Below are 56,011 nucleotides of genomic sequence, written 5' to 3' on the forward strand. Positions count from 1 at the left end.
GGCGGCCGTTTCCTTGATCGCCACGATCGTCGGCTCGGTGGCCAGCTCGGCGATGAGGTCCAGGGAGAAGGAGAAGTTGGTGGTCGCCGGGTTGGAATACAGGCAGATGGGCAGATCCGAGGCGGCGGCAACCAGCCGGCACTGGGTGGCGACCTCGTCGTCGTTCAGGGGCACATAGGACACGGTGGAAAGCAGCAGCCCGTCGACTCCTGCCGCCACGGCCGCCTCGACGTGGCGCATCAGTTCGGCGGTGGATACGGCGCTGACCCCTGCATGGACCGGCAGTGCTGGATTGACCTCGCGGACGGTCTCGACGGCGGTGGTGATCACCGCGGCGCGTTCGGCGGCGTCGAGGTAGGCGAAACTACCGGAGGAGCCCAGCACGACGATGGAATCGACCCCCGAAACCGCCAGCGTGGATAGATGACGGCGCAGGGCCGGATGATCGATCGCCCCGGAGTCGTCGAAGGGGGTGACGGGATAGGCAACGAGACCGTGGAATGCACTCATGGCCACACGCTAGCAGGGGCCGGTCGCGGTTTCGTCCAATTCGCGGCGCCGACGCGAGGAGGTACGCTCCGAACACGGTTGATGTTCAGCGGCCGGGCCAACGATCGGGAGGACCCGAATGAAGCGCACCATGCAGGTCAGCGACAGCGTCGACATCAAGGTCGACGCCGAGACGATCTGGACCCAGCTCGCCGACCCCGCCCAGATGCCCCGCTGGAGCCCGGAAAACACCGGGGCCACGACCCCCGCGGTGGGCCGTCCGCTGCAGGTGGGAGAGATCTTCGAGGGGACCAATCGTCGGGGGCGGGCCCGGTGGATCACCCGGTGCGTCGTCACGGCGTCGGACCCGGGGCGACGTTTCGCCTTCGACGTGGGCAGGATCGGTGTCCGTCGGCCGATGCTCCGCGGCAGGATCGCCAGTTGGGCCTACGACCTCGACGACGTTGACGGGGGCACCCGGGTCACCGAGACCTGGACCGATGGGAGGTCTAAATGGCCGGACTGGCTTGCCGGGGCCTTTGACCGCGCCGTCACCGGCGGCCAGCTTTTCGCGGAGTTCCAGCGCAAGAACATCCGTCGCACGCTGAACACGATGCGGGGCGAGTTCGAGCACGACGGCTGAGCCCGCAGGACCTGCCCGGCATCGGGGCGGCTGGCACGGTGAGGCTCCAGCCTTGCTGCTTTAGCCGCAGAGCCCCACGAAAGCCCCGAGTTCGGCCAACCCCTCGGGGCGGGTGGGCAGGAAATTGGTCAGTTCGGGGGAACGGACGATGACGGTACGCCATTGTGCCCGCGACACGGCGACGTTGATCCGGTTGCGGTTGAGCAGGAAATCCATGCCGCGTGGGGTTTCCTCGGCGGCGGAGACCGCCATGGACACCAGCACCACCGGGGCCTCCTGGCCCTGGAACCTGTCCACGGTGCCGACCCGGACGTCCTCGTACCCGGCGGCATCGAGGGCCTCGCGGATCACGTTGACCTGGGCGTTGTAGGCGGCGACGACCAGGATGTCCCTGGGCCCCAACCCGCGGACCGGACTGCGTCCGCCGTCGTCCCAGCGCAGCCCCAGATGCCGGCCGACCTGGGCGGTGATCTCCTCGGCCTCCTCGAGGCTGGAGGTCGCGTTGCCGTGGTGCTCCACCAGCACGGTGCCGACTCCCGGGGCGACCCCCTCGAGGTGGCGCCGCGCGGCGGCCGGGGCCGAGGCCAGGCGCCCGGCATAGCTCAGGACCGAGACCTTCGCACACAGGGCCGGGTGCATGCGCCAGGAATCAGGGAGGAAGTAGCCCAACCGTCCCGGGAGGGTGGCGGCCCCTTCGGAAAGCCAGCCCAGTGCCGAATCGTCGACGGGTTCGGGGTGGGTCCCCTGGGTGACCTGGGGCAGCTGCCGCGGATCACCGAGCAGCAGCAAACGGTCCGCGGCCCGGGCGACGGCGAGCGTATTGGCCAGTGAATACTGACCGGCTTCGTCGATCACCAGCAGGTCCAGGCAGCCGGCGGGAACCTGTTTTCCGGTCATCGTCCAGGCCGTCCCGCCGATCAGCGCCCCGCCCTCGGACTCGAGGAGGGCGGCGAACTTCTTGTCATCGGTCACCGACCAGGGGGAGGGGACGAGGGGGTCCTTGGGCTTCTTGGCCACCCGCTCCGGATCGACCCCCGCCTTGCTGATGGCCGCTCCGAGCATGTTCTCCACGACCGCATGGGATTGGCCGACCACCCCGATCTTCCAGCCGCGGTCCAGCAAGGCGGCGATGACATGGGAGCCGACATGGGTCTTGCCGGTCCCGGGAGGGCCCTGGACGGCCAGATAGGAGCGATCCAGGTCGGCGACGGCCTCGGTGATCGCCCCGATATGGTCCCCCCGGCCTTCGTCATCGACGGTGACCGCGGGAAGGCCGTCCAGACTGGCCAGCCGCGGGGTGGACCGGCGCAGGATATCCAGCCCCGGGTGGTGGGGCAGTTTCGGCGGGGTGGTGATCACCGGCAGGGCCTCACCCGGGTCCGAGGTGGGGGAGGGCACCACCAGGGTGGAGCCGACCTGGCGGGCCAGCTCCGCCAACGATTCGCGGATGCTGACGGTCATGATGGGCCGCCCCGGGGTCAGTGCCATGGGTGTCTGCGGGTACGGGGGGATCCTCCCGCTGGATTTCTCGGCGACCGTGAGGACCGTGGCGTGGCCGCTGACCTCCACCGACAATAATGCGGTGTCGAAGATCCCGCCCCGCGCCGCGGGGACCGGATGGCCCTCGGCATCGACCGGGACGTCGGCGCCGGAGGGGACGGGGGGACCATACATGCGGAACCAGTTGGTGCCGGGGCGCAGATCGGTTCCGTCGGAGGCGGTTCCGGTCAGTTCCAGGACGCGGCGTTCGGTGCGGGCGCGCGGTGGCCGGGTCCAGTCCTCGAGGACTTCGGCGGAGTCCACGAGGAAGACTCCCCGGGTTTCGGCCCAGTCCTCGGTGGGGGATTCGAGCCGGTCGAAGTGGCCCCACCAGAACTGCTTGTCCTCGCGCCGGTGGTAGCCGGTGGCGGCGGCGACCATGGCCACTGCGGCGTGGTCGGCCCGTGCCGCCGGGCGGTCCGTGTCCGGAAGGGATGAGAAATCGGCGTCGAGCTCCAGATAGGACTGCAGCCTCAGTTCCTCGGCGCTGGGCTCATACGCGTCCGGTGCCGGGGCCCCGGTGCCGGGCAGGACGCCGGTGGCCGTGCCGGGCGACGGGTCGGGGGTCGGCTCGTCGGCGGCCAGTGAGAGCAGCCAATCACGCAGGCGCAGCGTGGAGAGGCAGTCGTATTCGTTATAGGCGGAGATCGAGGCCAGGGTCGATGCGGCGGCCTCGGTGTTCCCGGCCTCGCGGTCGGCGGCGTAGATCGCATAGGCCACGACCGAGGCCCCCGCGTTGGTGACTCCGTCCCGCGGGCCATCGGCGCCCATGTAGAGCGGTTCGAGCTTCTTGATCGAATAGGAGCTTTCCGAGATGCGCACCGAATGGCGGACGGTGTCATACAGGTCCACCAGCAGGGACTCGCGCAGCCAGGCATCCACGGTGTCTTCCCCGGCGGTGTGCCGGACCGAGAGGTTGCGCAGCGCAGACTTCTCGTAGGGGGCGTAGTGGTAGACGTGCAGGTCGGGCCACCGCTGACGGCGTTGTTGGATATAGTCCAGGAAGTCCAGGAACGCCCGTTTCTCCCCGGCGCGGGAATGCGCCCAGAACGGGCGGAAGACGGGGGTGCCGGTGTCGTGTTCGATGACGCCGAAGAGATACTCGATACCCCAGGTGCCGGTTTCGGGGTCCTGCCAGAGCGGGTCGCCCTCGAAGTCGAAGAAGATGTCGCCGTCGCTGGGGGCCGGTAGCTCGCCGATGGCATGGGTGGGCTGCACACGGTAGGAGACCGTGTGCTCCCCGACGCTGGCGGACCCGTCGAATTCCATCAGCCCGGTCTGGGCCCTGGCTTGTTCGCGGAGACGGCCCAGACCCGAATCCGGGTCCTCTCCGGCGGGGGCCGGCTGCTCGGCGAGTTGATGCATGGTGGTGATGCCCTCGGCCATCAGGGTCCGCCGTCGTGCCGCAGTCATGCCGCCGATGAGCAGCAGGTCATCGTGGGCGGCGACCTGTTCGGCACAGTAATCACAGGTCCCGCACCGCCGCAGTCCGGGACGGTTCCAGTCAACGGTGGTCCCCGCGGCGCGGTGTTCGGCGGTCAGCCGGCGAAAACGCGTCCGGAGCTCGCGGTAGGCGGGCAGCAGATCGGGCATCGGATGGTCGCTGTGTTCGAGGTCGCCCAGCACCAGGGTCGCCACCGGGGAGGGGTCGAATCCCAGACGTTCGAGCTGGTCCCCGTAGGTGGCCAGTTGCAGCAGTGCGGTGACCCGGGCATGGCGGGCCAGTTTCGAGTCCCAGACGGCGTAGCGGCCGTCGGCCCCGCGGACGATGAAGTCGGCGAACCCGAGGAATTCGCCGTCGAAGAAGGTGGCCTGGAAAACGACGTCGGCCCCGAGGGTGAGGGCCTCGGTGGTGTCGGCAGCCAGCCGTTCAAGCGTGGCCCGGTCCATGGTGGGGGCCTTGTTGATCCGGCGGACCCCCGTGCCGCTGGCCTGGTCCCAGGGACCGTGGGTGTGTTCCAGCTGCTCCAGGACCCGTTGTTCGTGGACATCACCGAGGTCCGCGGCGCGGGATGCCATGGCGTCCTCGGGGAAGTCTGGTTTCTCGCGGCGGCCCAGTTTGACGTCGAGTTTATACAGACTCTGGTATTCGCATTCGCTGGCCGTGACCAGATCGGAAGCCGAGAAAACCAAGGGTGGCGGCTCGGTGGCCTCCACGGCATCCAGCAGGAACATCCACACTCCTTCTCATCTCAGCCGCGGACCTACCAACGGACAGGGCTCGAATCTAACAGTGCCGACCGACGCTTCGGGAACCAGGCACGTGCCTCTTGTGCTCCGCGTTGCGGGGAACCTACGGTGGCCGGACAGGACAACCGCCGGGTCACCGGGCAGCAAGCCCGCCCAGGGCCCGGGAAGGGACCAATGGAATCCTGGGGAGGAGCGGGCCATGCTGAAGATCATCACCCCCTTGGCCTGGGTGTTCATGGTCGCGACCATCGCCCTCGGCGCCGTCTCGCTGGCCACGGATGCGGACCTCGTTGCCTATATGCTGCCGTGCCTGGCCCTGGCCGTGGCCCTGTCCGTCCTGCGGCTGACACTGATCCGTCGCAGGCACGCGGAGTCCACGGCCGGCTAGGTTCTTGTCCCCGCCTGCCGGTCCGCCAGGGCTGCCGCAGGCACCGCGGCGGCAGGGGACGGCGAAGGCCCGCCCGGCACCAGGTGCCGGACGGGCCAACGGAATCGTGCAAGACCCGGTCAGGGCCCGACGGGCTGCGCCGCCTCCGGGTTCACGATGGTGACATCCGTGTGGGCGGTACGCCAGATCTCCTGGCTGGCGGAGGCGTCCATGAGCGCGGAGAGCCCGCCATGGGTCGGGGCCCCGATGACCAGGGACCTGGCTTGGATGCGGTTGGCATATTCGGCCACCGCTCGTCCGGCACCGGCATGGTCCTCGGGGCGGCCCGGCCCGGTGCCCAACACGTATCCGGCGGCGCCGACGCCTGCGGCGGCGAGGCGATCCAACTGGGCGCGCACGGCTGCCGACGCCGTGTCCAGGTCCTCGCCGTCGATTGCTGCATCACTGGCGATGGCCGATTCCAGGACGTGGATCACGTCGACCCGAAGTTTCGCGGCGGCGGCGACCCGCAGGGCCTTGTCCACGATCCGGTCGGCGGAGTCGGAGGAGCCGATGGCCGCCACGACGGCTCCCTGGAGCCCTTCGGGGACGACGGCGGTGGCTGCATGTTCGACGGGGATGATCCGGCGGTCGGCAATGGCCAGGGCGTCTTCGGGTGCTTCGAGACCCGGTTCCCCGGTGGAGCCTGCCGCCGCTGTATCGGCGGCTTGTGCTTCTTCGGCCTTGCGGAGGAGCTTATGTCCCGACATCAGGATGACCAGGCCGATGACCAGGGCCACGGCGCCGAGGATGAAGGGCACATGCATGTTGTAGTGCTCCACCAGTTTGCCGGCGGCCAGCGGGGCCAGGCCGCCGCCGATGAAGCGGACGAAGCCGTAGGCGGCCGAGGCGACGGAGCGTTCGACCGGTGAGACGGTCATGACGGCCTGCGTGGTAACCGTGTTGTTGATGCCGATGAAGATGCCGGTGGCGATGACCGCCGGAATGAGCACCGAGGTGTTGTGCACCCAGATGCCGATGATCAGGATCGTCACGGCGAAGAGCGAGAGGTTCATGTACAAGGTGCCGGCGATGCCGAGCTTGCGCTGCAGCCAGGGGGCCCCGAAGACGGAGAACCCGGCGACCAGGACACCCCAGCCGAAGAACACGAAGCCCAGGTGGATCGCGTCCAGGCCCATCGGGAAGGGGGCGTAGCCCAGCACGGTGAAGAACGCCCAGTTGTAGAACAGGGCCATCAGCGACATGGTCAGCAGACCGCGGTGGCGCAGGGCCTTCAGCGGATCCAGGATGGAGGTCTTCTTCACGGGTTTGGGCGTGGGCTCCACCAGCACGATGGTGGCGATCAGGGCGATGAGCATCAGGCCGGCGACCCCGAAGAAGGGGCCGCGCCAGGAGATGGAGCCCAGCAGGCCGCCAACCAGCGGCCCGGCGGCCATGCCCAGGCCCAGGGCCGCCTCGTAGAGCACGATGGCCCCGACGAAGCCGCCGCTGGCCGAGGCCACGATGACCGCCAACGAGGTGGCGATGAACATCGCGTTGCCGACACCCCACCCGGCGCGGAAGCCCACGATGCCGTCGATGGACCCGGAGAAGCCGGCCAGGGCGGCGAAGATGACGATGATCGTCAGGCCGTAGACCAGGGTGCGTTTGGCCCCGATGTGGCTGGAGATCCACCCGGTGAAGAGCATCGCGACGGCGGTAACCAGCAGGTAGCTGGTGAACAGCAGCGTCACCTGGCTGGGCGAGGCCTCCAGCTGTTCGGAAATGGCGGGGAGGATGGGGTCCACCAGGCCGATCCCCATGAAGGAGACGACGCAGGCGAAGGCCAGCACCCAGACGGCTTTGGGTTGTTTGAAGGGACTGGCCGGCCGGGAAGGGCTGGTCGTTGGTGCTCCGGTCATCGGTGCTCCAATCGAGGGATATGGGATGGGTTGGTGCTGTGCTTATTTGCCGTCGGGGCGTTGGTCGGGGACTGCGTCGATGAGCCGGCGCAGGGCCCCGGTCGCGGCGATGATCGAATGCTGATCGGTGGCATCCAGTGCGGCCAGCAGCTCGGCGACGCCTTCGCTGCGGCGTTGGCTCCGGGCGGCCAGGGCTGCCAGGCCGGTGTCCGTGATCGAAATCAGGACGGCTCGACCATCGCTGGGATCGGGGACCTGCTGGACCAGGCCTTCGCGTTTGAGCCGGCCGACGGCCTGGGTCATCGAGGGCTGGCTGACGCCCTCATGGGCGGCCAGTGCCGTCAGGCGGGCGTCTCCATGGCGTTTGAGCGAGGCCAACGCCGAGTAGACGGTCAACGAGTAGTTCCCGGGTGGGGTCAGCCGCCGGGAGAGCCGGAAGAGTTCCTCCAGCAGCCCGGCCACGTCGGAGATTTCCTCCGGCTCGGGGGCCCGCGTCATGTTTTGCATAAGTTATTTATATCAAAGACCTATGCAATTTAAGAAATAATGTGTCCTGGGGAACGACGCCAGCGGGTCGGGTCGGCCCTTCAGCGGTTCGTTTCGTCGTGGAAGGTCTGGTCGCGTTCGCGCACGGCTGCCTCGCGGAAGCTCTGCTCCACGCGGGTGTAGGCGTCGCGGGCCACCGCCTTCCAGAAGGAGAGGGCCAACGACGGATCATCGGCCTCGAGGTGGGCGATGGCTTCGGCGGGCAGTACCTTGAGCTGGACCCGCCCCTCGGCCGTGACGCGCAGGGACTGGCCGCGGTCCCCGCCCAGAGCGATCTCGCCGAAGGTCATGCCGGCACCCAGTGTCGCATGGCGGAACCGGTGTCCCTGTTGGGTGCTGGTGGTGGCCACCTTGCCCGAGAGAATGAAATAGACGCCGCCGAACTTCTGTCCCACCCGCCGTATGACCTGCCCGTCGTCGTAGGTGCGTTCCTCCATATGCGTTTCAAGGGCAGTGATCTGTTCCGGCTCCAGGGGCCCCACGGCGGGGAAATCGGGCAGCCGTACGACGTCGGGGACCAGCCCGGGGCCGCCGTGCAGGGCAATGATCCACTCCTCGGCCCACTCCACCGCGTCGTTGCGGGTGCCGAAGACGGGGACGTCGTTGCGCCCGGCGGTCATGGCATCGGCGATGACCCCCTCGGTTTCGATCAGGATCAGCCGGCGTTTCTCCTCGACCAGCCCGTCGCGCACCTCGGAGAGCATGGTCAGGGCCACATCCCCGACCTCGTCGATCCGGCGCACGTCCAGGATCACCAGCTCCACCTCTTCGGGCAGCGCACTGATGGCCCGGACCATCGACTCGGCGCCGGCGAAGAGCAGGTCCCCGTTCAGTTCGAGGATCTGCGCCCGGTGCCCGTGCTCTTCGAGCACCGCCGCGGCGTCGTCGTTGTGGCGGACCCCGGAGGGAGCCTCGGTCAGGTCGTAGCGTTCGCTGATGACCGAGCGGCCCATGCGGGCCGCCCGGACGAAATGCAGTTCCATGTCCGCGGCCATGCGTTCGGAGGCGGCCACCCCGCGCACGGGGGAGCCGTGCTCGTTCAACGGCGGGGAATAGACCGCCAAGCCCAACTGGCCGGGAAGGACCGCCAGCAGGCCGCCGCCGACCCCGGATTTGGCGGGCATGCCCACGGCGCTGGTCCACGATCCGGCGTCGTCATACATGCCGCAGGTCATCATCACCGAAAGCACCCGCTGGACCGAATCGATCCCCATGACCTCCTTGCCGGTGAGTGGCTGCGTGCCGCCGTTGGCCAGGGTGGCGGCCATGAGGGCCAGATCCCGGGCGTTGACCATCACCGAGCATTGGCGGAAGTAGTTGCGCAGCGCCTTTTCCGGGTCGTGTTCGATGACGTTGAAGCTGCGCAGCAGGTTGGCCATGGCCCGGTTGCGGTGGCCGGTGCGGATCTCCGAGCGGTAGATCGATTCGCGGACCTTCAACGGCCGGCCGGCGAAATCCGAATAGGTGGCCAGGATCCTCTCGAAGCCCTGGCGTCCGCCCGAGCCCTTGATCAGCGAGGTCGCGGCGATGGCCCCGGCGTTGATCATCGCGTTGGCCGGCCGGCCGGTGCCCTCGGAGAGCGAGATCTCGTTGAAGGCATCACCGGAGGGTTCGACGTCGATCTTCTCGTCCACCGCGTCCGGGCCCAGGTCCTCCAGGGCCAGGCCGTAGGTGAACGGCTTGGACACCGATTGGATCGAGAACTCGGTATCGGCATCGCCGACCTCGTAGACGTAGCCGTCGACCGTGGCCAGGCAGATCGCGAAGTCGTCGGGGTTGCCATGGGAGGTCGCGGGGATGTCCTGGTAGGGGGTCCCGTCGCGCAGGCTCGACAATTCGGTGTGCAGCCGTCGCAGGTAGCTCTCGATGGGGGATTGCATACCCACACAGTAGCGGCAGCGCCGGGGCCCCGGCGGGCGAAACCCCGGCCCCGGGACTAGACGATCCGGGCGAGCGCCGCCAGCAGGTCCTTCACGCGCCGGTCCTGGTCCTCGGAGAGCATCTCGTTGATCAGGAAGGAGAAGCCGATGTTCTTGCCCGGCCAGGCCCCGTGGAGTCCGCCGCCGGCACCGGAATGTCCGAAGGCCGGGGCCACGGGGCCGTAGGTGCCGATCGGGTCGGCGAGCTCGTAGCCGAGGCCGAAGCGCAGCGGACGGTCGTTGACCGCGTCGACGCCTTCGGACCAGGTCCCGGTGGCGTCGGCCAGGGCCGTGGGATCCACCAGGGTCTGTCCCGGGGCGGCCAGCTGGGAGTAGAGGCTGGCCATGGATTCGGCGGTGGCGATCCCTCCGCCGGCAGCCAATTGCCCGCGGCGCATCTCCACCGAATTGAAGCAGTCCTTCTCCCCGGTGAGCGAGCCCGCATACATCCGGTCCACGATCCGGCGTCGTTCGGCATCCTTGAGGAAGGTGCTGATCGCGTAGTCATCGGCCCGGAAGATGGTCGCGACCCTTCCGTCGAGTTCCGGGGGCAGTCCCAGGTGCAGGTCCAGGCCCAACGGCTCGGCAAGCAGTTCGCGGATGAGGGTGCCGATGTCCTGGCCGGTGGCCCGGAGCAGCAGCTCGGCCATCAGGTACCCATAGGTGATCGCATGGTAGGCGACCTTCGTCCCCGGTTCCCACAGCGGGGCCTGGGCGGCCAGGATGGAGGCGTTGAGCCGGTTGTCGTACCTGGTGTTTTCCCCGTCGGGTTCGGGGTCCACATAGACCAGCCCGACCGTGTGGTTCAGCAGCATCGACACCGGCACGTCGGCCTTGCCGGCTGCGGCGAACTCCGGCCAGTAGTCGGCGACCGGACGGCGGACGTCGAGTTGGCCGCGGCCGACGACGATCGCGGCTACGGTCGCCACGAGGCCCTTGGTTCCCGAGAACAGCACGGCACGGGTGTTTTCGTCCCAGACGGCCGGGCCGGCCAGTCCCGGTGCCGGGTCCATTCCGGCCTTCACCGTCGTGCCCCCATGGAAACGGGCCACGGGGGCGCCTTCGCGGTAGACACAGAAGGACATCCCGCCGGCGCTGGCCTGGAGGTGTTTGGCGAACGTCTCCTGCAGCATGGCGAAGTCCGCCGCGGGCAGAGCCGCATCGTTATGGGATTGCAGGGTGAGGGATGCCGAACCGCCCGCTGGTGAAGGCGCTGGCGAGGTGTCGGTGGGCATGGTGGGAGCTTCCTTAGAACGTGGGGACATGGTCGAGCAGCTGACGGGTGTAGGCGTGCTGCGGGTTGTTCAGCACCTCTTCCGTGGGGCCCAGATCCACGATCAGTCCGCGCTGCAACACGGCCAGCCGTTGGGAGATATGCCGGGCCAAGGCGATGTTGTGGGTGACGAAGAGCATCGACATCCCGGTGTCCAACTGCAGGGTGCGCAGCAGGTCCAGGATGGAGGCCTGGACGGAGACGTCCAGGGCGGAGGTGATCTCGTCGCAGACCAGGACCGAGGGCGCGTTGACCAGGGCGCGGGCGATGGCAGCACGCTGGCGCTCGCCACCGCTGAGTTCGCCCGGCCGGCGGTCCAGGTAGCTGGAGCCCAGCTTGACCTGGTCCAGCGCCTCGTGCACCAGGGTGCGGCGTTTGCGCCGACTGGATATCCCGGCCATCTCCAAGGGCACCTCCACCGATTCGCAGATGCTGCGCCGCGGATTCAGTGAGGAGAAGGGGCTTTGGAACACGTACTGGATCGCTTGGCGCTCTTCGGCGGTGCGCCCACGGGTCCCCTCGGCCAGTGCGGTGCCACGGAGCGAAACGGTGCCGTGGTAGTCGTCGTTCAGTCCGGCGATGCACCGCGAGAGCGTGGTCTTGCCCGACCCTGATTCGCCCAGCAGCATCATCGACTCGCCCGCCTCGAGTGTGAGGTCGATTCCGTCGAGGATCCGGGCCGGACCGTAGGACAGCTCCAGCCCCGAGACCGAGAGGACCTCGGTGGACGACGACGTTGCGTCCGCGGAAGACTCTGCTGCCGAGGCTTCGGGGATGGTGTTGATACGCGGCTCCCCGGGGGCGTGGGGCCCGGGGATCAGCAGGGGTTGTTCCCCGGTGATCGCCTCCACATCGCCCACCCGGCGTTTGCCGGCCAGGTCGGGAACCGCGGCGAGCAGTTTGCGGGTATAGCGGTGCCGGGGCGAGAACAACACGTCCTGGATGGAGCCCCGTTCGACGACGTCGCCGGACAGCATGACCAGGACCTCGTCGGCGACCGTGGCGACGACGGCCAGATCATGGGTGATGTACAGGCCCGCGACCTGATGCCGTTCGGCCATTTCGTGGATGGTTTCCAGGACCAGTGCCTGCGTGGTGACGTCCAGGCCGGTGGTCGGTTCATCCAGGATCATCACCGAGGGACGGCAGGCGAAGGCCATGGCGATCCCCACGCGCTGCTGCTGTCCACCGGAGAGCTGGTGGGGGTAGCGGCGGCGGTAGGCTGCATCGTTCTGCAGGCCGACCTCGGTGAGGACCTCGTCCACCCGGGCGGCGCGCTCGTGGTCGTTCGCACCAAAGCCGTGGACCTGGAGCGTCTCCAGGACCTGCTCGCCGATCCGCATGGCGGGGTTCAACGACAGCGCGGGGTCCTGCGGGACATAGGAGATGGATCCGCCCCGCAGGACCCGGACCTTCGGGGCGCTGAGCTCGAGCAGGTTGCCCGAGGCCTCTTCGCTACCCAGATGGACGGAGCCGGCGGTCAGTTTCAGGCCCTGGCGGAAATGACCCATGCAGGCCAGGCCCGCGGTGGTCTTCCCCGATCCGGATTCCCCGACCAGCGCCAGGATCCGTCCCGGGTGCAACTCGAAGTCGATCCCGTGCAGGATCTCCTTGCCGGCCAGCGTGGCGACCCGCAGGTCGGTGGCCCGCAGTGCCGCGACGGTTGGTGCTTCGTTCTTCACGGTGTCCATGTTCATTCTCCCGCGTTCAGGTTGGCCGAGGCCCGTGCCAGGGAATCGGTGAGGAGGTTGGTCCCGACGGTCAGGATGGCGATGGCCACCACCGGCAGGATGACGCCCCAGGGTTGGACGGTCAACGCAATGCGGTTCTCGTTGATCATCAGGCCCCAGTCGGCGGTCGGTGGTTGCATGCCCAGGCCCAGGAAGGACAGGGCGGCGACGAAACCGATGGAGTACGTCATGCGCAGGCCCAGTTCCACCATGAGGGGGCCGGTGATGTTCGGCAGCACGTCCTTGAGCAGGATCTTCCATTTCGGGACGGCATACATTTCCGAGGCGCGGACGAAGTCCTCGGTGATCACCGAGGCGGTCGCCGAACGGGTCACCCGGGCGACCCGGGGGGCGTGGGTGATGCCGATGACGGTCACCAGGACCCAGCCCTTGGGGCCCAGGACGGTGATCGCCAACAGGGCGAAGACCAGCTGCGGCAAGGCCAGCAGGACGTCGTTGGAGCGCATGATCAGGTTGTCGAGCCAGGGCCGTGAGTAGGCGGCGGCCATGCCGATCACCACACCGACCACCATGCCCAGGGCGGTGGCCAGGGCCGCGTAGGCCAGCAGCCGTAGTCCACCGTCGAGGAAACGGCTGAGGATGTCGCGGCCGAGGTTGTCGGTTCCGAAGATGCCGTCCGGTTGGAACGGCCTACCGGAGAAGGAGGTGCTGGTGAATCCGGTGGCCCAGGGAAGCAGCAGCGGGCCCACCAGGGCCACCAGCAGCACGATCCCGGTCAGCACGGCGCCGATCCTGGCCTGCTTCTGGCGCATCATGCGCCGGAACAACCCGGGGGCGGAGGAGACTTCGTCGTCGATGGCCGATCCGGCCATGTCGGTGGGGGTGTTGTTGGTACTCATCGGGCGGACTCCGTCCTGAGCTTCGGGTTGGTGGCTATGCCGACGATGTCGGCCAGCAGGTTCACCACGATGTAGGCGGCGGCGATGAGCATCGAAATCGCCTGGACGACTTGGACGTCACGGTTGGACACGGCGTCGACCAGGGCCTGGCCGATGCCCGGGTAGCGGAACAGGAACTCGATGACGACCACGCCGCCGGCCATCCACGCCAACTGGATGGCGACCACCTGGGCCACGGGGCCCAGCGCATGGGGGACTGCGTGGCGCAGGATCACCGTGCGCTCCGGGACGCCCTTGAGTCGGGCCATTTCCACGAAGCCGGAATCCAGCACCTCGATCATCGTGGCACGCATCATCCGCACGATGTAGGGGGTGACGACCAGGACCAGGGTCAGGGCCGGCAACACCAGCTGCAGCGGATAGTTCCAGACGGGTTCACCCGGCGGGGCCAGGGTGACGGAGGGAAGGATCTTGAAGACCGTGGTGGAGAAGAGCGTGATCATCACGATGCCGATGACGAACTCGGGCATCGCGGCCAGGACCAGCGAAGTGGTGGTCGCGACATGGTCGGCGAAGCGGCCACGACGCAAGGCACTGTAGGTGCCCACGATGATGCCCACCGGAATGCTGATGACCGCGGCGATGCCCATCAGGACCAGCGAGGCGGTGATGCGCTCGCCGATCAGGGCGGAGACCGGGCCGGCGGTGGCCGCCGAGTAGCCGAAGTTGCCGGTGAACAGTCCTCCGAGCCAGGAGAGGTAGCGCATGACCACCGGGTCGTTGAGGTTCATCTGCTCACGCAGCGCCTCGAGCCGTTCGGGGGTCGCCTGTTGGCCGAGCACGGCTTGGGCCGGGTCTCCGGGGAGCAGCAGGGTGGCCACGAAGACCATGATGGAGACGACCAGCAGGATCAGCACGCTGACCAACAGGCGTCGGGAAACGAGTTTGAGGATCATTTCGTGCCTCCCATCCACACACGACGGAATTCGTAGCCGGACAGGGCCAGCCCGGTTTTATTGGGTACCAGTCCGGCGACATAGTGCTGGAAGGCATCGGCCTGGTTGGGGTGTCCCCAAATGATGTATCCACCTTCGTCGTAGAGCAGGCGTTGGGCCTTGGCGATCTGCTGGTTGCGTTGGTCTTCGTCCACGGTGGCCTTGGCCTGGTTGACGAGGTCGACGAAATCGGCGTTGTCCCAGTGGGTTTCGTTATAGGGGGAATCCTTCAGCAGGGAGTTGTCCACCTGCGGCAGGAAGTTGCGGGTGTAGTAGAAGTCCTGGGCGAAGTCCCATTGGAGGTAGTCGTCGCCGAAATAGGTGGTGGTGTCGGTGCGGCGGATCTTGACCCTGATCCCGGAGGCCGCCGCCTGTTGGGCGAAGACCTGGGCCGCCTCGACGGCGCCGGATTGGATGGGGGCCGTGACGAGCTCCACGTCCAGTCCGTTGGGGTACCCCGCCTCGGCGAGCAGGGACTTGGCCTTGGCGATATCCTGCGTGCGCTGGGTCAACCCGGTCGTTCCGGGGTCGAAGGGGGCGAAGACGTCGTTGCCGATGGTGCCGTGGCCGCTGAGGACCTGCTCGATCATCTGCTCCCGGTCCACGGCGAGCTTGAAGGCCTGCCGGACCCGGACGTCGTCGAAGGGTTTGCGGTCCACCCGCATGGTGAACGGCAGCCACATGCCGGTCTCCGAGTTCAGGATCCCGATACGCGGGTCCGAACCGATGACTTCGGTCAGTGCCAACGGGATCTGTCCGATCGCGTCGACCTGGCTGGACAGCAGGGCATTGATCATCGCGTCGTCATCATCGAAGTTCAGGATGGCCAACTCGTCCAGATAGGGCTCGTGATCGCGCCAATAGCCGTCGTTGCGGGAGAAGACCGACTGCCGGCCGGGCGAGAAGCTCTTGACCTTGAAGGGGCCGGTTCCCACCGGCTTCGCGGCGTCGTAATCCGCGGGGACGATCCCCATCGAGTATTGGCCCAAGGAGTCGTCGAAGGTCGCCGACGGGGAGTTCAACCGGAATTCAACGGTGTCCTTGCCCACGATCGCGACCTCGTCGAGGACGACCAGCGCCGTGGCACCGGATTTGGGATCCTCGGGATCGGTGATGCGCTTGAACGTGGCGACGACGTCTTCGGGCCGCACCGGGCGTCCATCATGGAAGACGACTCCTGGACGCAGTTTCACGGTCCAGACCATCGCCTTTTCATCCGGCGTCGCACTCAGCGCCAGCAGCGGCTGCAGGTCGTAGTTCTCATCCCGGTACAGCAGTGCTTCGTAGAGGTTGACCACGCGGGCGATATCCGTCGTGTTCACCGGGATGTGGGCGTCCAGGGTGTCTGAGGCGCCACCTCCGGAGAGCCCGACGCGCAGGGTCCCGCCGGTTTGTGGATTGCCGGTCGGTGCCGCAATGACCGAGGGCTGGGCCCCGCAAGCGGTCAGCACGGCGCCGAGGCCGAGGGCCATTCCGCTGCCGAGCAATGCCCGGCGGCTGAATCCCTCAGGCCCGGAACGTCGGGCGCGGGCTGCCGGGGGAGGCATGGGAAAGAGGGAAGGTGGGGAGGAAGTCACGGTGGGGCTCCTGGAGTAGGCGGATGGCTAGCAGGTGATGGATCGGCCGCTCCAGTCCGGGGGGTCATCGCGATGGATTTCGATGGCGTCCAGGATGTCCTGTCCGAAGGGAAGGGTCTTCCCCGTTTCCTGGCTCACATGCAGCCCCAGGATCTCCTCGGTGGCAATCACCGCGCCATCGACCCGCATGGTGTGGGCCAGATGCAGCTTCTTGGCCCCCGAGCCGGCCACCGTGGTGGTGACCTCCAGTTCGGCGCCGAGACCGGTTTCATCCAGATACCTGACGTGGGCCTCCACGGTGTACAGCGAATTGGAGGTGGCCTCCCGGTAGACGGGGCCCAGGCCCAGCGTCTCCATGGCCGCATCGGTGGCGAAACCGAAGACGAGGACGTAGTAGGCCTCGGAGAGGTGGCCGTTATAGTCGATCCATTCGGGCAGGACAGCCGTGGAATACGGTTCCAGCGCCACCTAGACCGCCGCCTTCGGTGCCGCCTTCAGCTCCCCGATCACGGTGCGGACGGCGATGATGGCCGCGTCGCGTTCGGCGACCAGATCGGCGAAGCCGCGCTCGCCGGCTTCCTCGTCGCAACCGGCGATGACGTCATCGCGCAGCTTCCGGGTCAGTTCCGGGGCATCGAGCCGGGTCCACGGCGACTTCAAGGAGGGGCCGAAGTGGTCCAGCATATGGGCCATGCCGCCGGGCCCACCGGCCAGATGGAAGGTGAGCATGGGGCCTTGGATCGGCCAGCGCAGGCCGGGGCCATCGGTGATGGCCAGATCGATCTGTTCGACCGTGGCCTCGCCGTTGTCGATCATATGCAGGGCCTCGCGCCAGAGCGCCTCCTGCAAGCGGTTGGCGATGAAGCCCGGGACCTCACGGTCCATGGTGATCACCGACTTGCCGATGAAGTCATACCACTGCGAGGCCCAGGCCACCGCTGCCGGATCGGTGCCTTCGGCGCCGGCGACCTCCACGAGGGGGATCAGGTACGGCGGGTTGAAGGGATGGCCGACGACCAGGCGTTCGGGGTGGGCCGCACGTTGGTTCATCTCACTCATCCCGTAACCGGAGGTGGAGGAACCGATGACGACGTCGGTGTCGGTCACCGCGTCGATCCGGGCCAGCAGATCCGATTTGAGGTCCAGGTCCTCGGGGGCGCTTTCCTGGACGAACCCGACACCGGACACGGCGTCGGCGAGTTCGGCGTGGACGGACCAGTTGTCCTTGGAAGCATTCGGTGCCAGACCCAACTGGGTCAGCGCCGGCCAGGCGGCATCGATCAGCGCGGCCAACTTGTCACCGGCATCGGCGGAGGGGTCCCAGGCCTGGACGCGGAAACCGCGGGACAGGAAGTAGGCGGCCCAGCCGCCACCAATGGTGCCGATGCCCACGCAGGCCACCGTTTCGACGTCGTGCAGGTTGGGGTAGTTGCTCATGAATCAGGCCTTACTTTTCGAGCTTGAGGATTTCGCGGGCTTCGTCGGGGGTGGCCACGGAGGAACCCATGCCGGTGACGATGCCGATGGCACGTTCGGTCAACTGTGCGTTGGTGGCCTTCACGCCCTTGGAGAGGTAGAGGTTGTCTTCCAATCCGACGCGGACGTGGCCACCGAGGAGCACCGACTGGGCGACCCAGGGCAGCTGGTTGCGGCCGATGGCGAAGGAGGTCCACTGGGCCCCCTCGGGCAGCATGTTCACCATGGCCTGCAGCAGGGCAGGATCCACGGGGGCGCCGTAGGGGATGCCCATGCACAGCTGGTAGAGCGGCGGCGGGGCGATCAGCCCTTCCTCGACCATGACGTTGGCGAACCAGAGGTTGCCGGTGTCGAAGATCTCCATCTCCGGCTTCACACCCAGTTCCTTGATGCGGGCGGCGCCCTCGCGGAGCATGTCGGGGGTGGAGACGTAGAGGTTGCTGCCTTCGCCGAAGTTCAGCGAACCGCAGTCGATGGTGCAGATCTCCGGGCGCAGCTCCTCGACGTGGGTCAGCCGCTCCAGCCCCGAGACCAGATCGGTGCCCGGCAACTGGGCCGTCGGCTCGGAGGGGTCGACCACCAGGTCCCCGCCCATGCCGGCGGTGAGGTTGATGACCGGATCGACGTCCGATTCCTTGATCTGGCGCACGACCTCGCGGTAGAGCTCGGTATCGCGCGAGCCCTGCTTGGTTTCGGGATCCCTCACGTGGATGTGGACGACCGAGGCGCCGGCCCGGGCCGCGGCAATGGCATCGGCGGCAATCTCATCCGGGGTGACGGGAACGAATTCGCTCTTGGACGTGGTGTCCCCGGCGCCGGTCAGGGCGCAGGTGACGATGACTTTACGATTCATGGGATGACTCCTCGGGGGTGACGATGGTGCGGTCAATGAAATTTTCGATGTGCTCTTGCATCTGAACGGTGGTCAGCATGCCGGTCAGGACCTTGATGCCCAGGCCGTCCATCAGGCTGGTGATGTCCAAGGTCAGATCGGCGGCGTCGATGGAGCGGAACACCCCGCTGCGTTGGCCGTCGGCGATGATGCCTTCCACGGTTTGGCGCCAGCGTTCGTAGCCATGTGAATGGTTGTCTCGTTGGCTCGGGTCCACGGCGGCCTGTCCCCAGGTCTGCAGCCAGATCGACCATTCGGCCCGTCCGGCCACCCCTTCGGGGAGCTGGAGGCGGATCAATTGCTTGAGCCGCTGGACCGGATCCGGGATGGCGTGCAACTCAGTGACCTGGCGGTCGAAGGCCAGCTTGACCGAGTAGCGCAGCGCCTCGGCGAAGATCTCCAGCTTCGTCGGGAAGTAGTAGTGCACCGAAGCCGGGGACATGCCTGTTTCCCGGGCGATATCGGAGATCCTGACGTTGGCGTGGCCCATTTCGGCGAAGAGCCACCAGGACTGTTCGATGATCAGCCGGCGCTTGCGGGCCGAGGTGGTGTCTTCGCGGTGCCGGGTGGGCAGGATGCCCGAGGAGGGGGCCACCGAGGCTCCTGCCGTGGAGTCGGAGCCGGAGAGCAGCCAATTGGCGGTCACGCCGGTATTGGTGGCCAGCAGGGTCAGTTCCTCGGGATTGAAGCGTCGGATGCCCTTGAGTGATTTGGACAGTTTGGTCTCGTCGATGCCGATGAGGGCGGCGACGTCACGTTGGGCCAGTCCCGAGTCGTGGATGGCCCGCCGGGCACGGTCTGCGAGTGTGTCGGCGGAGGATTCGGCGGTTGGCATGGGGCCAACAGTAGAACAGGACTTGCGAACATGGCAAGTGAGTTGATTGACAATCAATCATGAATTGCGATTCATGGCGATCTCTGAAGCTGTCGCGGAGGCGATCGATGCCCGGTTTCCGCCCGGCTCGGTGGGCGCGGGGAAGACGCATTCCGACCGGCGATGGGGCCCGGGGTCGGGGGGTGATCAAGTTCATGTTTCGCGGCGTTTCCGTGCCCCCGCCAGCCTCTGCCCGGCAGGGGCGCAAAGGCGTACGATTGCGGGCATGAGCGTCTCAACAGAACATGACTCGACCCCCACAAAAGTGGTGATGGTTTCCATTGTCGCCGCATTGGGCGGATTCCTCTTCGGATTCGACAGTGCCGTGATCAACGGTGCCGTCGACGCCATCGGGGAACAATTCGCCCTCAGCGGGGTCCTTTTGGGATTCACCGTCTCCTGCGCACTCCTGGGCGCCATGGTCGGCGCCTGGTTCGCCGGACCCTTCGCCGATAAGCAGGGCCGGGTGCGGGCGATGCTGGTCGCGGCCGTCTTGTTCACGATCTCCGCCCTGGGCTCCGGTTTTGCCTTTGGCCCGGTGGATCTGATCATCTGGCGCACCATCGGCGGTGTGGGCGTGGGCATGGCCTCGGTCCTGGCCCCGGCCTACATCGCCGAGGTCGCCCCCGCGCACAGTCGCGGCAAGCTGGCCTCCCTGCAGCAAATGGCGATCGTGCTGGGCATCTTCGTCGCCCTGCTCGCCGACGCCTTCATCGCGGCGACCTCAGGAGGCGCCTCCGAAGTGAGCTGGCTGGGTATCGAAGCCTGGCGCTGGATGTTCCTGACCGAGATCATCCCGGCAGTCCTCTACGGGGCACTGGCCTGGCAGATCCCCGAGTCCCCGCGCTACCTCGTGGCCCGCGGCCAGCTGGCCCGGGCCGCCAAGGTCCTGCATGAGGTCGTCGGTTTGAAAAGCCGGGACGAGGTCGACGAGAAGATCGCCTCGATCAAGTCCACCATCAGCACCGAGAAGAACCAGGGCCTGCGCAACCTCGTGGGAGGCAAGGGCTGGCTGCTGCCGATCGTCTGGGTGGGCATCCTGCTCTCGGTCTTCCAGCAGTTCGTGGGCATCAACGTCATCTTCTACTACTCCACCAGCCTGTGGAAGTCCGTCGGTTTCACCGAGGAAAACTCGTTCACGATCACCGTCATCACCTCGGTCACCAATATCCTGGTGACCGTGGTCGCCATCCTGCTGGTCGACAAGGTGGGCCGCAAGCCCCTGCTGTTGGCTGGTTCAGCCGGCATGACCGTCGCCCTGGGCCTGATGGCCGTCGCCTTCAGCCAGGCGATGGGCACCGGCGACGACGTGTCGCTGCCGCAGCCCTGGGGCGTGATCGCGCTGATCGCCGCCAACGTGTTCGTCGTCGCCTTCGGCGCGACGTGGGGGCCGGTGGTCTGGGTGCTGCTGGGTGAGATGTTCTCCAATAAGATGCGTGCCGTGGCCCTCTCGGTGGCCGCAGCCGCCCAATGGCTGGCCAACTTCCTGGTCACCACCACCTTCCCGTCGCTGGCCGAGGCCGGATTGGTCTTCGCCTACGGGCTGTACGCGCTCTTTGCCCTGTTGTCCTTCTTCTTCGTCTTCAAGTTCGTCACCGAAACCAAGGGCCGCGAACTCGAGTCCATGCAGTAGGAGCACCCGTCGATACCGCCCCTCGTTGTTCCCGGGACGGGGTGGCTAGGGCAGGTCGACCGTGGTGTCCTGGGCCGTGGGCTGGGTGCCCAGGGCGGCCTGGACCGCCGAGCCCAGGATCCGGGCCCCTTCCGCCGTGGGGTGGGTGCCGTCGTAGCTCAGGCCCTCGGCGTAGACCTCCGGATGGGTCGAATCGCGCAGGCCCCGGGACCCGTCGATCCAGCCCCACCCCTGCTCGAGGACGAAATCGTGCAACCACGCGTTGTATTCGACGGTGCGGGTGCGGAATTCGTTCCGCGGCGGGACGGAAGAGACGAGCACCCGGTCGGAATCCGCCTGCGCAATGATGTCCTGCAGGTTCTCCCCGATCCGTTCGAAGGGGACCCCGGCGCGGATGTCATTGGTCCCGGCGATCACCACCAGCACGTCGGAGGGCACGGGGGTGTAGCCGTCCAGCATCTGAGCGGTGGTGGCACCTCCCCGGGCCCATCCGCCGGCGAAGGTCGTGGCGGGGTCCTGGGCGAAGACGGCCCAGGACCTCTCGCCGACGATCCGCCGGGAGACCTGCTCCGGATAGGCGTGATCGGCGGTGATGGAGTCCCCGACCACGGAGAACGTGACCGCCTGCGCGTCCCCGGCCGCCATCGGGCGCGCCATCGGAAAGCCGTCGGAGAAGAGCGCCTCCTGCCCCTGGGGCTGCCCCTGCCCGCCGACCAGGATGGCTCCGGCGGTCACGGCCAATACGGCCATCCCGGCCAGCAGCGCGGTACGGGGCCGGGAGGACAGGCGGGAACGAAGCGTGGGACGGTCGGTCCCGGCGGGGGTGGGGTCGTGCACTGATTACTCCTGGGTAAAGAAGGTGGATTCCCAGCCTAAGGAACCCACCGCGGGGTAAACGGACCACAACATGACGATCGGATGACGATTCCGGCCAGAACGTTTTTCACAGCCCGGTGCCCTACCCTCTAACCCATGCTTGAGCAGATTTCCGTTGATTCCTGGTGGCAGGCGCTGCTGGTCGGCTTCACCCGTGGCCGTTCCCTCCATGCCGAGGCCCTGACGCTGGTCCTGATCATCGCCGTTGCCGTCGCCCTCTGCGTGCCGCGGGCCACGTGGCGTTGGTTCGGCCTGTATGTCACGTTCGTCCACGAGCTGGGCCACGCGCTGGCAGCGTTGATGACGGGACGGATCGTCCGCGGCATCCGGTTGAACCTGAATCATTCCGGGGAGACGGTCAGCGCCGGCCGGGGCGGTGCCGGCATCGCCTGGTCCGGGTTCTGGGGCTATCCGGCCCCGGCGGTCGCCGGGGCGGCGATGATCTGGGCCGCCTCCTCGGGGTGGGCCGGGGCGGCCCTGTCCATCGGGGCGATCCTGCTGTTGGTGGCCTTGCTGTTCATCCGCAATCTGGTGGGGATCGTGATCGCCGTTGGATGCGCGGCCCTGGCCCAGGTTCTGGTGCTCTTCACCGACGGGGAATTCTCCGCCTACGTCGTCCTCTGTCTGGGCATTGCCCTGGTGGTGGGGGCGGTCAAGGACTGGTTCAAGGTCGCCGCGGTCCACGTCCGGCGTCGTCGGCTGGAGAGCTCGGATGCCTACATCCTGGCCCGGGCCACCGGGGTCCCCGCAGCGGTCTGGCTGGCCGGATTCGCTCTGGTCATCATCGGGTGTGCGTACTGGTCGCTGCTCTCCCTGGGTGCCGCCGTCAACTGAGTTGCCCCGACCCGGGCCCGCGGGCGGCCCCGGGCGATGGTGGGCCCGGGGGATGACGCGTAGCCTCGGGGCATGGAGAATCCCCTGCCAGACTTCGAATTCACCACCAGCCTGCCGGTTCCCCGCGAGGAGGCCTTCGCCTGGTTTTCCCGTCCCGGTGCCCTGGTCAGGTTGCTCGCCCCGTTTTCGGGCAGCGTGCGTCGTGAGCCCAGCGATGGGTTGAACGTCGGCTCCACGGCGGTGATCGGCATCGGGGCGCCGGGGCAACTGGGGCTGGGGTTGGGACCGGCCATCGGAGCCGTCGCCGGACCGTTGCACCTGCCCGGGTGGGCCAAACCCGAAATCCCCTGGCACGCCCGGCACGTCGGGCTGGTCCCCGGGCGCAGTTTCACCGACGTCATGGAATCCGGGCCCCTGGCCTCCTGGCGTCATGAGCACGTCTTCGAGGAGGACGACGGCGGGACCCTCATGCGTGATTTCGTCTCCTACGACCTTCCGTTGGCCAGCAGTTCCGGTCCCGGAGGGCGGATCCGGGAGTGGGGGAAGGAACGCTTCAACACCGAGCTGAAGCGCATGTTCGGATACCGCGAACGCCAGGTGATCGGCGACCTGCTCTTCCACTCCCGGCATTCCGGGGCCGATTCATCCTCGAAACGGATCGCCATCTCGGGGGCCGGCGGACTCATCGGCACCCAGCTGCGGGCCTTGCTCCAAGGCGGCGGGCACGAGGTGTTCCGGTTGGTCAGGGGGCCGGCAACGGAAACGGATGAAATCTCCTGGGATCCGGATGCGGGACGGATCGACACTGCGGCGCTGGCGGGCTGCGACGTCGTCATCCACCTGGCCGGGCACCCGATCGGTGGGCGATTCACCGCAGCCACCAAGCAACGCATCATGTCATCGCGGACGGTGGGGACCTCCTTGATCGCCCGGACGCTGGCCGACCTGTCGGCGGACGGACACCAGCGCACCCTCGTGGCCGCCTCGGCCATGGGGTACTACGGGGCCTCCCCGGAAGCCCGCCCCGCGCAGGCCCCGACGGACTTGAGCGAGGACGGCCCTCCGGGAACCGATTTCCTCGCCGATGTCTGTCTCGCCTGGGAGGCTGCGTGCGAACCGGCGGCACGGGCCGGGGTCCGGGTGGTGAACGTCCGCACCGGGCTGGTCCAGAGCCCCTCCGGCGGAATGTTGCAGCAATTGTTGCCATTGTTCGTCGCCGGTCTGGGAGGTCGCATGGCCGGGGCCGGCATGCAGAGCTGGATCGGCATCGATGACGTCGTGGGGATCTTCGCCCATGCCGCCCTGGAGGACCGGGTCTCCGGACCTGTCAACGCCGTCGCCCCGCATCCGGTGGACGCCCGGGACTATGCCGCCACGTTGGCCAGGGTGCTCAACCGCCCGGCAGGACTCACGGTCCCGGGCTTCGGCCCGGCCCTGCTCCTGGGCCGCCAGGGGGCCCGCGAAATTGCCCGGTCGGACCAGCGGGGCTCCTCGAGGCGGATCGAGGAGTTCGGCTACGCCTTCCGTGAGCCCGAGCTCGAACCGGCGCTGCGGCACGTGCTGGGTCGCCGCTGAAGGTCAGGAGACCGTGACCTAGGACGTCGGTAACGGTCGGATTACGGATAATACCGAGCAAAAACGGGTTCGGGCGTCCGTCCGGACTCCCGATCTCTACTCCGATCCGAGACTCACAGGAATCACAGATACATCGATTCTGCCGCGAGATCACGGGGTTTGAGCTGTAAACTTTTTGTGGATCGTCTCCCCAGGGGGACGTTCGTAGTTGACGCAGCCCCCCATCGTATAGTTATCGTAATCAAGTCACGTTTTGATAACACCTCGCCGTTCGGGGTGGTGCAAGACGGAGTGCAGTTCAGGTACCTTTCGATCGTCCACCTGACTGCCCACTAAATTTGGAGTCGACATCGACGCCGGACGATCGCGCAATGAGGGCCGGGGACGGCTGGAGCGCACAGGTGGCCCCTGGAGAAACTGTGATCCAGCAGAACAGCAAAAAGTTTTCGAAGATTTCCCGCATCGGCGCAAGCAGTGGTGTAGCAGCCTTGGCCTTGGCCGGCGCGGCAGCAGGCATCGGAGCAGCTCCCGCCTCCGCAGCACCTGCAGGCACCTGGGATTCACTCGCGCAGTGTGAGTCCGGTGGGGATTGGTCCATCAACACGGGCAACGGCTTCAAGGGTGGACTGCAGTTCACCAACAGCACCTGGAAGGCCTTCGGCGGTAGCGGTCAGGCCAACCACGCCAGCAAGTCCGAGCAGATCCGCGTAGCCAAGAAGGTCCAGGCTGCTCAGGGTTGGGGCGCATGGCCCGCATGCTCCGCCAAGCTGGGTATCTCCGGCAAGGCACCGTCCGGCCCGAAGCAGGCCACCAAGAAGGCTCCGGTCCAGAAGGCCGCGCCGAAGCAGGCTCCGGTCCAGAAGGCTGCTCCGAAGCACACCGCACAGGCACCGGTCCAGAAGGCCGCGCCGCAGCAGCAGGTCAAGTCGACCGGCAAGCACGTCGCCACGGTCAAGGCCACCGACTCGGGCAAGAACTACACGGTCAAGGCCGGCGACACGCTGTCCAAGATCGCCAACGCCCAGGGCCTGAGCGGCTGGGAGGGCCTGTACTCGGTGAACACCGATACGGTCTCCAACCCCAACGTGATCATGGTGGGCCAGACCATCAACCTGCCGACCAAGTAATCAGGTCGGCCCCGGGGCAGCGCCCCGGACCCTGAACTGCGGGAGCTTTGCCCCCGCCAGACGGCAGCGGCGGTTCGCCTTTCCCCCCAATGGCGAGCCGCCGTTGTTTCGTCAGGACACGAAGTGCCCGCACGGTCCACCGTGCGGGCACTTCGTGTGTCGGGGCTCAGGCGGGGAAGATCCGCGAGGCGAGGTCCTTGCCGGTCTTCGACTGCGATGTGTACCCGGAGGTTCCCTCGTCGAAGAACTCGCGGGCCGCCGCTGCGGTGGCCTCGAGGGCGGCAAAGGCGAAGGCCCCACCGACCGAGACGCGGCCGACACCCACCCGGGACAGGGCGGAGACCGGCGGTGTCCCCGCCGTGGCGAGCACGTTGAGCGGGCGGTCCACCGATTCCACCACCGACCGGATGTCCTCGAGCCGGGTGAGCCCCGGGGCGTAGAGCACGTCGGCCCCCGCCTCCTGGTAGGCCTGGAGGCGGTGGATGGTATCGGCCAGATCCGGGCGTCCATGCAGGAAATTCTCGGCCCGGCCGGTGAGCACCATCGGCGCCGGCCCGCGGTGGCAGGCCTCTGCCGCGGCAGCGACCCGCTCCGTGGCGGCCTCGATCCCGTGGATGGGGGAGTCCGGGTCCCCGGTGGAGTCCTCGATCGAGGCGCCGGCCAGCCCGGTTTGTAACGCGAGGTCGTAGGTCCGCCCGACGGCTGCTGCCTGGTCCGCGAACCCGTTCTCCAGGTCGGCGCTGACCGGCAGCTCCGTCGCCTGCACGAGCTCGGCCGCATTCTTCAAGGTCTCCTCGCGGGTCAGCCCTCCGTCGAGACGGCCCCGCGAGGCGGCATACCCGCTGCTGGTGGTGGCCAGGGCAAGGAACCCCATCGAGGCGAACAACCGCGCCGACCCGGTGTCCCAGGCATTGGGCAGCAGCAACGGCGTCGGGCCGTGATGCAGGGCGAGGAAGCGGGCAGCGGGTCCTGGGGGCGTCATGGCCACACGCTACACCGAGTCCACGGGGCACGCCGGGGTGCCGGACGGTGAGGAACGGGGCTCAGACGGCTTGGGGGACCGACCTGATGGATCCGACGTAGGCCAGGGCCTCGGGCCGGTAGGCATCTCGGAGCTGGAGGAAGCGGTTGCTGCTGGCCGCCCCCGGCCAATCCTCCGGCAAGCAGTCGGCCGGTAGCCCCGGGTCGAGGTAGGGAATGATCCGCCAGCTGTCGATGCACCGCACATAGGCGGCGAAGGCGGCCGCCCCCTCGGCGGGTGGCACGGAAGGGACATCGCGCTGCCGATCCAGGAATGCGTGGTGCAACCCCGCCAGCTCCTCCAGGTCCCACCAGCCGGCCACGGCCTCGCGGAGGGGGCCGGCGGCCTGGGGGCGTCCGGTCACGAAGAGCACTGAACGATCCCGCAGCCCCAGGTCCTCCAGGATCTCCTCGGTCTCGGCCTGCAGGTAGCGGGGGCAGATCCACAGTCCCGGCCCCACGGTGCCGCACCCGATCCAATGCAATCGGCGGCGCAACTGATGGCGCAGCCCACGAGCGGTTTCGGGCACCGTGAAGTAGACCAGGCACCAGGAATCGTCGGGGCCCATGGACCGGGGTTCGTGGATCCTGCGGTCGCCGCGTTCGAGCATCTGCCGGGCCCGCTCCCCGACGGCATGACCGGAGACGCCCCCGCGGGTGGAGGCGGTGAGGACTTCCTTGCGCCGCAGCCTGCTCAGGGCGGTGCGGGTCAGGGCCGGGGACACGTCGACGGCCTCCATCAGGGTGATCAGTTGGGTCGAAGACATCCACCCCCCGGCCCCGCGCAAATACAGCCCGATGATGGTGCGCAGCAACGACGTGGTGCTCCCGGGGCGGGAGTCCATGTCGTCGAGGACGGCACTCATTTCATGTCGGTCAGTGCGGCGGCGATCGCCTCGACGCCCACCTCGAGTTCGGCGAAACTGGTGCTCAGGGGCGACAGGCCGATGCGCAAGCCGTCCGGTGGGCGGAAGTCGGGGATCACCCCCTGCTCCCAGAGCCGGGTGGTGACCGCGGCGAAGTCAGGGTGGTCCACGGTCACGTGGGAACCACGCTGTGCAGGTTCACGGGGGCTGGCCAGCCGGGCGCCGTGGGGGGAGAGGCGTTCCTCGCAGAGCCGTAGGGCATGCTCGGTCAGTTCCACCGATTTGCTGCGGATGGCCTCGATGCCGACCTCGGCGATCAGCTCCACCATGTCCTTGAGCGGCTGCATGGCCAGGATGGGTGGGGTTCCGGTGATGAACCGGCGGATCGTACCGGCCGGTTCATAGGTCTCCGTCATCCCGAAGGGGTCGGCGGCCCCCATCCACCCCCAGATCGGCTGGCGGAGCGTGGAGTGAAGTGCCGATGCGACGTAGACGAACGCGGGGGAGCCGGGGCCGCCATTGAGATACTTATAGGTACAACCCACCGCCAGATCGACGCCCCAGGCATCCAGGTGCAGCGGGACGGCGCCGACCGAATGGCACAGGTCCCAGACCATGAGGGCCCCGGCATCCTTGACCTGGGCGGTGATGGCTTCGGCGTCGGCAAGGTAGCCCGAACGGTAGGCCACATGGCTCAGGAGTACGACGGCGGTGCGATCGGAGAGGACCTGTTCCAGATCCGTGCCGGTCACCCCGGTCGCCGGATCGGGGGTGATCCACCGCAGGGTCGCCCCCCGTTCGGCGGCGATGCCCTCGACGATGAACCGGTCCGTGGGGAAGTTCCCCGCATCGATGACGATCTCGCAGCGCCGCGGATCGGCTCCCTGTTGGTGGTCCAAGGCCGCCCGCAGCGCCTTGTAGAGCAGGACCGACGTCGAGTCCCCGACCAGCGTCTGCCCCGGCCCGGCACCGAGGACGACCTCCCCGAGGCGGTCTCCCAGGACGGTGGGCTCGTCCATCCACTGCTCATCCCAGCTGCGGATCAGCCCGGCACCCCATTCGGTGCGGACGAAGGTGGCCAGGTGTTCGGCAGTGGCGGCCAGCGGCCGCCCCAACGAGTTCCCGTCGAGATAGGCGGTCAGCGGCCGGGCCGGATCGGCGGCGGGGACCAGGAAGCGACTGCGGTAGAGGGCGAGTGGATCGGCGGCGTCCAGCTCGTCGCTGGTCGGGGACGCGGGGGAGGTGCTCATGCGGAAGGGCCTTTCGGGCTAGTTGCCGATTTCGGTGCGGACGGCGTAGAGCTCGGGGAAGAAGGTCAGGTCCAGGGCGCGGCGGAGGAAATCGACGCCGGAGGAGCCGCCGGTGCCGCGTTTGAAGCCGATGGTGCGTTGGACGGTGCGCAGGTGCCGGAAGCGCCAGGCCTGGAAGTTGTCCTCGAGGTCCACCAGATCCTCGCAGGCCTGGTAGAAGCCCCAGCGGGTCTCCTCGGTTTCGTAGATCTCCTTGAATACGGGGATGAGTTCCTCGTGCAGCACCCAGGCCTTCGAGAAGTCGCGGTGCAGGATCTCCTCGGGGATGCTGTAGCCGGCGCGGGAGAGGGCGGCGAGGAACGCGTCGTAGACCGTGGGCTCTTCGAGGAGCTGGCTGAGCATGGCGTGGGCCTCGGGATGGGATTCGAAGACCTTGAGCATGCCGCGGTGCTTATTTCCCAGGATGAATTCCACGGCGCGGTACTGCCAGGACTGGAAGCCGGAGGCCGAGCCCAGAGTGTCGCGGAACTGGGCGTATTCACGCGGGGTGAGGGTCGCCAGCACCGACCACTGGTCGGTGAGGACCTTCTGGATGTGCTTGACCCGGGCCAGGCACTTCAGCGCCTTGCCCAGATCGTCGGCGTCCATGAGGCGACGGGCTTCGACGAGCTCGTGGAGGACCAGCTTGAGCCAGAGCTCGCTGGTCTGGTGCTGGATGATGAACAGCAGCTCGTCGTGGTGTTCGGGATTGCTGTGGGGGTGCTGGGCGTGCAGGACCTTATCCAGATCCAGGTACCCGCCGTAGGACATCTCGTTGCGGAAGTCGGTGCGTACGGTCTCTTCGATATCGCGTTCGCCGGTAGCGGTATCGGCGCCGGGGGTTTCAGGGGTGTCTTGCGAGTAGGGGCAGCTCATGAAAGTCAGAATATCAGTTACGTGACGAGCGTCAATCAATTGAAATTCGTGTGGCGGTCGTCGGGGAGCAGCGCTGGCATGATGGAACCATGAGCACCCCAGCGGCTGCCGCGCCACGCGCCATCCTCCATACGGTCGGACATTCCACGCATGTGATCGCGGAGTTCGTCGAGCTGCTCCGGGCCCATGGGGTGCAACGGATCGTGGATGTGCGCACGGTGCCCGGATCCCGGCACAACCCGCAATTCGGCATCGACCAGCTCCCGGGCCACCTCGCCGATCACGGAGTGGACTACCAGCGGATCGAAAGCCTCGGCGGGCTCCGGCACACCACGAAGGCCTCGCCGAACACCGGCTGGCGCAACGCCTCCTTCCGGGGCTATGCGAATTACATGCAGACCCCTGGGTTCGACGCCGGGATCCAGGAGCTGATCGCCAGCGCCACCGAACGGTCCGTGGCCATCATGTGCGCCGAAGCCGTCCCCTGGCGCTGCCACCGCTCGATGATCGGGGACGCGATGCTCGTCCGCGGCTTCGAGGTGCTGGATATATTCAGCCCGACCAAGGCCACCGCGCATGCCTTGACGTCCTTCGCCCACGTGGTGGGAACCACGATCACCTATCCACCGGAGGACTCCACCGCGCAGGCATGAGCGGGGAGCCTCAGCGGAAACCCCGGCTCATCGTGAACCGGTGGGCCACGGCGTCGGTCAGTGGTTTGCTGCGGGCCACGGCCGTGATCGCAGCGGCCCTGACCTGATCCAGCACCCGGGGCAGGGGGCGCCCCAAGGCCATGTTCAGGTGGGCTTGCCGTCCCGCCCGGGCGGCGGCACGCAACCGGTCCCGGGAGAAGCCTGCCAGCAGATCGGCTGGCGTTGAACCCTTCGTACCGGCCCGGGTGAGGAGCGGGGCCAGGGCGGCGGCGTCGAGCAACCCCAGCGCCATGCCCTGCCCGCCGATGGGGCTGATCTCGTGGGCGGCATCGCCGATCAGGATGACCCGTCCGTGCACCATCTGCGCGACCGCCCGATGCGAGCACCGGAACCTGCTGTGCATCGTCGCCGCATCGGGGTCGACCCGGTAGCCGGTACGTCGTTCGATAAGTGACGGGAGCGTGGTGGCATCGGCCGGCCGGTGCCAGGCCACCCAGCGGCGGAGGCCCCCGGGCAGGGGGAAGGACTCCACGATCCCTTCGGGGTGCAGCAGCAGGGCGGCGGTGGCCCCGAAGCCGGTGGTGTCCGGATAATCCCCCATCACGTAGTGGTCGGGGTAGAGGCTTCCGGCAAAGGGCAGCCCGGCCAGCGGGCGGACCGTGGACCCGACGCCATCGGCGCCCACCAGGTAGCGGGCCGTTATCGGGGCCGGCCGCCCGGTCATCGTGGCGTGGATGCCGCGATCGTCCTGGCGGAAAGTGGTCAGTGCGTGGCCTACGAGCAGGGCCTGTGGGTCGAGTTCGCGCAACCGTGCGGTGAGTAGTTCGGTCGTGGTCGCCTGGGGTAGGGAGAGGATGAAGGGATGCCGACCCGTCAGGACATCGAAGTCCAAGGCGGCGATGCGACGTCCGGAACTCAGTCCCAGACCCCGGCGGATCGGCACCCCGGAGGCGATGGCCTCCTTGGCGATGCCCGCCGCGTGCAGCACGTCCACGGCCGGGGGATGCAGGCCGATGGCCCGGGAATGCTCCTGCGGGGTATCCCGGGCCTCCACGACGCGGACGGTGAGGCCCGCTCGGGTGAGCAGGATCGCCAGCGTCAGCCCCGCCGGGCCACCGCCGACGATGAGCACGTCGATCACGGTAGGGGGTCCGGCCGGTGGATCAACAGGTTCCTGAACGGACGCCGAGGTTGGACCCGCCATCCCCCGGGGACCACGGCCCGCAGTTCGGCGGGAAGGTAGCTCCGCCGGATGGAGGTCAGCCCGTCGCGTCGGATGAAGGAGGTCCCGGCCAGCGGCAGGGTCGCGGCACCGAAGAGGAGGCCGGCAAGGCGTGAACGGCGCAGATCGGCGTGCACGGCCACGGCCCGGGTGAGCTGCTCGGTGTCGGCCAACAACACGTCGAGTCCTGTGGGGGAGAGGTGATGCAGCACATGGTTGGACACCACGACGTCGAAGCTGCGCCCGGCAGCGACCAGATCGGAACTGCTGGCCTGTTCGAAAACGACCTCGGCCCCGGGCCGGCCCGTGGCAGTCCGGGAGGCAAAACGGTAGGCCCGCGGATCGGGGTCGATGCCGGTGACCGTGATGTCGAACCCGTCCGCGCGGGCCCGCCGGGCCAGGGCGCGGGTGATGTCCCCACCACCACAACCGATGTCCAGGATGGTGGCGTTGGTGGTGGGCAGGGCCGGGCGGATCAGGTCGCGATAGACCCCGCGCCAGCCGGAGACCAGCGCGTTGACCAGCGGGAACTGCTGGTAGGTCCGCCACAACAGCACCGGATCGCAGTCGGGCCGGTCCATTTCCTCGGTCGCGGTCTCGGCGCGGCGCATCGCTGGACTACGCCCCGGTGCGGGCCACGGTCATCAACGCGGTCTCCACGGTCAACCCGGGCCCGAAGGCCATGGAGCAGACGCGCTCGCCGGCGGGATCGTCGGCCTCGCTGACGCCTTCCAGGATGTCCTTGAGCACGAACAGGACGGTGGCGCTGGACATGTTGCCGTAGTCGTTGAGCACCCGGCGGGCCGGTTCCAGCTGGCGTTCGTCCAACCCCAGACGGTGTTGGACCTTGTCCAGGATGGCCCGGCCTCCGGGGTGGATGCCCCAATGGGTGAGGTCCGCGTACTCTTCCCCGATCGAGGGATCGTGGGCCAGCAACGGGGCCAACGCCCCGACGATATGCTCGTCGATGATATGCGGGACATAGGTCCCCAGGACCATCTCGAACCCCTCGTCGCCGATGTTCCAGGCCATCGATTCCTCACCGACCGGAGTCAGGACCGTTTCGAAGGCGTCGAGTTCCAGGGACGTCGTTCCCGCCGGGGCGGGACGTGCGGTCACCACTGCCGCGGCGGCGCCGTCGGCGAAGAGTGCTGAGCCCATGATGGTGTCCGGGTCGTTGGAACTGCGTACGTGCAAGGTGCACAATTCGGTGCTGACGACCAGGACGACGGCGTCCGGTTCGGCCTCGCAGAAGCTTTTGGCGGCGCGCAGGGCGGGGAAGGCCGCATAGCAGCCCATGAACCCCAGATGGTAGCGCTGGGTGGAGGCGGGCAGGCCGAGGGCCCTGACGATCTGGTAGTCCGGTCCCGGGTTGTAGAAGCCGGTGCAGGAGACGGTGATGACGTGGGTGACGTCCTCGGGGCCCAGATCCGGGCAGGCGGCCAGCGCGGATCGGGCGGATTCGGTGAATAGAGCCTTGGCTTCGCGGGTGAAGACGTCGTTGCGGACCTTGGTGCTGGGACTGAGCAGCCGGGTGGTGGCCGCATCGAAGAACACCGGAGTGGTTTCGGTCTGCTCCAGGCTCAGTTCGGTCAACGCAGTGCGGCGGGTGGAGATGGCCGAGGAATTGAAGGAGGTGGTGATCAGCCGTTGTCCCAGCCGGGTGAGGTCGGGTTGGTCGGCGAAGACATCGCGGACCTGGTCCTGATGCAGGACCGTTTCGGGTAGAGCCGTTTGGATGGTCCTGATTCGCACTGCCATGGGCCGAGCGTAACCGGGTCGCTCGGCAGCGTAAAGGGGTCCCCGCCGGCGGGCGGATCCGGGGCCTTCCGGCCACGGATCCGGCCACCGGAGCTGCCGTGGCGCTATTTGGCCAGGGCGCCGGAGAAGAGCGCGTCCTCATGGTCGAAATCGACCAGGTACGTCAGCGTCACGTCGTCGAGCTCGCCGGCCGGGATGCCGAAGGCGACCCGCGTGCTCTGCTTCTTGCCCGGCAGGACCTTGCCTTCGAAGAAACCATCGATCTTCTCGGTGAAGACGCCTTCGGCCTGGGTCCCCTCGTCCCCGTAGGCCACCGATGCCGTCAAGATCGCCGGGTCGAAGACCTCGGAGGTTCCGTTCTGGAGGGAGACATCGAAGACGTACATCTTTCCATCGGAGGCCTCGGCACCGGAGGCGTATTCACCGGCGGTGGAAAGCCCGGCGGGCTTGACGGTCAGCTTCAGCCCGTCGTCCCAGGTCCACGCGCTCCCGAAGTCGGCCACCCCCTGGGTGGACTGGTCCCCGGTGGTCTCCGCCACGGCGTCGGCGGCCGGGGCGGAGGCTTCATCGGCCCCGCTGCCGGCCTCCGGGCCGCCCGAGGTGGTGCAGCCGGTCAGGGCCAGTCCGGTGGCGAGCGCCAGGGCCGCCCAGATGGTTTTCGTATTCATGTTTCCTCCCCAAAATGGTGCGCCGCGGTTGCGGTGCAGTGTCGATGACCGGAAGCCGTCACTTCCAGTGCCTCCAAGTCACCAGCCGCCTCCGACATTTTGGAACCACCTGCGTGGAAGTCGGATTCCGTTGAGCGACATTTCGTGCCTATGGTGGAAGGCGAAGGCCTTGTCCTGCGGCCAGTGCCGCGCCATCGAACCCAGGGAGTCCCCATGCAGCAGATCGTCCCCACCCGCCATCTTTTCGGACCCGGCCCCTGCAACCCGTACGCCGAGGCCACCGCAGCGCTCGGCCTGCCGCTCTTGGGACACCTGGACCCGGACTTCATCGCCCGGATGGACCGGACCTGCGAAGGCCTTCGGACGCTGTGGGGAACGAAGAACACCCGGACCCTTCCGCTCAGTGGCACCGGGTCGGCCGGTATGGAAGCCGCCTTCGTGAACACCATCAACCCCGGTGACGTGGCCGTGATCGCCGTCAACGGGCTCTTCGGTGAGCGGATGTGCGAAGTCGCCTCCCGCGTCGGCGCCGAGGTGGTCCGGGTGGACCACGAATACGGGACACCCGTCGACGCCGACCGGGTGGCCGCCGCCCACCCGACCCCGAAGGTCATTGCCGCCGTCCATGCCGAAACGAGCACCGGCGTCGTCTCCGACATTGCCGCGCTGGGCGCCATCAAAGGGGACGCCCTGTTGATCGTCGACGCCGTCACCTCCATCGGTGGCATGCCGATCGAAGCCGACGCCTGGGGCATCGATGTCGGATACGCCGGTACACAGAAGTGCCTGGGGGTGGCCCCGGGACTGGCCCCGTTCACCATTTCCGACCGGGCCTTCGAACGCCGCGTGCAGAAGCCGCAGTCCTGGTACCTGGACCTGGGGTTGCTCGGTGGCTACGCCACCACCGGCTCCTCCGGAGGTCAGCGCACCTATCACCACACGGCCCCGGTCGCGATGGTCGCCTCCCTGGAGGCAGGGATCGATCGGGTCCTGGCCGAAGGCCTCGAGGCCGTCACCGCACGCCACCAGGCGGCTGGCGCCGCCTTGCAACAAGGCCTGAAGGACATGGGGCTGGAGCTCTTCGCCGCGGAAGGCCACCGGTTGCCGCAGCTGACCACCGTCAAGGTGCCTGAGGGGGTCGATTCGGCTGCGGTGCGCTCGTACCTGCTGAAGACCTACGGCGTGGAGATCGGCGGAGGCGTCGGACAGTATGCCGCGACCGTCTGGCGGATCGGCCTGATGGGCCCGAACGCGAACATGGATTCCGTGGCGCTGATCCTCGGCTCGCTCAAGGACGCCATCGCCAACAGCTGAGCCTGATCGGGTCCATGGGGCCGGGGTTGGACGGGGTCGGAACTACTTCTTGATCCTGGTCAACGCCGGCCCCTTGTGCATGGCGATGTGGTCGGTCTTGTCGCTGCGGATCTCGTATTGCGGATCCTCCGGGGAGCACCGGCGCATATGGCCCTTGTATTCGACGTCCTGCGTGTGTTTCTTGAGGATGATCCCACTGACGGGTCCGGCTTCCGAGTTCCAGCCAACGTGGTCGCCGGGGGAAAAGGTCGCTGACATCGGTGGCCTCCAACAGGGCTCGGGTACGGTCTTCGGGGATGAAGGCCCGAGCCTACCGGCAACGCCTAAGCGAGGGAACCGAGCCAGAATCCGCCGCCGGCCGCCGTCACGCAGAGCACCGCCATCCCCAGGCCATTGGCCAGTGAGGCCAGGTAGCGACGTTCCTGCAGCAGGCGCACGGATTCGAAACTGGCGGTGCTGAAGGTCGTATAACCGCCCAGGAACCCGGTGCCGGCGACCAGATAGGCCGGCTCGGGAACGATGAAGGACAGCGACAGTCCCAGCAGCAGGCCCAGCACCAACGAACCGGAGACGTTGATGAGCAGGGTGCCCACCGGGAAGGCCGCCGGGGTACGGAACTTGATGAAGCCGTCGACCAGGAGCCGGGTGCCGGCCCCCAGACCTCCGGCCAGCGAGAGCGCGATGAAAAGCAGCGGTGTCATGGCCTGGCCTCCCGGCGGGGGCGTCGCAGGCCGGCGGTCGCGATCCCGGCCCAGGTGGCGGCGGCCCCGATCAGTACGGTGGCGGCGATCAGGGCCAGGCCGGCCCCGGGACCACCCACCGGCCCCTGGCCGTTGAAGAGCAGCAGGGCATCGACGGCGAAGGCGCTATAGGTCGTGAACCCGCCACAGAATCCGGTGCCCAGCATCAGGCGCATGATCCGGCGGGGGCCCTCGTCGCTGCCGGCACGCAGCAGCGATTCCAGCAGCAGCCCCAGCAGGAAGGCGCCGATGATGTTGATCATCAAGATGGTGGTGGGGAGCCCGTTGATTCCCGGGACAGCCAGGGTGAGGCCTTCGCGGGCCGCGGTGCCGACCATCCCCCCGACGACGACCAGGCCCAGGTGACGCCAGTCCGGTGCCGAAGCACGGCTCATGGCCATACGCCCGAACTGCCACGCCGGTGGCTGCCCAGCAGGTGGGTGTCCACGATGCCCACGGCTTCCATGAGGGCGAACATGGTGGTCGGGCCCACGAAGGAGAAGCCCTTGGTGCGCAGTGCCTTGGACAGGGCCATGGATTCGGGCGAGGTGGTGGGGACCTCCTGCATCGTGGCCGGACGCGGGGTGGTCCGAGGCTGGAAGGACCAGATGAACCCGGCCAGTCCTTCCTCGTCGCGCAGTTTGATGGTCGCTGCCGCATTGCCGATGGTGGCCCGGATCTTGGCCCGGTTGCGCACGATGCCGGCATCGCCCAGCAGGCGTTCGACGTCGTCCTCGCCGAAAGCGGCCACCCGATCGGGATCGAATCCGGCGAAGGCGGCCCGGAAGTTCTCCCGCTTGCGCAGGATCGTCGCCCAGGACAAGCCGGATTGGAAGGCCTCCAGGCTGAGGCGTTCGAACAGGCCCTGTTCATCGCGGATCGGCAGACCCCATTCGGTGTCGTAGTACTGCCGCATCATCCCCTCGGTGGCCCAGACGGGGCGCAGCAGCCCGTCGGCACCCCGGATGAGTCCCGCGCCGGGAGCGGGCGTTTGCGGGTCGGTGACTGCCATGTGTTCGTCCTTTGGATTGCTTGGCGCCTCGAGGGCCACGGGCACCGGTGTACTGCGCCGGCGACGGGTTTCGTGGGCCCTTCCACAGGTTACCGCCCGTAACGCGGCGAGCCGGCCTCGACCCCTTGGACCCCGGGTACTTCCGGTAAACTAGCGGAAATGGCTTCCACCTTCGTACACGTCTGGCTCAAGCCCCTGGCGGTCAATATCGCCGGGTGGCTGCTTCTGGTGGTCGGAGTGCTGGCGTTGGTCCTGCCCGGCCCCGGGCTGTTGTGCATCGTGGCGGGACTGGCCGTGCTCTCCACCCGCTATTGGTGGGCCGAGAAGCTGATGCACCCGGTCAAGGCCAGGGCCTACCAATTGGCCGCCGAAAGCGTGAAGACCCGCTGGCGGATCTTCTGGAGCTCGACCGGGGCGAGCCTGTTGCTGGCCAGCGGCGTGGTGTGGGGGCTGCGCCCACCGGCCCCCGAGTGGTGGCGGTGGCCCGAGGACTGGTGGCTGATCGGCGGCTGGGGGACCGCCCTGTCGATCATGGCCTCCGGGGGTTTCGCCCTCGGGCTGATCATCTACACCCACCGCAGGTTCGGGTTGCCGATGAAGGCCCGCCGGATCGCCATGCACCGGCTGGCCCAGCGCCGGGGCCACCGTCCCGACCGGCGGAGGAGCGGCCGCAAGGAGCCCTAGGTGTACTGCCCAGCAACGTTGGTTGAACTCGTGCGACGACACGGTCTGAATTGATGGGATGACGAAGGCCCCCGATGTGGAGTGGAGCTGTCTAAGAAACCACTTCACAAACAGGAGGCCTTCATGTCCCACGCTAATGCAGCCCTGACCCCCAAAGCACGTCTGAGAATCGCCAAGCTCATCGTTGACCAGCAGTGGAGCGTCTCCACCGCAGCGAAAATGTTCATGGTCTCCTGGCCCACCGCCAAACGCTGGGCCGACCGCTACCGAGCCCACGGCGCGGCCGGGATGGCCGACAAGCCCAGCAGACCCCGGACAAGTCCTGCACGCACCCCGCAGGCAGCGGTCAAACAAATCGTGGCACTGCGCTGGCGCAAGCGCTTGGGGCCCGTCCAGATCGCCTACCGGCTGGGCCTGGCTGCCTCGACGGTGCACGCAGTGCTGGTACGTTGCCGGATCAACAGGCTGCGCTATATCGACCGGGTCACCGGTGAGAAAATCCGCCGCTATGAGCACCCCTATCCGGGATCGATGATCCACGTGGACGTCACCAAATTCGGCAATATTCCCGACGGCGGCGGGCACCGGTTCGTGGGCCGGCAGGCCGGAGACAAGAACCGTGCAGCAACCCCGGACAAGCCCCGCAATGCGAACCACACCCCGAAAATGGGAACCGCCTTCGTGCACACGGTCATCGATGATCACTCGCGTATCGCCTATGCCGAGATTCATGATGATGAGAAGTCGGTAACGGCCATCGCGGTACTGGAACGGGCCGTGGCGTGGTTCGCTGCCCGTGACGTCGTCGTGGAGCGCGTGCTATCTGATAATGGGTCCGCCTACCGCTCGCATGCCTGGCGTGACGCCTGCGCCGAGCTGGCCATCACGCCCAAGCGGACCCGCCCTTACCGGCCCCAGACCAATGGGAAAATCGAGCGGTTCCATCGGACCCTGAACGACGGTTGGGCCTACGCCAGGTTCTATGGCAGCGAGGCCACCCGCCGCGAAGCACTGCCGGATTGGATCCATGCGTACAATCACCACAGGCCCCACACTGCAATCGGGAACCAGCCACCAATCAGCCGCTTAACTAACGTCTATGGGCAGTACACCTAGGCCAGCCGCTCCTTGACCAGGGTGCTGGTGGTCTTGCCGTCGAAGCGTCCGGCGACTTCCGCGGACACCGTCTTCATGATCTGGCCCATCTGGCGCATCCCCGGCTTCACCCCGTCGACGCTCTGATCGGCAATGGCCCGATCCACGATGGCGACGACGTCGTCCCGGGTCAGCGGTGCCGGCAGATAGGACTCGATGAACGTTGCTTCGGCGATTTCCTTCTCGGCCCGGTCGGGCTGGCCGGCTTCCGTATAGGTCCCGGCGGTCTCGCGCCGGCGGGATGCTTCCTTCTGTAGCAGGGCCGTGACCTGCTGGTCGTCCATCTCCATCGGGGTCTTGCCACCCTTTTCGCGGGTGTTGATTTCGCCCAGGACGTTGCGCAACGTCATCAGTTCCAGCTTGTCGCCGGACTTCATGTGTGCGGTCATATCGAGGCGGAGTTGTTCCTTCAGCGTGCTCATGGGGCGGCCTTTCGTGGCGGTTTGCCGAAGCGGATGCTTCGACCATTATCGCGCATCGGGGAACCGGGGGCCGCATGACGACGCGGCAGGACTCAACGGGGTGCTGGTGCCTCGAGGGTCGGGGCCGGGGGCTACGGGCCGAAATGGTGCCGGCCCAGGGCATCGACCGTGCCGGCCAGACGGTGGAAACCGATGATCGCGATGATCCAACCGGCCAGGACCAGCAGGCCACCGAGGCAGAGCACGACCAGGGCGCCGGTTCCCGGTCCGTCGGTGATGCCGTAGAAGCTGCCGGCCATGCTCGTCACGCCCGATACGGCCGAGACCAGGACCGTCAGCGGTCCCAGGACCAAGGCCAGCAGGAGTCCGCTGGAGATCAGCGCGGCGGAACGGCGGATCACGTGTTCATGGTGGAGGAGTAGTCCATGGTGGCGAAGATCCCGCCGAGGAAGATGATGGCGGCGATGAGCAGCAGCCAGCCCAGCAGCATCAGGCCGTTGAGGATGAGACCGGCGATGGCCATGCCCTTGCCCGCCGGCTCGCGTTGGAGCCCGATGATGCCCAGCACCAGGCCGACGATCGGTACGACGAAGGTGAAACCGGCGAAGATCGAAACGATTCCCAGCACCATGGAGGCAATGCTCATGCCCCGTGGCGGGGGAGCCTGGTACTGGCCATGGGGCTGGTAGGGGTTCTGGCCTGGGTACTGCTGCGGGTACGGCCCCGGCTGGGACATGGGTCCTCCATCGATGCTTGGTGCTGGCATGCCGGTCCCTACGGTAGGTCAGGTCTCCGGCGGGCACCAATGCGTGGCGGGTGGGTACCGCTAGCCCACCGGTACCTCGGCGTCCACCTTCTCTAGCCGGACAAGGACCGCCTTGGAGACCGGGGTGTTGCTGGCTTCTGCCACCAGGGACAGCGGGACCAACACATTGGCCTCCGGATAGTAGGCGGCCACGCAGCCCGGGGTCGTCGGGTATTCGATCAACCGGCAACCGCGCATGACCCGGGACACCCCGTCGTCGTGCACCCCGTGGACATCGGCATGGTCCCCGTCCTTCAAACCCAGCTGGGCCAGATCGGTCGCGTTCACGAAGACCACCTGACGGCCCTTGCGGACTCCGCGGTAGCGGTCGTTGTTGGAGTAGATGGTGGTGTTGAACTGGTCGTGGGAGCGAAGCGTCTGAAGGATCAGCGTGCCGGTGGGACGGGACAGGTATTCCAGCTCGTTGACCGTGAGCATGGCCTTGCCGGTGGGGGTCGGGAAGGTGCGGGTGTCTCGCGGGCCGTGGGCGAGGATGAACCCGCCCTCGCGCCGGATCCGCTGGTTGTAGTTCTCGCAGCCGGGGACCACGCGGGAGATGTGCTCGCGGATGAGGTCGTAGTTCTTCTCGAACCCGACCCAGTCGGCGTCGATCCGCTCGCCCAGGACCGCGTGGGCGAGCCGGCTGACGATCGCCGTTTCGGAGAGCAGCTGATGCGAGACCGGTTCGACGTTGCCCCAGGAGGGGTGCACCGCGCAAACGGTGTCCTCGACGGAGACGAACTGTTCCCCGGACTCCTGGATGTCGATTTCGGTGCGGCCCATGGTCGGCAGGATCAGGGCAGCGGCACCGGTGACGGTGTGGGAGCGGTTGAGCTTCGTGGAGATCTGCACGGTCAGGTCGGTGCCGGCCATGCCGGCTTCGGCCACCCCGGTGTCCGAGACCGCCGAGACCAGGTTTCCGCCGAGGGCGACGAAGACCTTGACCTTGCCCTGCTGCATCGCCTCGAAGGTCTGGACCGAGTCGAAACCGTGGTGGCGGGGAGGATCAAAACTGAACTCGCGGGCCACGGCATCCATGAACGAGTCGGGCATCTGCTCCCAGATGCCCATGGTGCGGTCGCCCTGGACGTTGGAGTGGCCCCGGATCGGGGAGGCCCCGGCGCCGGGTTTGCCGATGTTCCCGCGCAGCAACAGGAGGTTCATGATCTCCTTGATCGTGTCGACCCCCTTCTTCTGCTGGGTGATCCCCATGGCCCAGGTGATGATGACGTTCTCCGCCGCCATGTACCGGTGGGCCAGTTCGTCGATCTCCGCCGATTCCAGGCCGGTGGCCTCCAGCACCGTTTCCTCATCCAGCCCGGCCAGGTGTTCTCGCAGCTCCTCCAGCCCCTGGCAATGCTGGTCCAGGAAGTCATGGTCCAGCACGGTGCCGGGGTGGGCAGCCTCGGCGTCAAGGACCCGTTTGGAGACCGCCTGCATCAGGGCCATGTCCCCGCTGAGGCGGATCTGCAGGAACTGGTCGGCGATGTCGGTGCCCCGGCCGACGATGCCACGGACCTTCTGCGGATTCTTATACCGGCGCAGCCCCGCTTCGGGCAGCGGGTTGATGGCCACGATGTGACCGCCGTTGAGTTTGCAGTTCTCCAATTCGGTGAGCATGCGGGGGTGGTTGGTCCCCGGATTCTGGCCCATGATGATGATCAGGTCCGCGCGTTCGAAGTCCTCGAAGGCCACGGTCGCCTTGCCGACGCCGATGCTCTCGCCCATGGCCCACCCGGAGGATTCGTGGCACATGTTCGAACAATCCGGCAGGTTGTTGGTTCCGAAACCGCGGGCGAAGAGCTGGTAGGCGAAGGCCGCCTCGTTGGAGGTGCGCCCACTGGTGTAGAACACCGCCTCGTCGGGGGAGTCCAGGGACTTCAGTTCGGTCGCCAACAGGTCGATGGCCCCGGACCAGGAGATCGGGCGGTAGTGGTCCTCGCCGGCAGGCTTGTAGACCGGCTCGGTCAGCCGGCCCTGCTGTCCCAACCAGTATTCGGTGCGGGAGCGTAGTTCGGTGACCGAATGCTCGGCCCAGAAGGCGGAGTCGATGAGGATCGGGGTGGCCTCCCAGGTGACGGCCTTGGCCCCGTTCTCGCAGAATTCGAAGGTCTTGCGATGGTGCGGGTCCGGCCAGGCGCAACTGGGGCAGTCGAAACCGTCCTTCTGGTTCAGCTTCATGACGGTCTTGGCGGTCCGCGTCGGCCCCATCTGCGCCAAGGCAGGACCCATGGAATGCGTGACGCCGGGGACCCCTGCCGCCCAATCCTTCGGCCCGTCGTCGACCTCCAGTTCGGATGCCGTCGGCTCGTGTGCTTCCTCGCCATGCTTGGCCACGATGGACCCACCTTTCCGCGACCCATGGGACGGCGTCCGCCGTCGTGGGCTGACACCCTCAGGACTACCAGTGGGGCCCGCGCTTCGCAAGGGGTCATGACCCATTTGACGTCGTCATCTACCGGTGGAAGGGCGCTCAGTTGTTAGGCTCGACGGGTGAGTGAATCCAAGGCGGATGCCGGGCCGCAGATGGTTCCCGGCCGGAGTGTTTCTGATGGTTTCGTCAGGGTCCGCGGGGCCCGGGAGAACAACCTGGTCGAAGTGGACGTGGATGTCCCGCGGGACAGCATCGTCGCGTTCACCGGGGTCTCCGGTTCGGGGAAATCCTCGCTGGCCTTCGGCACGATCTTCGCCGAGGCGCAGCGCCGTTTCCTCGAGTCGGTGGCCCCCTATGCCCGCCGGCTCATCCAGCAAGGCAACACCCCGAAGGTCGAATCGATCACCGGGCTGCCCCCGGCCGTCGCCCTGCAGCAGCGGCGTGGCTCGCCGAGCTCACGCTCGAGCGTCGGGACCCTGACCACGTTGTCGAACTCGCTGCGCATGCTCTTTTCGCGGGCCGGCAGCTACCCCCAGGGTGCCACCCGGCTGGATTCCGACGCCTTCTCACCCAATACCGCCGTCGGCGCCTGCCCGGAGTGCCACGGGTTGGGTGTCTCCCATACCGTCACCGAGGAGACCCTGGTCCCGGATCCGTCGCTGACCATCCGCGAGGGGGCCATTGCCGCCTGGCCGGGGGCCTGGCAGGCAAAGAACCTGCGGGACGTGGCCACCGAACTCGGGTACGACGTCGACTCCCCCTGGCATATGCTGCCGCAGCAGGACCGGGACTGGCTGCTGTTCACCGATGAACAACCCGTCGTCCATGTCACCCCGGAACGCGACCGCATCGCCAAACCCTATAAGGGCCGCTTCTGGAGCGCGAAGTCCCATGTGATGCACACGCTGGCCGAATCCAAATCGGCGACCATGCGGGAGAAGGTCCTGGGGTTCATGGTCTCCGGGCCGTGCCGTGCCTGCGGCGGGACCGGTCTGACCGCCGAGGCGCTCGCCGTCACCTTCGCCGGCCGGTCGATCTCCCAGATCAACCGGCTCCCGCTTGGAGAGCTGGCCCAGCTACTCCAACCCACGGCCGGGCTGACCGAGGAGGATTACGAATCCACCGCGGCCCCGTCCTCGGGGTCCTCGGGCGAGCACAGTGAGGTCGCCGCAACGGTTGCCGCCGATCTGGTCGAGCGGCTCGACGTGTTGATCGGGCTCGGGCTCGGCTACCTGAGCCTTTACCGCGGGACCACCACACTGTCCCCGGGGGAGATGCAGCGGCTGCGGATCGCCACCCAACTGCGCTCCGGACTGTTCGGGGTGGTCTACGTCCTGGACGAACCCTCCGCAGGACTGCATCCCGCCGATGCCGAACCGTTGCTGGCCGTGTTGGAAGAACTGAAGGCCGGAGGCAACTCGGTGTTCGTCGTCGAACACAACATGGATGTGGTCCGCCGGGCCGGGTGGATCGTCGACGTCGGTCCACGGGCCGGTGAAGGCGGGGGAGAGGTGCTCTACTCCGGGCCGGTCGACGGGCTGAAAGCGGTGAAGGGCTCGATCACCAGGTCCTTCCTCTTCGACGCGGAGGACCGGCCCCGTCGGGGTTCCGCCGGGAGGAGGCCCGAAGGGGAACTGGAACTGCAGGGGGTGGGGCTGCACAACCTGGTGGACCTGGATGTGCGCATCCCGTTGGGGGTGCTCACCGCGGTCACCGGTGTCTCGGGGTCGGGTAAATCGACGCTGGTCAGCCGGGTGCTCGCCGATGCGGTCGGTGAACTGGTCCGGACCCCCGCCGTGGAACCGGCCGACGACGATGGCGCCGCCGGGGCCGATGAGGAGACGCTGCATGTGAAGGCCATCCTGGGGGCCGAGCGCATCGGACGGCTGGTCAAGGTCGACCAGAAGCCCATCGGACGGACCCCTCGATCGAACCTGGCCACCTATACCGGCCTCTTCGACGCAGTCCGCAAGACGTTTGCCGCCACCGAGTTGGCCCGGAGCCGCGGCTACGGGGCCGGACGGTTCTCCTTCAACGTGGCCGGCGGCCGGTGTGAGAACTGCCTGGGCGAGGGGTACATCGCCGTCGAACTGCTGTTCCTGCCCGGAAGCTACGGCCCCTGCCCGGTATGCCACGGAACCCGCTACAACCCCGAGACGCTCGAGGTGACCTATCGCGGGTTGAACATCGCCGAGATCCTCGCCCTCAGTGTCGATGAAGCCACCGACGTCCTGGCGGAGGTCACCGTTGCCGCGCGCAGCCTGGAGACCCTGGTGCAGGTCGGGCTCGGCTATCTGCGGCTGGGGCAACCGGCCACCGAACTCTCCGGCGGGGAGGCGCAGCGGATCAAGCTGGCCACCGAACTCCAGCGGGCCCGCCGCGGCCATACGCTCTACCTGCTCGACGAGCCGACGACGGGACTGCATCCGGCCGACGTACAGCTGCTGTTGGCCCAACTGAACCGGTTGGTCGACGCCGGGAACACGGTGGTCGTGGTCGAACACGAGATGGATGTGGTGGCCGCCGCCGATTGGGTGATCGACCTGGGTCCCTCCGGCGGTGATGCCGGCGGGAAGATCATGGCCGAAGGCACCCCCGCCGACGTCGCGGCGACGCCGGGCAGCCGGACGGCACCCTATCTGCGGGCCCAACTGGACCTGTAGGCCTTGCTGGCCGGTGGGTCTCAGCTGGTGTCTCCGGGCAGCGGCGGTGCCTGGGACCGGTAGTGGTGGCCGGTCGGGGTGGTGACCACCGTGGTATGCCGGGCCCCGGTCACGGTTTCGGTCCTCCACCCGGGGGCTTCCTTGCTGTAATTGCACTCAGCACACAGGCCCGCGGAATTCCTTGCGGTGGTCCTGCCCCCGGCAGCCCACCCCAGCACGTGGTCGTGGTGACGGACCGGGGCATCACACCACGGGCTACGGCAACACTGGTCGCGGGTCTCGATGAAACGAGCCAACCCCGCAGGAAAGATCCGCGCACGCGAGTCCATCGCGACCAGCTCCCCGGTCTCCGGGGCCGTATACAGCCGCCGGATCCACGCCAACTGCTGTGGGGCGGGAAGATCATCAGCCCCGCCGGTACCGGAGCCTGGGGCACGGGAATCTGCGGTACGGGGCCCGGGGGTACGAAGGCCACCGGCCCGGCGGATCAGATCCCTAGCCACTTGGGCCGGGATGACCCCGTACCCGGGAAGGAACGCCGGTTCGCCATCACCCTGGAATAACGTCCGGTCGGTCATGACCAACTGGATCGCCACCGGCACCGCAGCCGCGCTGGCCCGACCGGTCAGACGCTCGACCAGGGTGTCGGCCATGATCTGCCCGCGGGAGCGGCCATCACCGATACCCACCAACCGGTCAGCTTCCATCGTGAGGGCCTTGAGCACCGAAACGCCCTGGGCCACCGGCAACAACCCGGACAAGATCGACATGGTGTCAGGGGCAGGTCGCAGGGAGACCCTGCGGTCCTTCACCGCCCGGCGGGCCCGGTCCACCACCGCCGACGGTGAGGCCGCGTAGGCTAATTTCCTGGCCCGGGCCACCAAGGCCCGGGTCCCGACGCCTTCGAGTACTGAAGGGTCGGCCAACAGTTGTTCATCGACCTGACGGCGTTGCTCCGCGTCCAGGCAGGCGGTTTCCTGCACCAGCAGGGTGGCCCGCCATTCACTGAGTCGGCCGGTGGCCAGAGCGTGGTGGGCATGGGGCATCTCGTTCACCACGGCCTGGGCCATCCCCACCAGCCGGTGCCCGGCATGCGGGGATTCGGACCGGGCCAACGCGACCTGGGTGTGGACCCCGGCCCCGGCCTTCTCCGCCGGGAGGCCTTCGGCCAGGTGGCGGGTGCGCACGGCCGCGTCCAGGGCCACCGCTGCCCGGGCCTGGAGGCCGGACAGGGCGTTCTTCGCTGCTTCGGCGGTGGCCAGGACGTCGATGAGGTCGGCCTCGTCCAGGCCGGCGGTGTCCATGGTGGGCAACAGGTCCAATAACGAGGTCAGCACCCCGGGGGCAGGTCCTGCCGTCGGGGTGTTCGGGGTCCTTGGTGATTCGAACATGTCTTCGATTCTATCGAAGGCACCCCACGGAAAGCCCGGGAAACCAACCCTGTGAGGGGCCCGTGGAAAAACAGCGGGGTCCCCGACCATATGGTCGGGAACCCCGCTGGAGTGCTGCTGGAACTGGCTAGACCGGAAGTGCCTAGGCGTCCGGCGACGTCGAACGGTCGGAGCCGTGGTCCTCTGGAGCCGACTCCGGAGCTGATGTCGGAGCCGGCTCGGCAGGATCCGCGGAGGAATCCTCGGGGGCTGCCTCCGCCGTCGTGCTCTCGTCCGTGGTGTCTTCGGCCACCGGCTCGAAGCCCTCGCGGTAGACCGAGGTCTCCGCCTCCGGATGGCGGACCCCCTGGACGATGACGATCGCCAGGCCCACCGCGATGGCGGCGAAGGAGGCCCAGATATTGGCCGGGATGCCCAGGAACACGTCCGAGGTCGGGTCGATCCGGATGGCCTCGAGCCAGCTGCGGCCCAGGCCGTACCAGATGAGGTAAAGGCCCAGTGCGCGGCCCCAGCGGGCACGCATCCGCCGCTCGAGCCACAGGATCACGGCGACGCCGATGAGGTTCCAGATGATCTCGTACAGGAACAATGGGTGGAACAGGGTGCCGATGGCTGCGTCGGCGGGGAAGTTCGGGTTCGAGGACTCGATCTCCAGACCCCAGGGCAGTGTGGTCGGCAGGCCGAAGAGTTCGTGGTTGAACCAGTTGCCCAACCGGCCGATCGCCTGGGCCACGAGCATGGCCGGGGCCACCGCGTCGGCGAAGGACAGGAAACGGACCCCGGCCCGCCGGCAGCCGATGAACACGCCGAGCGCACCACCGAGCAGCGAACCGTAGAGGGCGTTGCCGCCGTCCCAGATCTTGATGATGTCCCAGGGGTCGGCACCGGGGTAGAAGTAGTCGCTGATATGCGTGAACACATGGTAGAAACGGGCGCCGACCAGCCCCAGCGGCACACACCACAGCACGACGTCGAGGACGACCTCGGGATTGCCTCCCCGTCGTTTCAGGCGGCGCTGGGTGATCACGATGGCGGCGGCGATGCCGGCCAGGATGCACAGGGCATAGGTGTGGATCGTCAACGGCCCCAGGTTCAGCTGGGACAGGGCGGGATCGGGGCTGGGCAAGCTCGCGGGAAGGTACATCAGGACCCTACATGTCAGGGGGCGTGGTCACGTCCGATCATGTCATTCTTTGGGTCGGGTCGTTGAATATCCGGGCCCCAGGTCACCGCGCGCCTCGGAATAGTCGGCCCTTCGGGGCCGTTGTCGCCCCTATGAAGGTCATTGGAGTCACAGAATTCGGAGGGCCGGAAGCCCTCGCCATCCACGAGGTCCCCGAGCCCCATGCTGGCCCGGGCCAGGTACGAATCAAGGTCCGTGCCACCGCCGTCAGCCCCACGGACACCTCGATCCGCACCGGCGCCAACGCGGCGGTCACCGAGGCGAAGGAGCCCCCGTACGTGCCGGGCATGGATGCCGCGGGCGTCATCGACGAGGTCGGGGACGGGGCAGGCTTCGCCCTCGGCGACGAGGTCATGGCCATGGCCGTCCCCGATGGCGAACACGGAGGCGCCTACGTCTCCTACCTGGTGGCCGACGCCGATTCGGTGGCCGGGATCCCCGCCGGAACCACCCTCGAGGCAGCCTCCACGTTGCCGATGAACGGGTTGACGGCGATGCAGGCACTGCGGCGGCTGGACCTGCAGCCCGGGCAGGTCCTGGCGGTCACCGGGGCCGCAGGAACCTTGGGCGGCTACACGATCCAGTTGGCCACACAGGCCGGGTTGACGGTGGTGGCCGATTTCGCGCCCCAAGACCGGGAACTGGTCGAGGACCTCGGAGCCGATCAGCTGGTCCCGCGCGGTGCGGACGTCGCCCAGCAGATCCGCGGACTCCACCCCGAGGGAGTCGACGGTCTGCTCGACGCCGCGGTCCAGCACGAGGTGGCGCTGCCGGCCGTCAAGGACGGGGGCGGTTTCGCCACCGTGCGCGGCTTCAACGGTCCCACCGAACGTGGCATCACCATCCACCAGGTCTTCGTCCCCGCCGACTACCACTCGGACGGGAAGCTCGACGAGCTACGCCGGCTCGTCGACGCCGGCCAGCTGAGCCTGCGGGTCGCCGACGTCCTGCCGGCCGACCGTGCCGCCGAAGCGCACCGCCTGCTCGAAGCCGGCGGGGTCCGCGGACGGCTGGTGCTGGTCTTCGACTGATCGGTGTCCGGCACGGCCCGGCCCGGCCCGGCCCGGCCCGGTTCGGCCCCGGGCCCGCGGCACCACCGGGCACAATGGGTGGGTGACTTCCCCGCCCCCCGGCGCCGACCGGCCCTTCGACCTGGAAACCCTCGGAGCAGGGCTGGTCTTCGCCGCCTCGCTGCTCGCCCTCGAGGACGCCCTGGCCGCAAACGCCCCGGCCAGCACCGCCGTCGTCCAGGCGCCGCCGGGGACCGGCAAGACCACCCTGGTGCCACCCCTGGTGGCGAATCTGGCCGGCCGGGTGATCGTCACCCAGCCCCGCCGGGTCGCCGCCCGCGCCGCGGCACGACGCCTGGCCCAGCTCGACGGCAGCCGGGTCGGGGACCGGGTCGGATACACGGTCCGCGGCGAACACCACGCCGGGCCCGCCACCCGGGTCGAATTCGTGACCCCGGGGATCCTGTTGCGTCGGCTCCTGGCCGATCCCGGGCTGGAGGGCATCGGCGCCGTCATCATCGACGAGGTCCACGAGCGGGCCCTGGACACCGATCTGCTGCTGGGCCTGCTCGCCGAGGTCCACGAACTGCGCGGCGATCTGACCTTCCTGGCCATGTCGGCGACCCTGGACGCCCCCCGTTTTGCCGCCCTGTTGTCCACGGCCGACGGCGAAGGCCCGGCCCCGGTGATCGACTGCCCCTCGGCACTGCACCGGTTGGAGACCCGCTTGGAACCGGCCGCGGTGGCCCGGCTGGATGACCGCGGGGTCACGCGGGCCTTCCTGGATCATGTGGCCACCACCGCCGCGACCGCCCACCACAGCGCGCTGGTCGCCGACCCCGCCGTCGACGCCCTGGTCTTCGTCCCCGGGGCCTGGGAAGTCGCCCAGGTGGCCGGGGCACTACGCCGCCGGGTCGGCGCGGGCGTCGAAGTGCTGGAACTGCACGGGCAGATCGACAGTGCCAGCCAGGACCGGGCCGTGAAGGGCCGGGACGCGGGGGACCCGCCACGCGTGGTCGTCTCCACGTCGCTGGCCGAATCCTCGCTGACCGTCCCCGGCGTGAGGCTGGTGATCGACTCCGGGCTCGCCCGTGAACCCCGCCGCGATGCCACCCGCGGCATGACCGGCCTGGTCACGGTCTCGGCCTCCCGGGCCTCGGCCGATCAGCGAGCCGGTCGCGCCGCACGGCAGGGACCGGGAACCGTGGTGCGCTGTTACGACCAGAAGACCTTCGGCGCCGCCCCGGGGCATCCGACCCCGGAAATCGCCGTCGCCGAACTGACCGTCGCGGCCCTGACCCTGGCCTGCTGGGGCGCCCCCGGTGGCAGGGGACTGAAACTGCCGCAGGAACCGCCACGGACCACCCTGGCCGACGCGCTGGCCGTGCTGACCGAACTCGGGGCCATCGACGTGAACGGGCTGGCCACCGGGCTGGGCCGGACCCTCTCGGGCATCCCCGCCGAACCGCGCCTCGCCCGGGCGCTGATCGACGGGACCGCCTGGCAGCAGGCGGCAGCTCCCGGTCACCAAGCCGGGACGAACCGCAAGGCAGCGGCCCGTTCCGTCGCCGAGATCGTGGCCATGGTCGCCGGTGAGGCCCGCGCCCCGGGAGCCGATCTGACCCGGCTGCTGGCGGCCCTGCGCTCCGGGTCCGACCCCGCGAGCCGGAGTTGGAAACGCGAGACCACCCGGCTGGAGGCCATCCTGGCCCGCACCTGGGCGCCCGCGGCCCCCGCCGCTGCCACCGCCGTGGCCTCGCGGCCCGGTGCCCCCGCGGAGGCAGGACTCATCGTCGCCCTGGCCTACCCCGACCGGATCGCCCGCAGGGTCGAATCAGGGGCGGGCCAGAGCTACCTGTTGGCCTCGGGCACCCGCGCCGGACTGCCTGCCGGGTCCTCGCTGGCAGGGCAGCCGTGGTTGGCCGTCGCCGAGGTCTCCCGCGCGGCGGGTCGGGCCGCCGCCGGAACCGGGGCCGTCATCCGCTCCGCGGCACCGTTGGATGCCGAGACGGCCGAAGCCGCCGCCGGACATCTGCTGACCGACCGGGTCCACGCCCGGTTCGAATCGGGTCGGGTCCTGGCCCGGAGGGAACGCCGGCTGGGGTCCATCGTCCTGGGCACGACGCCGGTCCGCGCCTCCGTGGAAGAGGCGGCCGCGGCCGTCGCCACCGCCCTGGAAACCGGTGGACTGGACATCATCGGTTTCTCCGCCCGAGCCGATGGGCTGCGCCGCCGGATGGCCTTGCTGCACCGAGAACTCGGCGCCCCGTGGCCCGATGTCAGCGAGAGCGCCCTGCTGGGCCGGTTGGATGACTGGTTGGGCCCCGAACTCCAGGCGTTGGCCGCCGGGGCCGGCGTGAAGTCGGTCGATCTGGCCGAACCGTTGCGCCGGCTCCTCCCCTGGCCGCAGGCCTCGCGCTTCGCCGACCTGGCTCCGGAACGGTTGCTGGTCCCCAGTGGATCCAAGGTGCGGATCGACTACCCGGCGATCGGTGACGAGCAGGCCCGCCCCGTCGTCGCGGTGAAATTGCAGGAATGCTTCGGGTGGGCCGCCACCCCCCGGCTGGTCGACGAGCGGGTGCCGGTGTTGTTCCATCTATTGTCCCCGCGCGGCAGCGCCCTGGCGGTGACCGACGACCTGGCCTCGTTCTGGTCGGGCCCCTACGCGCAGGTCAGGGCGGAGATGCGCGGGAAGTACCCCAAGCATCCGTGGCCCGAGGACCCGTGGTCTTCCACGGCCACCGCCAAGACGAAACGGCGGTTGACCGAAGGTGGTTCAGGCGCGGCAAAAAAATAATTCAAGATCTTTCCAATCCGGACACGCGCAGGGTTCCGAATGTGTTGTGCGACACCACCAGAAGGTGTTGTGAATCATGAACGCATCACGAACACCGGTTTCCGCCGCTTCAGACGGGGGCCACCGATGGAAGGAAAAGATCATGAAGAAGAACCTCCAACTACTGGCCGTGCCGGCAATGGCGCTGGGTATGGTCGCGTTCTCCGCGGCAGGGGCCCAGGCAGCGGATTCCTACTCGGCCCAGCTGACCGAACAAAACGGCAGCGGGGCCTCCGGATCCGCTTCGATCACCCTGGACGGGAACATGGCCACGGTCTCGGAGAAGGTCAGTGGCCTGGCCAAGTCCTTCGACGGCGACCCGTACCCGCACGTCCAGCACGTCCACGTGACCGTGAACGACACGGGCAAGTGCCCGACCATCGCCAACGACAAGAACGGCGACGGCGTGGTCAGCACCCCCGAGGGCGGCTCCGCCTACGGCGAGGTGGCCACCACGTTGTCCACCAAGGGAGACACCAGTGCCAAGGCGGCCACCGACCTGGAAGTCGCCGGCATGGGTGACAGCTTCACCTATGAGCGCACCTTCGAAATGAACCAGAAGACGATCGACGGGATCAAGAACGGCCAGGCCTCCGTCGTCGTGCACGGACTCGACCCGGCCACCCTGGGCGCAGACGCCCAGGAGGCCAAGTCACCACTGGTTCCCGAACTGCCGTTGGCAGCCACCGCGCCCGCACTGTGCGGGACGTTGACGGCCGGGCAGATGGACATGCCTCAGGGCAACCCTGAAACCGGTGGTGGCAGCACCGCCGGCATGGACGCCTCCACGATGGCCCTGGGTGGCGGCCTGGTTCTGGCAGCTGCCGGCGCCGGTGTCTTCATGGTCCGCCGTCGTCAGGCAGACCAGAACTAGGAAAGGCACCCCCGGAGAAGAAAAGGACTGGAACCGATGAAGCACGCACGGAAAAACCCACGCAACGGCCGCGGTCGTCGCATCACCGCGATAGCGGTGACCGCAACGGTCGGCCTCGTCTGAGCAGTCCTGATCGGAGTCGGCGCGCGGGGGGAAGCACCACCGCCCTCGCCGCCGGCCTCCGAGGCCATCGCGGACACGCCCAGCGCGCCCCCCACCACCTCGCCACCGCCGACGGCCATGCCGTCGGCCACCCCGACCAAGACCACCACCGAGTCATCGTCGAAGGCCCCGAAACCGAAACCCAAGCCCAAGCAGACCCAGGCTCCGGCTCCGAAGCCGCTGAAGCGTTCGCAGCCGGTCCGCCTGCAGATCCCGGCCATCGACGTCGATACCGATCTGCTCAACGTCGGCCTCAAGGCCGATGGAACCATCGGGGTCCCCCCGTTGGACCCGGACGCACCGGCCGGTTGGTATAAGCGCGGCCCCTCACCGGGTGAACAAGGCCCCGCCGTGCTGCTGGGGCATGTCACTGCCACCAAGGACGAAGGCCCGGCGGTGTTCTTCAAGCTCGGGGACCTGCGCAAGAAGGACGAGATCTCGGTGACCCGCGCCGACGGCAAGGTCGCCGTCTTCAAGGTCACCCAGATCATCCAGACCAAGAAGGACGCCTTCTCCAGCGCGGGGACCTACGCCAATACCGACGATGCCGAGCTGCGGGTGATCACCTGCGGGGGACCGTTCGACAAGGCCACCCTGCGGCATGAGGACAACATCGTCGTCCACGCCAAACTCGTCTCCACGCATCCGGTCTAGAGCCGGGAATCCGCCCCGGCGGAGGTGGAAGACCGCATGACTCCCGTCCCGTGCCAAACCTTGGGGGGTGGCACGGGGCGGGTCTACGGTGGGGGCATGAAAAGTCAGGAAATCCAGCTCACGGCCCTGCCCGACTCCACCGTCACCGCAGCGGACTTCGGGGTCTTCGACGCCGAGACGCCCGACCCCGGACCGGGGCAGGTCCTTGTGGCCATCCGCCGCCTGGGCCTGAATGCCGGGCTGGCCTCACGGATCGGCAGCGAAGGCACGGCCTACGGCCCGGGCATCGGGGTGGGGGACACCCCCGCCAGCGACGCAGTCGTCGAGGTCATCGAATCGGCCAGCGAGGCGTTCGCCGTCGGGGATCTGGCCGTGGGAAAGGTCCACTGGCGCAGCATCGAGGTCTGCGAGGCCGGGGAACTGCGCCGGATCGGCGCCGAAGCCGAGGACCTGGCCTTGGAGGACCACCTCACGATCCTGGGGCATGTGGGCTTCACCGCCTATACCGGGATGATCCATGTCGCCCGGGTCCAGCCGGGGGAGGACGTCTATGTCACGGGCGCCGGCGGCGGGGTGGGAAGCTGCGCCGTACAGTTCGCCAAGGCCCGCGGGGCCCGGGTGATCGGCTGCGCCGGCTCGGCGGAGAAGGTCGAACTGATCACCGGCACGCTGGGGGCCGACGCCGCCGTGAACCGGCATGATGGCGAAGCCCTGGACCTGCTGCGGCAGGCCGCGCCCGAGGGGATCGACCTCTACTATGACAATGTCGGCGGCGACCAACTCGAAGCCGCCCTGGAGATGCTCCGCCACGGCGGCCGCGTGGTGATCTGCGGGGCGGTGGCGAAGGGCACCGGGTCGGGGGCACCCCGGAACTACACCCGGCTGATCTACGGGGAACTGACCATGCGCGGCTTCACCGTCACCGAACACGAGGACCTGCGCCCCCAGTTCGAGGCCGAGGTCGGCCAATGGGTGCGCGAGGGCACGGTCCGCGGGATCCACACCGGATTCACCGGGATTGAGAGTCTGCCGCGGGCCTTCGAATCGCTGCTGGCCGGAACGAGCGAGGGCCGGGTCATCGTCTCGATGGATGAAGCCGGACTCAGTTAGAAGGCCCGTTCGCGGTCCACCGAGCGGGGGCGTCGGGCGTTTTCCTTGCGCAGGGCCAGCGCTGCGGCCGGCTGCAGAAGCAGTGCGAGCAGCGCGAATAAGGCACCCAGCAGGGCCACGTTCAGGGTGACGGGGTGATCGAACGCCGAATAGAACCTGATGAGCAGGAGGACCACTAGGTGTACTGCCCAGCAACGTTGGTTGAACTCGTGCGACGACACGGTCTGAATTGATGGGATGACGAAGGCCCCCCGATGTGGAGTGGAGCTGTCTAAGAAACCACTTCACAAACAGGAGGCCTTCATGTCCCACGCTAATGCAGCCCTGACCCCCAAAGCACGTCTGAGAATCGCCAAGCTCATCGTTGACCAGCAGTGGAGCGTCTCCACCGCAGCGAAAATGTTCATGGTCTCCTGGCCCACCGCCAAACGCTGGGCCGACCGCTACCGAGCCCACGGCGCGGCCGGGATGGCCGACAAGCCCAGCAGACCCCGGACAAGTCCTGCACGCACCCCGCAGGCAGCGGTCAAACAAATCGTGGCACTGCGCTGGCGCAAGCGCTTGGGGCCCGTCCAGATCGCCTACCGGCTGGGCCTGGCTGCCTCGACGGTGCACGCAGTGCTGGTACGTTGCCGGATCAACAGGCTGCGCTATATCGACCGGGTCACCGGTGAGAAAATCCGCCGCTATGAGCACCCCTATCCGGGATCGATGATCCACGTGGACGTCACCAAATTCGGCAATATTCCCGACGGCGGCGGGCACCGGTTCGTGGGCCGGCAGGCCGGAGACAAGAACCGTGCAGCAACCCCGGACAAGCCCCGCAATGCGAACCACACCCCGAAAATGGGAACCGCCTTCGTGCACACGGTCATCGATGATCACTCGCGTATCGCCTATGCCGAGATTCATGATGATGAGAAGTCGGTAACGGCCATCGCGGTACTGGAACGGGCCGTGGCGTGGTTCGCTGCCCGTGACGTCGTCGTGGAGCGCGTGCTATCTGATAATGGGTCCGCCTACCGCTCGCATGCCTGGCGTGACGCCTGCGCCGAGCTGGCCATCACGCCCAAGCGGACCCGCCCTTACCGGCCCCAGACCAATGGGAAAATCGAGCGGTTCCATCGGACCCTGAACGACGGTTGGGCCTACGCCAGGTTCTATGGCAGCGAGGCCACCCGCCGCGAAGCACTGCCGGATTGGATCCATGCGTACAATCACCACAGGCCCCACACTGCAATCGGGAACCAGCCACCAATCAGCCGCTTAACTAACGTCTATGGGCAGTACAACTAGGGGCACCAGGGCGAAGAGGGCGCCGCCGGGGTGGGCGAGGATCCAGCGTGGGCTCACGGCGCCGGCGACGGAAATCCCGGCCGAGAAGGCCACGAACAGACCCAGCAGGCCCGACCACATGTTTTGGTTGCTGTGGAAGAACTCACGACCTGCTTCGCTGCCCACGACCGTGAAAGCACCCACGATGGCCACGACCGCCGTCACCAGCAAGAGCAGCCGAATGATGATCAGAACGACGCGCATGATTCCTCCCCTGGGAACGGAGCTGACGTTCCTTCCAATGTAGGCCGGTGCCCTGCCCCCAGCAAGGCTTATTCGTCCCCGGTTGCGCGTTACCGCCCGTTCCCGGATTCCGGCTTCTGCTCGTGCCCCAGATGCAGGGTGTCCTTGACCCGCTCCACTCCTTCGGTGAACACCGCCTTGGCCGTATCGGCCATGACATCGAGGCCCTCGGGGTCGCCCTTGAGCAGGGCCATCCCGGTGTTCTTCGCGAACTCGAAGGCGACCTTCGGAGGCAGCGGTGGGACGCTCTTGCTGGTGTAGGCATCGATGAGGGTCACCCCCCGGTGGGCGAAGGCGGCATCCCAGGCGGCGGCGACCTCGTCATCGCTCCTGACCTGGATCCCCTGGAAGC

The 56,011-nt window shown here is 67.7% G+C and carries 53 protein-coding genes (2 of these 53 cut by a window edge); 17 read left to right on the forward strand and 36 right to left on the reverse strand.

The window, feature by feature from the left end; all coding sequences use genetic code 11:
- Nucleotides 1–510 carry the 5' portion of a dihydrodipicolinate synthase family protein gene (locus AC3ZI9_RS03625; RefSeq protein WP_444555038.1) on the reverse strand. It extends 393 nt beyond the left edge of the window, so the window shows 510 of its 903 coding nt (coding positions 1–510); the start codon lies at nt 508–510; the stop codon falls past the left edge of the window.
- Nucleotides 511–628: 118 nt separating this feature from the next.
- Here AC3ZI9_RS03625 and AC3ZI9_RS03630 point away from each other — a divergent pair, with 118 nt between their 5' ends.
- Entirely contained in the window at nt 629–1,132 is a 504-nt protein-coding gene (locus AC3ZI9_RS03630; RefSeq protein ID WP_444555039.1) for an SRPBCC family protein, read from the forward strand.
- A 60-nt stretch (nt 1,133–1,192) separates the two neighbouring features.
- On the opposite strand, the gene AC3ZI9_RS03635 is transcribed toward AC3ZI9_RS03630, so the two are convergent.
- Nucleotides 1,193–4,846, reverse strand: a complete 3,654-nt coding sequence (locus AC3ZI9_RS03635; protein ID WP_444566259.1) for a TM0106 family RecB-like putative nuclease — start codon at nt 4,844–4,846, stop codon at nt 1,193–1,195.
- A 214-nt stretch (nt 4,847–5,060) separates the two neighbouring features.
- On the opposite strand from AC3ZI9_RS03635, the gene AC3ZI9_RS03640 reads away from it, so the two are divergent.
- Complete coding sequence (locus AC3ZI9_RS03640; RefSeq protein ID WP_444555041.1) at nt 5,061–5,249, forward strand: hypothetical protein; 189 nt, start codon at nt 5,061–5,063, stop codon at nt 5,247–5,249.
- Between the two features lie 119 nt (nt 5,250–5,368).
- Here AC3ZI9_RS03640 and AC3ZI9_RS03645 read toward each other — a convergent pair whose 3' ends face one another.
- The 12 genes from AC3ZI9_RS03645 to AC3ZI9_RS03700 all read right to left on the reverse strand — a co-directional run bounded on the left by AC3ZI9_RS03645 (nt 5,369) and on the right by AC3ZI9_RS03700 (nt 19,253).
- Nucleotides 5,369–7,150: an MFS transporter gene (locus AC3ZI9_RS03645; RefSeq protein WP_489923846.1), complete on the reverse strand. Its 1,782-nt coding sequence runs from the start codon at nt 7,148–7,150 to the stop codon at nt 5,369–5,371.
- 42 nt (nt 7,151–7,192) lie between these two features.
- Nucleotides 7,193–7,657 carry a MarR family winged helix-turn-helix transcriptional regulator gene (locus AC3ZI9_RS03650; RefSeq protein WP_489923847.1) on the reverse strand — a complete coding sequence of 155 codons (465 nt, stop codon included), beginning with the start codon at nt 7,655–7,657 and terminating at the stop codon, nt 7,193–7,195.
- 80 nt (nt 7,658–7,737) lie between these two features.
- The gene (gene glsA, locus AC3ZI9_RS03655; protein WP_444555044.1) at nt 7,738–9,576 is read right to left on the reverse strand and encodes a glutaminase A; all 1,839 of its coding nucleotides are present in this window, start codon (nt 9,574–9,576) and stop codon (nt 7,738–7,740) included.
- Nucleotides 9,577–9,632: 56 nt separating this feature from the next.
- Entirely contained in the window at nt 9,633–10,850 is a 1,218-nt protein-coding gene (locus AC3ZI9_RS03660) for a serine hydrolase domain-containing protein (protein ID WP_444555045.1), read from the reverse strand.
- Nucleotides 10,851–10,863: 13 nt separating this feature from the next.
- Complete coding sequence (locus AC3ZI9_RS03665; protein ID WP_444555046.1) at nt 10,864–12,579, reverse strand: ABC transporter ATP-binding protein; 1,716 nt, start codon at nt 12,577–12,579, stop codon at nt 10,864–10,866.
- 2 nt (nt 12,580–12,581) lie between these two features.
- The gene (locus tag AC3ZI9_RS03670; RefSeq protein WP_444555047.1) at nt 12,582–13,478 is read right to left on the reverse strand and encodes an ABC transporter permease; all 897 of its coding nucleotides are present in this window, start codon (nt 13,476–13,478) and stop codon (nt 12,582–12,584) included.
- Nucleotides 13,475–14,434 (reverse strand): ABC transporter permease, encoded by a 960-nt coding sequence (locus AC3ZI9_RS03675; RefSeq protein ID WP_444555048.1) that lies wholly within the window; start codon nt 14,432–14,434, stop codon nt 13,475–13,477. The genes AC3ZI9_RS03670 and AC3ZI9_RS03675 overlap by 4 nt, the downstream gene beginning before the upstream one ends.
- Nucleotides 14,431–16,050 carry an ABC transporter substrate-binding protein gene (locus AC3ZI9_RS03680; protein ID WP_444555049.1) on the reverse strand — a complete coding sequence of 540 codons (1,620 nt, stop codon included), beginning with the start codon at nt 16,048–16,050 and terminating at the stop codon, nt 14,431–14,433. Before AC3ZI9_RS03680 ends, AC3ZI9_RS03675 begins: the two co-directional genes overlap by 4 nt.
- Before the next feature lie 27 nt (nt 16,051–16,077).
- The gene (locus tag AC3ZI9_RS03685; protein WP_444555050.1) at nt 16,078–16,518 is read right to left on the reverse strand and encodes a thioesterase family protein; all 441 of its coding nucleotides are present in this window, start codon (nt 16,516–16,518) and stop codon (nt 16,078–16,080) included.
- Nucleotides 16,519–17,487 (reverse strand): 3-hydroxyacyl-CoA dehydrogenase NAD-binding domain-containing protein, encoded by a 969-nt coding sequence (locus tag AC3ZI9_RS03690; protein ID WP_444555051.1) that lies wholly within the window; start codon nt 17,485–17,487, stop codon nt 16,519–16,521.
- Nucleotides 17,488–17,497: 10 nt separating this feature from the next.
- The gene (locus AC3ZI9_RS03695) at nt 17,498–18,379 is read right to left on the reverse strand and encodes a beta-keto acid cleavage family enzyme (protein WP_444555052.1); all 882 of its coding nucleotides are present in this window, start codon (nt 18,377–18,379) and stop codon (nt 17,498–17,500) included.
- Nucleotides 18,369–19,253, reverse strand: coding sequence for a TetR family transcriptional regulator C-terminal domain-containing protein (locus tag AC3ZI9_RS03700; RefSeq protein WP_444555053.1), 885 nt, complete (start codon nt 19,251–19,253; stop codon nt 18,369–18,371). Before AC3ZI9_RS03700 ends, AC3ZI9_RS03695 begins: the two co-directional genes overlap by 11 nt.
- Before the next feature lie 265 nt (nt 19,254–19,518).
- On the opposite strand from AC3ZI9_RS03700, the gene AC3ZI9_RS03705 reads away from it, so the two are divergent.
- Nucleotides 19,519–20,925 (forward strand): sugar porter family MFS transporter, encoded by a 1,407-nt coding sequence (locus AC3ZI9_RS03705; RefSeq protein WP_444555054.1) that lies wholly within the window; start codon nt 19,519–19,521, stop codon nt 20,923–20,925.
- Nucleotides 20,926–20,970: 45 nt separating this feature from the next.
- Here the strand turns inward: AC3ZI9_RS03705 and AC3ZI9_RS03710 are convergent, their stop codons facing one another.
- Nucleotides 20,971–21,762, reverse strand: coding sequence for an SGNH/GDSL hydrolase family protein (locus AC3ZI9_RS03710; protein WP_444555055.1), 792 nt, complete (start codon nt 21,760–21,762; stop codon nt 20,971–20,973).
- 135 nt (nt 21,763–21,897) lie between these two features.
- Here AC3ZI9_RS03710 and AC3ZI9_RS03715 point away from each other — a divergent pair, with 135 nt between their 5' ends.
- The 3 genes from AC3ZI9_RS03715 to AC3ZI9_RS03725 all read left to right on the forward strand — a co-directional run bounded on the left by AC3ZI9_RS03715 (nt 21,898) and on the right by AC3ZI9_RS03725 (nt 25,337).
- Complete coding sequence (locus AC3ZI9_RS03715) at nt 21,898–22,635, forward strand: M50 family metallopeptidase (RefSeq protein WP_444555056.1); 738 nt, start codon at nt 21,898–21,900, stop codon at nt 22,633–22,635.
- Nucleotides 22,636–22,707: 72 nt separating this feature from the next.
- The gene (locus tag AC3ZI9_RS03720) at nt 22,708–24,210 is read left to right on the forward strand and encodes a TIGR01777 family oxidoreductase (protein ID WP_444555057.1); all 1,503 of its coding nucleotides are present in this window, start codon (nt 22,708–22,710) and stop codon (nt 24,208–24,210) included.
- Between the two features lie 419 nt (nt 24,211–24,629).
- Nucleotides 24,630–25,337 carry a transglycosylase family protein gene (locus AC3ZI9_RS03725; RefSeq protein WP_444555058.1) on the forward strand — a complete coding sequence of 236 codons (708 nt, stop codon included), beginning with the start codon at nt 24,630–24,632 and terminating at the stop codon, nt 25,335–25,337.
- A 166-nt stretch (nt 25,338–25,503) separates the two neighbouring features.
- On the opposite strand, the gene AC3ZI9_RS03730 is transcribed toward AC3ZI9_RS03725, so the two are convergent.
- The 4 genes from AC3ZI9_RS03730 to kynA all read right to left on the reverse strand — a co-directional run bounded on the left by AC3ZI9_RS03730 (nt 25,504) and on the right by kynA (nt 29,388).
- Nucleotides 25,504–26,319, reverse strand: coding sequence for an isocitrate lyase/PEP mutase family protein (locus AC3ZI9_RS03730; RefSeq protein ID WP_444555059.1), 816 nt, complete (start codon nt 26,317–26,319; stop codon nt 25,504–25,506).
- 61 nt (nt 26,320–26,380) lie between these two features.
- A complete protein-coding gene (locus tag AC3ZI9_RS03735; protein WP_444555060.1) occupies nt 26,381–27,223 on the reverse strand; it encodes a PaaX family transcriptional regulator in 843 nt (280 codons plus the stop codon).
- Nucleotides 27,220–28,473 (reverse strand): kynureninase, encoded by a 1,254-nt coding sequence (locus AC3ZI9_RS03740; protein WP_444555061.1) that lies wholly within the window; start codon nt 28,471–28,473, stop codon nt 27,220–27,222. Before AC3ZI9_RS03740 ends, AC3ZI9_RS03735 begins: the two co-directional genes overlap by 4 nt.
- 18 nt (nt 28,474–28,491) lie before the next feature.
- On the reverse strand, nt 28,492–29,388 hold the full coding sequence (gene kynA, locus AC3ZI9_RS03745; RefSeq protein ID WP_444555062.1) for a tryptophan 2,3-dioxygenase: 897 nt from the start codon (nt 29,386–29,388) through the stop codon (nt 28,492–28,494).
- An 89-nt stretch (nt 29,389–29,477) separates the two neighbouring features.
- Between kynA and AC3ZI9_RS03750 the strand changes: the two genes are divergently transcribed.
- Entirely contained in the window at nt 29,478–30,041 is a 564-nt protein-coding gene (locus AC3ZI9_RS03750; RefSeq protein ID WP_444555063.1) for a DUF488 domain-containing protein, read from the forward strand.
- 10 nt (nt 30,042–30,051) lie between these two features.
- On the opposite strand, the gene AC3ZI9_RS03755 is transcribed toward AC3ZI9_RS03750, so the two are convergent.
- The 4 genes from AC3ZI9_RS03755 to AC3ZI9_RS03770 form a co-directional block, all read right to left on the reverse strand.
- A complete protein-coding gene (locus AC3ZI9_RS03755; protein ID WP_444555064.1) occupies nt 30,052–31,182 on the reverse strand; it encodes an FAD-dependent oxidoreductase in 1,131 nt (376 codons plus the stop codon).
- Nucleotides 31,179–31,874, reverse strand: coding sequence for a methyltransferase domain-containing protein (locus AC3ZI9_RS03760; RefSeq protein WP_444555065.1), 696 nt, complete (start codon nt 31,872–31,874; stop codon nt 31,179–31,181). Before AC3ZI9_RS03760 ends, AC3ZI9_RS03755 begins: the two co-directional genes overlap by 4 nt.
- Before the next feature lie 7 nt (nt 31,875–31,881).
- A complete protein-coding gene (locus AC3ZI9_RS03765) occupies nt 31,882–33,024 on the reverse strand; it encodes a type III polyketide synthase (protein WP_444555066.1) in 1,143 nt (380 codons plus the stop codon).
- Between the two features lie 104 nt (nt 33,025–33,128).
- Nucleotides 33,129–33,692 carry a hypothetical protein gene (locus AC3ZI9_RS03770; RefSeq protein WP_444555067.1) on the reverse strand — a complete coding sequence of 188 codons (564 nt, stop codon included), beginning with the start codon at nt 33,690–33,692 and terminating at the stop codon, nt 33,129–33,131.
- Nucleotides 33,693–33,905: 213 nt separating this feature from the next.
- Here AC3ZI9_RS03770 and AC3ZI9_RS03775 point away from each other — a divergent pair, with 213 nt between their 5' ends.
- Complete coding sequence (locus tag AC3ZI9_RS03775; protein WP_444555068.1) at nt 33,906–35,006, forward strand: pyridoxal-phosphate-dependent aminotransferase family protein; 1,101 nt, start codon at nt 33,906–33,908, stop codon at nt 35,004–35,006.
- Nucleotides 35,007–35,048: 42 nt separating this feature from the next.
- Here AC3ZI9_RS03775 and AC3ZI9_RS03780 read toward each other — a convergent pair whose 3' ends face one another.
- The 4 genes from AC3ZI9_RS03780 to AC3ZI9_RS03795 all read right to left on the reverse strand — a co-directional run bounded on the left by AC3ZI9_RS03780 (nt 35,049) and on the right by AC3ZI9_RS03795 (nt 36,758).
- Entirely contained in the window at nt 35,049–35,264 is a 216-nt protein-coding gene (locus AC3ZI9_RS03780) for a hypervirulence associated TUDOR domain-containing protein (RefSeq protein ID WP_444555069.1), read from the reverse strand.
- A gap of 65 nt (nt 35,265–35,329) precedes the next feature.
- Nucleotides 35,330–35,707 carry a fluoride efflux transporter FluC gene (locus AC3ZI9_RS03785; protein WP_444555070.1) on the reverse strand — a complete coding sequence of 126 codons (378 nt, stop codon included), beginning with the start codon at nt 35,705–35,707 and terminating at the stop codon, nt 35,330–35,332.
- On the reverse strand, nt 35,704–36,141 hold the full coding sequence (locus AC3ZI9_RS03790) for a fluoride efflux transporter FluC (protein WP_444555071.1): 438 nt from the start codon (nt 36,139–36,141) through the stop codon (nt 35,704–35,706). Before AC3ZI9_RS03790 ends, AC3ZI9_RS03785 begins: the two co-directional genes overlap by 4 nt.
- On the reverse strand, nt 36,138–36,758 hold the full coding sequence (locus tag AC3ZI9_RS03795; protein WP_444555072.1) for a DNA-3-methyladenine glycosylase I: 621 nt from the start codon (nt 36,756–36,758) through the stop codon (nt 36,138–36,140). Before AC3ZI9_RS03795 ends, AC3ZI9_RS03790 begins: the two co-directional genes overlap by 4 nt.
- A gap of 159 nt (nt 36,759–36,917) precedes the next feature.
- On the opposite strand from AC3ZI9_RS03795, the gene AC3ZI9_RS03800 reads away from it, so the two are divergent.
- A complete protein-coding gene (locus AC3ZI9_RS03800) occupies nt 36,918–37,442 on the forward strand; it encodes a PGPGW domain-containing protein (protein ID WP_444555073.1) in 525 nt (174 codons plus the stop codon).
- Nucleotides 37,443–37,565: 123 nt separating this feature from the next.
- Nucleotides 37,566–38,558, forward strand: a complete 993-nt coding sequence (locus AC3ZI9_RS03805) for an IS481 family transposase (protein WP_489923507.1) — start codon at nt 37,566–37,568, stop codon at nt 38,556–38,558.
- Here AC3ZI9_RS03805 and AC3ZI9_RS03810 read toward each other — a convergent pair.
- The 4 genes from AC3ZI9_RS03810 to AC3ZI9_RS03825 all read right to left on the reverse strand — a co-directional run bounded on the left by AC3ZI9_RS03810 (nt 38,555) and on the right by AC3ZI9_RS03825 (nt 42,161).
- A complete protein-coding gene (locus tag AC3ZI9_RS03810) occupies nt 38,555–39,019 on the reverse strand; it encodes a GatB/YqeY domain-containing protein (RefSeq protein ID WP_444555404.1) in 465 nt (154 codons plus the stop codon). The genes AC3ZI9_RS03805 and AC3ZI9_RS03810 overlap by 4 nt on opposite strands.
- Before the next feature lie 131 nt (nt 39,020–39,150).
- The gene (locus AC3ZI9_RS03815; RefSeq protein ID WP_444555403.1) at nt 39,151–39,420 is read right to left on the reverse strand and encodes a hypothetical protein; all 270 of its coding nucleotides are present in this window, start codon (nt 39,418–39,420) and stop codon (nt 39,151–39,153) included.
- Nucleotides 39,417–39,755 (reverse strand): DUF4190 domain-containing protein, encoded by a 339-nt coding sequence (locus AC3ZI9_RS03820; protein WP_444555402.1) that lies wholly within the window; start codon nt 39,753–39,755, stop codon nt 39,417–39,419. Before AC3ZI9_RS03820 ends, AC3ZI9_RS03815 begins: the two co-directional genes overlap by 4 nt.
- Before the next feature lie 90 nt (nt 39,756–39,845).
- Nucleotides 39,846–42,161: an FdhF/YdeP family oxidoreductase gene (locus AC3ZI9_RS03825; protein ID WP_444555401.1), complete on the reverse strand. Its 2,316-nt coding sequence runs from the start codon at nt 42,159–42,161 to the stop codon at nt 39,846–39,848.
- Between the two features lie 189 nt (nt 42,162–42,350).
- Between AC3ZI9_RS03825 and AC3ZI9_RS03830 the strand changes: the two genes are divergently transcribed.
- Entirely contained in the window at nt 42,351–44,861 is a 2,511-nt protein-coding gene (locus tag AC3ZI9_RS03830; RefSeq protein WP_444566274.1) for an excinuclease ABC subunit UvrA, read from the forward strand.
- Nucleotides 44,862–44,881: 20 nt separating this feature from the next.
- Here AC3ZI9_RS03830 and AC3ZI9_RS03835 read toward each other — a convergent pair whose 3' ends face one another.
- Both AC3ZI9_RS03835 and lgt read right to left on the reverse strand, forming a co-directional pair.
- Nucleotides 44,882–46,252: an HNH endonuclease gene (locus tag AC3ZI9_RS03835; protein ID WP_489923848.1), complete on the reverse strand. Its 1,371-nt coding sequence runs from the start codon at nt 46,250–46,252 to the stop codon at nt 44,882–44,884.
- 142 nt (nt 46,253–46,394) lie between these two features.
- A complete protein-coding gene (gene lgt, locus AC3ZI9_RS03840) occupies nt 46,395–47,396 on the reverse strand; it encodes a prolipoprotein diacylglyceryl transferase (RefSeq protein WP_444561253.1) in 1,002 nt (333 codons plus the stop codon).
- A 131-nt stretch (nt 47,397–47,527) separates the two neighbouring features.
- Here lgt and AC3ZI9_RS03845 point away from each other — a divergent pair, with 131 nt between their 5' ends.
- The 5 genes from AC3ZI9_RS03845 to AC3ZI9_RS03865 all read left to right on the forward strand — a co-directional run bounded on the left by AC3ZI9_RS03845 (nt 47,528) and on the right by AC3ZI9_RS03865 (nt 54,081).
- Nucleotides 47,528–48,466: an NADP-dependent oxidoreductase gene (locus tag AC3ZI9_RS03845; protein WP_489923849.1), complete on the forward strand. Its 939-nt coding sequence runs from the start codon at nt 47,528–47,530 to the stop codon at nt 48,464–48,466.
- Between the two features lie 82 nt (nt 48,467–48,548).
- Complete coding sequence (gene hrpB, locus AC3ZI9_RS03850; RefSeq protein WP_489923850.1) at nt 48,549–51,242, forward strand: ATP-dependent helicase HrpB; 2,694 nt, start codon at nt 48,549–48,551, stop codon at nt 51,240–51,242.
- A 142-nt stretch (nt 51,243–51,384) separates the two neighbouring features.
- Nucleotides 51,385–52,155, forward strand: a complete 771-nt coding sequence (locus AC3ZI9_RS03855) for a GVDTG sorting domain-containing protein (protein WP_444554947.1) — start codon at nt 51,385–51,387, stop codon at nt 52,153–52,155.
- A gap of 240 nt (nt 52,156–52,395) precedes the next feature.
- Nucleotides 52,396–52,971, forward strand: a complete 576-nt coding sequence (locus AC3ZI9_RS03860; protein WP_444566465.1) for a class F sortase — start codon at nt 52,396–52,398, stop codon at nt 52,969–52,971.
- Between the two features lie 96 nt (nt 52,972–53,067).
- Nucleotides 53,068–54,081 (forward strand): zinc-binding dehydrogenase, encoded by a 1,014-nt coding sequence (locus AC3ZI9_RS03865; protein WP_444554949.1) that lies wholly within the window; start codon nt 53,068–53,070, stop codon nt 54,079–54,081.
- Here AC3ZI9_RS03865 and AC3ZI9_RS03870 read toward each other — a convergent pair.
- A complete protein-coding gene (locus AC3ZI9_RS03870; RefSeq protein ID WP_489923851.1) occupies nt 54,078–54,302 on the reverse strand; it encodes a hypothetical protein in 225 nt (74 codons plus the stop codon). The two genes, AC3ZI9_RS03865 and AC3ZI9_RS03870, sit on opposite strands and share 4 nt — an antisense overlap.
- Nucleotides 54,303–54,384: 82 nt before the next feature.
- Here AC3ZI9_RS03870 and AC3ZI9_RS03875 point away from each other — a divergent pair, with 82 nt between their 5' ends.
- A complete protein-coding gene (locus AC3ZI9_RS03875) occupies nt 54,385–55,377 on the forward strand; it encodes an IS481 family transposase (RefSeq protein ID WP_489923852.1) in 993 nt (330 codons plus the stop codon).
- On the opposite strand, the gene AC3ZI9_RS03880 is transcribed toward AC3ZI9_RS03875, so the two are convergent.
- A complete protein-coding gene (locus AC3ZI9_RS03880; protein ID WP_489923853.1) occupies nt 55,348–55,620 on the reverse strand; it encodes a hypothetical protein in 273 nt (90 codons plus the stop codon). The two genes, AC3ZI9_RS03875 and AC3ZI9_RS03880, sit on opposite strands and share 30 nt — an antisense overlap.
- Nucleotides 55,621–55,709: 89 nt before the next feature.
- Nucleotides 55,710–56,011 carry the 3' portion of a thiamine pyrophosphate-requiring protein gene (locus AC3ZI9_RS03885; protein ID WP_444554951.1) on the reverse strand. It continues 1,546 nt past the right edge of the window, so 302 of the gene's 1,848 nt are visible here — the last part of the coding sequence; its start codon lies beyond the right edge, outside the window; the stop codon is at nt 55,710–55,712.

This window comes from Arthrobacter sp. AOP36-F1-5 (assembly GCF_058137995.1).

Coding starts and splice junctions, on each gene's coding strand:
- AC3ZI9_RS03630 (WP_444555039.1), top strand. CDS start 629: ATGAAGCGCACCATGCAGGTCAGCGACAGCGTCGACATCAAGGTCGAC.
- AC3ZI9_RS03635 (WP_444566259.1), bottom strand. CDS start 4,846: ATGTTCCTGCTGGATGCCGTGGAGGCCACCGAGCCGCCACCCTTGGTT.
- AC3ZI9_RS03640 (WP_444555041.1), top strand. CDS start 5,061: ATGCTGAAGATCATCACCCCCTTGGCCTGGGTGTTCATGGTCGCGACC.
- AC3ZI9_RS03645 (WP_489923846.1), bottom strand. CDS start 7,150: ATGACCGGAGCACCAACGACCAGCCCTTCCCGGCCGGCCAGTCCCTTC.
- AC3ZI9_RS03650 (WP_489923847.1), bottom strand. CDS start 7,657: ATGCAAAACATGACGCGGGCCCCCGAGCCGGAGGAAATCTCCGACGTG.
- glsA (WP_444555044.1), bottom strand. CDS start 9,576: ATGCAATCCCCCATCGAGAGCTACCTGCGACGGCTGCACACCGAATTG.
- AC3ZI9_RS03660 (WP_444555045.1), bottom strand. CDS start 10,850: ATGCCCACCGACACCTCGCCAGCGCCTTCACCAGCGGGCGGTTCGGCA.
- AC3ZI9_RS03665 (WP_444555046.1), bottom strand. CDS start 12,579: ATGGACACCGTGAAGAACGAAGCACCAACCGTCGCGGCACTGCGGGCC.
- AC3ZI9_RS03670 (WP_444555047.1), bottom strand. CDS start 13,478: ATGAGTACCAACAACACCCCCACCGACATGGCCGGATCGGCCATCGAC.
- AC3ZI9_RS03675 (WP_444555048.1), bottom strand. CDS start 14,434: ATGATCCTCAAACTCGTTTCCCGACGCCTGTTGGTCAGCGTGCTGATC.
- AC3ZI9_RS03690 (WP_444555051.1), bottom strand. CDS start 17,487: ATGAGCAACTACCCCAACCTGCACGACGTCGAAACGGTGGCCTGCGTG.
- AC3ZI9_RS03695 (WP_444555052.1), bottom strand. CDS start 18,379: ATGAATCGTAAAGTCATCGTCACCTGCGCCCTGACCGGCGCCGGGGAC.
- AC3ZI9_RS03700 (WP_444555053.1), bottom strand. CDS start 19,253: ATGCCAACCGCCGAATCCTCCGCCGACACACTCGCAGACCGTGCCCGG.
- AC3ZI9_RS03705 (WP_444555054.1), top strand. CDS start 19,519: ATGAGCGTCTCAACAGAACATGACTCGACCCCCACAAAAGTGGTGATG.
- AC3ZI9_RS03715 (WP_444555056.1), top strand. CDS start 21,898: ATGCTTGAGCAGATTTCCGTTGATTCCTGGTGGCAGGCGCTGCTGGTC.
- AC3ZI9_RS03720 (WP_444555057.1), top strand. CDS start 22,708: ATGGAGAATCCCCTGCCAGACTTCGAATTCACCACCAGCCTGCCGGTT.
- AC3ZI9_RS03730 (WP_444555059.1), bottom strand. CDS start 26,319: ATGACGCCCCCAGGACCCGCTGCCCGCTTCCTCGCCCTGCATCACGGC.
- AC3ZI9_RS03735 (WP_444555060.1), bottom strand. CDS start 27,223: ATGAGTGCCGTCCTCGACGACATGGACTCCCGCCCCGGGAGCACCACG.
- AC3ZI9_RS03740 (WP_444555061.1), bottom strand. CDS start 28,473: ATGAGCACCTCCCCCGCGTCCCCGACCAGCGACGAGCTGGACGCCGCC.
- kynA (WP_444555062.1), bottom strand. CDS start 29,388: ATGAGCTGCCCCTACTCGCAAGACACCCCTGAAACCCCCGGCGCCGAT.
- AC3ZI9_RS03750 (WP_444555063.1), top strand. CDS start 29,478: ATGAGCACCCCAGCGGCTGCCGCGCCACGCGCCATCCTCCATACGGTC.
- AC3ZI9_RS03760 (WP_444555065.1), bottom strand. CDS start 31,874: ATGCGCCGCGCCGAGACCGCGACCGAGGAAATGGACCGGCCCGACTGC.
- AC3ZI9_RS03765 (WP_444555066.1), bottom strand. CDS start 33,024: ATGGCAGTGCGAATCAGGACCATCCAAACGGCTCTACCCGAAACGGTC.
- AC3ZI9_RS03770 (WP_444555067.1), bottom strand. CDS start 33,692: ATGAATACGAAAACCATCTGGGCGGCCCTGGCGCTCGCCACCGGACTG.
- AC3ZI9_RS03775 (WP_444555068.1), top strand. CDS start 33,906: ATGCAGCAGATCGTCCCCACCCGCCATCTTTTCGGACCCGGCCCCTGC.
- AC3ZI9_RS03780 (WP_444555069.1), bottom strand. CDS start 35,264: ATGTCAGCGACCTTTTCCCCCGGCGACCACGTTGGCTGGAACTCGGAA.
- AC3ZI9_RS03785 (WP_444555070.1), bottom strand. CDS start 35,707: ATGACACCGCTGCTTTTCATCGCGCTCTCGCTGGCCGGAGGTCTGGGG.
- AC3ZI9_RS03790 (WP_444555071.1), bottom strand. CDS start 36,141: ATGAGCCGTGCTTCGGCACCGGACTGGCGTCACCTGGGCCTGGTCGTC.
- AC3ZI9_RS03795 (WP_444555072.1), bottom strand. CDS start 36,758: ATGGCAGTCACCGACCCGCAAACGCCCGCTCCCGGCGCGGGACTCATC.
- AC3ZI9_RS03800 (WP_444555073.1), top strand. CDS start 36,918: ATGGCTTCCACCTTCGTACACGTCTGGCTCAAGCCCCTGGCGGTCAAT.
- AC3ZI9_RS03805 (WP_489923507.1), top strand. CDS start 37,566: ATGTCCCACGCTAATGCAGCCCTGACCCCCAAAGCACGTCTGAGAATC.
- AC3ZI9_RS03810 (WP_444555404.1), bottom strand. CDS start 39,019: ATGAGCACGCTGAAGGAACAACTCCGCCTCGATATGACCGCACACATG.
- AC3ZI9_RS03820 (WP_444555402.1), bottom strand. CDS start 39,755: ATGTCCCAGCCGGGGCCGTACCCGCAGCAGTACCCAGGCCAGAACCCC.
- AC3ZI9_RS03830 (WP_444566274.1), top strand. CDS start 42,351: ATGGTTCCCGGCCGGAGTGTTTCTGATGGTTTCGTCAGGGTCCGCGGG.
- AC3ZI9_RS03835 (WP_489923848.1), bottom strand. CDS start 46,252: ATGTTCGAATCACCAAGGACCCCGAACACCCCGACGGCAGGACCTGCC.
- lgt (WP_444561253.1), bottom strand. CDS start 47,396: ATGTACCTTCCCGCGAGCTTGCCCAGCCCCGATCCCGCCCTGTCCCAG.
- AC3ZI9_RS03845 (WP_489923849.1), top strand. CDS start 47,528: ATGAAGGTCATTGGAGTCACAGAATTCGGAGGGCCGGAAGCCCTCGCC.
- AC3ZI9_RS03855 (WP_444554947.1), top strand. CDS start 51,385: ATGAAGAAGAACCTCCAACTACTGGCCGTGCCGGCAATGGCGCTGGGT.
- AC3ZI9_RS03860 (WP_444566465.1), top strand. CDS start 52,396: ATGCCGTCGGCCACCCCGACCAAGACCACCACCGAGTCATCGTCGAAG.
- AC3ZI9_RS03865 (WP_444554949.1), top strand. CDS start 53,068: ATGAAAAGTCAGGAAATCCAGCTCACGGCCCTGCCCGACTCCACCGTC.
- AC3ZI9_RS03875 (WP_489923852.1), top strand. CDS start 54,385: ATGTCCCACGCTAATGCAGCCCTGACCCCCAAAGCACGTCTGAGAATC.
- AC3ZI9_RS03880 (WP_489923853.1), bottom strand. CDS start 55,620: ATGCGCGTCGTTCTGATCATCATTCGGCTGCTCTTGCTGGTGACGGCG.